Source organism: Archangium sp. (assembly GCF_036277355.1).
Classification (GTDB): domain Bacteria; phylum Myxococcota; class Myxococcia; order Myxococcales; family Myxococcaceae; genus Archangium.
The window spans coordinates 1-57,671 of record NZ_DASUNC010000018.1 but is presented as its reverse complement, the minus strand read 5'-3'; the positions used below and the strand labels follow the sequence as shown (position 1 = coordinate 57,671).

The window sequence follows — 57,671 nt, the reverse complement described above, 5'->3', positions numbered from 1 at the left end:
ATGCGTGGCTGGCCAGTGGAAGAGCCAGCGAAGAGGAACTCGTTCGGATCGCTGGCCAGGGATTCCGCGTCATCGCTTCGCGCAAGGGAAAGGGCCTGATGTTCCTTCGCACTCCCCTGCCAGAAGAGATGGAGTAGCCGCACTCACCCGAACGCGCAGTCCTTGCCCTTCGTCGGCAGCGCGGAGGGCTCGCGGTTGAGGTACGTGTCCACGGCCTTCGCCGTCTCGCGTCCATCCGCGAGCGCCCAGACGATGAGGCTCGCTCCGCGGCTCGCGTCACCCGCGCAGAACACACCTTCCACCGACGTGGCGAAGTGCGCGTCCACCTGCACGTTGCCTCGCGGCGTGAGCTTCGTGCCGAGCTGCTCCGCCAGCAGCCCCGTATCCGGCCCCGTGAAGCCCATGGCCAGCACCAGCAGGTCCACCTCGTAGACCGTCTCGGAGCCGGGCACCTCCACCAGCCGGGGAGCGCCATTGGCCTCCCGCTGCAGCTCCACCCGCACCGCGTGCAGTGCCCGCAGCTGTCCGTTCTCCCCCACGAGCTTCTTCGTCATCAACCCGAACTCGCGCGCCCCACCCTCCTCCTGGCTCGACGAGGTGCGGAAGATGAGCGGCCAGCGCGGCCACGGGTTGCCCTCGGCGCGTACCTTCGGCGGAGCCGGCATCAACTCCACCTGCGTCACGCTCGCCGCGCCCTGGCGCAGCGCCGTGCCCAGGCAGTCCGAGCCCGTGTCACCACCACCCAGAATCAGCACCCGCCTGCCCGCCGCGTTCAGCCGGGGCTCGAGCGTGGCCAGCCCCGACACCACCCGGTTCTGGTGCTCCAGGTAGTCCATGGCCTGCACCACGCCGGGCAGCTCGCGCCCGGGAACCTCCAGCTCCCGCGCCTTCCTCGCGCCCATGGCCAGCACCACGGCGTCGTACTGCTCGCGCAGCGCGGCGTAGCCCGGCTCGCGGCCCACGTCCACGCCACAGCGGAACTCCACGCCCTCGGCCTCCATCAGCTTCAGCCGCCGGTCCAGCACCGGCTTCTCCAGCTTGAAGTCGGGAATCCCGTAGCGCAGCAGTCCACCGGCCCGGTCATCCCGCTCGAACACGGTGACGCTGTGCCCCGCCTGGTTGAGCTGCGCCGCCGCCGCCAGCCCCGCGGGCCCCGAGCCCACCACCGCCACGCGCTTGCCCGTGCGGCTCGCCGGAGGCCTCGCACGCACCCAGCCCTCGGCGAAGGCCCGCTCGATGATCTCCTTCTCCATCTGCTCGATGGTGACGGCGTCCTGGTTGATGCCCAGCACGCACGCCGCCTCGCAGGGCGCCGGACACAGCCGTCCGGTGAACTCGGGGAAGTTGTTGGTGGCGCTCAGGGCGAGGAAGGCCTCCTTCCACTTGCCCCGGTACACCGCGTCGTTGAAGTCCGGGATGGGATTGCCCAGCGGACAGCCCTGCTGACAGAAGGGCACGCCACAGTCCATGCACCGTCCCGCCTGCCGCTTCGCCTCCTCGGCGGACAACGGCAGGACGAACTCCCGCGAGTCTCCGACGCGCTCGGACTTCTCGCGCTTGGGGGCGGGCACGCGCTGCCACTCCATGAAGCCAGTCGTCTTTCCCATGGCTCAGCCCTCCCCTCCCACGACCTGGAGCCGTGGCAACGTGGCCGGAGGCGGCTTGCGGGCCGCCCGGCGCGCCTGGAGCACGCGCTTGTAGTCGGTGGGCATCACCTTCACGAACTGCGGCACCATGCGCTCCCAGTTGTCGAGCACCCGCTGCGCCAGCTTGCTGCCCGTGTGGTGCAGGTGCCGTTCGATCATCCCGTGCACGAGCCAGATTTCCGACTCGTCCACCAGGGACTCCAGCTCCACCATCTCCAGGTTGCAGCGCTCACGGAAGGAGCGCTCGCGGTCGAGCACGAAGGCCATGCCACCGCTCATGCCGGCGGCGAAGTTGCGCCCGGTGGGCCCGAGCACCACCACCGCGCCGCCCGTCATGTACTCACAGCCGTGGTCCCCCACGCCCTCGACGACGGCCTGGGCGCCGCTGTTGCGTACCGCGAAGCGCTCGCCCGCGAGCCCGCGCAGGTACACCTCGCCGGCCGTGGCGCCGTAGAGGACGGTGTTGCCCACCACCACGTTCTCCTCGGGCACGAAGCGGCTGTCCGCGGGCGGGTAGACGATGACGCGTCCGCCGGAGAGCCCCTTGCCGAGGTAGTCATTGGCATCGCCCTCCAGCTCCAGCGTCACGCCGCTGGCGAGGAAGGCCCCGAAGCTCTGTCCCGCCGAGCCCTTCAACCGGATGCGCAGCTGCCCGTCCGGGAGCCCGCGGGCCCCATGGCGCCGGGCGATCTCCCCCGAGAGCATGGCGCCCACCGCGCGGTGCGTGTTGCTCACCGGCCGCACCAGCAGCGTGGGAGCCCCACCCGCCAGCGCCGCCTGGGCGTCCTTCAGCAGGTCATGGTCCAGGTGGTCGGAGACATCCTTGCCCCACGGCGAGTCGCACCGCCGGGGCTCCTCGACGGGAGCGTGGGGGAGCGTGAGCAACCCGGAGAGGTCCACCCGCTTCACCTTCCAGTGGTCCGAGGCGGGCCGCTGGCGCAGCAGGTCCACGCGGCCCACCAGCTCGTCCAGCCGGCGGGCGCCGAGGGCCGCCATCTGCCGGCGCAGATCCTCGGCCACGAGGTAGAAGAAGTTCACCACGTGCTCGGGCTTGCCGTGGAAGCGCTCGCGCAGGCCCGCGTCCTGGGTGGCGATGCCCACCGAGCACGTATTGAGGTGGCACTTGCGCAGCATGATGCACCCGAGCGCGATGAGGCTCGCGGTGGCCATGCCGAACTCCTCGGCGCCGAGCAGCGTGGCGACGAGCACGTCCCGGGCGGTGCGCAGGCCGCCGTCCACCTGCACGCGGATGCGTCCGCGCAGGCCGTTGTGCACCAGCACCTGCTGCGCCTCCGCCAGTCCCAGCTCCCACGGGAGGCCCGCGTGCTTGATGCTGGAGAGCGGCGAGGCGCCCGTGCCGCCCTCGTAGCCGGAGATGACCACGCCCCCGGCGCCGGCCTTGGCCACGCCCGCGGCGATGGTGCCCACGCCCACCTCGCTCACCAGCTTCACGCTCACCCGCGCCGCCGGGTTCACCGACTGCAGGTCATAGATGAGCTGCGCCAGGTCCTCGATGGAGTAGATGTCGTGGTGTGGCGGCGGGGAGATGAGCGTCACACCCGGCGTGGACCAGCGGACCCGGGCGATGCGCTCGTCCACCTTGTGGCCCGGGAGCTGTCCGCCCTCGCCGGGCTTGGCGCCCTGGGCCATCTTGATTTGGAGCTCGGCCGCGTTGACGAGGTACTCGGTGGTGACGCCGAAGCGGGCGCTGGCCACCTGCTTGATGGCGCTGCGCCGCAGGTCTCCGTTCTCGTCCCGGGTGTAGCGTCGCGACTCCTCACCGCCCTCGCCGCTGTTGGAGCGCCCGCCCATGCGGTTCATCGCGATGGCCAGCGTCTCGTGGGCTTCGGCGCTGATGGAGCCGAAGGACATGGCGCCGGTGACGAAGCGCTTGACGATCTCCGATGCCGGCTCCACCTCCTCCAGGGGCACGGGAGTCTGGCGCTCGGCCGCGACCTCCAGGAGCCCGCGCAGGTTGCAGTGGGCGCGCGACTCGTCGTCCGCCAGCCGCGAGTACTCGGCGAAGGCGGCGGCGTCATTGTCGCGAGCCGCCTGCTGCAACCTGGCGATGGTGGCGGGGTTCCACTTGTGCGTCTCGCCGCGGCGGCGCCACTGGTACTGGCCGCCCACGGGGAGCAGCTCCGCCTCGTGCTCGGCCACGGGGCCGAAGCCGAGCGCATGCCGCTCGCTCACCTCGCGCCCCAGCTCGGGCAGGCCCACGCCCTCCACGCGCGAGGGCGTCCCGGTGAAGTGCTTCTCCACCAGGCCGCGCCGCAGGCCCACGGCCTCGAAGAGCTGCGAGCCGCGGTAGGACTGGAGCGTGGAGATGCCCATCTTGGACATCACCTTGAGCAGCCCCTCTTCAATCGCGTGGATGAAGTTCTCCTGCGCCTTCTCCTGGTCCACCGGCAGCTCGCCGGCATCGGCCAGGGCGCGCAGCGTGTCCAGCGCGAGGTAGGGGTTCACCGCGGAGACGCCGTAGGCGAAGAGGCACGCGAAGTGGTGCACCTCGCGGGCCTCGGCCGTCTCCAGCACGAGGCCGGTGTACATGCGGATGCCGTCGCGCACGAGCCGCTGGTGCACGGCGGACACGGCCAGCAGCGCGGGGATGGCGGCATGGGCCGCGTCCACGTCCCGGTCGCTCAGCACGAGGATGTTGGCGCCCGCGTCCACCGCCTCCACGGCCGAGTCGCACAGCCGCTCCACGGCCGCTTCCAGCGCGCCCTCGCCCCCGTTCACCGGGTAGAGGAGGCTGAGCGGCAGCGTCTCGAAGATGCCCTCGTTGCGGATGGCGGCCAGCTTCGCCAGCTGCCCGTTGGTGAGGATGGGGCCCGGCAGCGACAGCCGGTGGCAGTGCTCGGGCGTCTCCTCGAAGGTGTTGCCCTCGGGGCCCAGCCCGGTGGCCAGCGTCATCACCAGCGACTCGCGGATGGGGTCGATGGGCGGGTTGGTCACCTGCGCGAAGAGCTGGTGGAAGTAGTTGAAGAGCGAGGGCGCCTGGTCGCTGAGCACGGCCAGGGGCGTGTCGGTGCCCATGGAGCCCACGGGCTCCTTGCCGCCCTCGGCCATGGGCCGCAGCAGCAGCCGCACGTCCTCGTCCGTGTAGCCGAAGGCGCGCTGCAGCCGCCACAGCTCCTCGCCGCCCAGCCGCCGGGGCGCGGGCACGGTGGGCAGGTCATCGAAGGTGAAGACGTTGTTCTTCAACCACCGCCGGTAGGGCCAGCGGGTGGTGATGTCGCGCTTGACCTCCTCGTCCTCGAGGATGCGGCCCTCGAGCGTGTCCACCAGCAGCATGCGGCCGGGGGTGAGGCGGCCCTTGCGGCGCACCTGGGAAGCGGGCACGTCGAGCACGCCCGTCTCCGAGGCGAGGATGATGCGGTCATCCTCGGTGACGAGGTAGCGCGCGGGCCGCAGGCCGTTGCGGTCCAGCGTGGCGCCGATGAGCTGGCCGTCGGTGAAGGCGATGGCGGCCGGCCCGTCCCACGGCTCCAGCAGCGAGCTGGAGTACTCGTAGAAGGCGCGCCGCTCGTCGCTCATGAGCGTGTGGCCCTCCCACGCCTCGGGGATCATCATCATCATGGCGTGGGGCAGCGCGCGTCCGCCCAGGTACAGCAGCTCCACCATGTTGTCGAACTGGGCCGAGTCGCTCTTGCCGGGGACGATGAGGGGGAAGAGCGGCTCCAGGCTGCCGCCGAACCTGGCGGACTGCAGCAGGCCGCGCCGGGCGTTCATCCAGTTGCGGTTGCCGTGCAGCGTGTTGATTTCGCCGTTGTGGGCGATGTAGCGGAACGGCTGCGCCAGCTCCCAGGTGGGGAAGGTGTTGGTGGAGAAGCGCGAGTGCACCAGGCCCAGCGCGCTCACGCACTCGGGGTGCTGCAGGTCCACGTAGAAGCGCGGGAGCTGCCGGGGCAGGAGCAGGCCCTTGTAGATGAGCGTCTCGGCCGAGAAGCTGGCCACGTGGAACTGGCCGTCCGGGTCCAGGGCGCGCTCGCGGATGCGGCGCTCGGCGAGCTTGCGGATGCGGAACAGCTTGCGCTCGAAGGCGCTGGGCACCACGCGGCGCCGGGCGACGAAGAGCTGGCGGATGACGGGGGCGCCGTCGCGGGCCAGCTTGCCCAGGTGCGAGGGCTCCACCGGCACGTCGCGCCAGCCGAGCACGCGCTGGCCCTCGTCGGCCGTCACCTGCTCCAGGGCGGCCTCGCAGGCGATGCGCGCCTCGTCGTCCGAGGGGAGGAACACCATGGCCACGCCGTACTGGTGGCGCGGGGGCAGCGCGAAGCCCAGCCGCTCGCGCTCGAAGAGGCGATGCGGGAGCTGGATGAGGATGCCAGCGCCATCCCCCGTCTCGGGATCCCTGCCGGCCGCGGCCCGGTGGCTCAGCCGGTTGAGCAGCTCCAGCGCGTCCTCGACGATGCCGCGGGATTTCTCTCCCTGGATATGGGCCACGAAGCCCACTCCACAGGCATCGCGCTCGGTGTCCGGTTCGTACAACCCATAGCGGCCCGGGCCTCGCTGCTGCATCAGCACTCCCTCTCGGCGGGTGATTCCGTTGACGCGGAGAGTCTAGTGCACTGCGTCAGCCAGTGTAAGCAGGCAAGAAGGATTCAGTGACGTCCGCAAGCGCCCGGAGCGCTCAGGGAGACGGGGGCCCGGTGGGAGCCCTCACGGGAGCATGAGGGCATCCCGGGGGACGCGCTCCGGACAGGAGGTGGCGTCCTCGGCGCGCGCGCGTTCGCCCGCCAGCCCGAGCGTGGCGCGCACGGCGGCGAGCAGCTCCTGTTCGCGGTAGGGCCGCGAGCACTGGGAGTGCTCCGGGTGGGCCCAGGCGGGCCGCGAGGCCCCGGCCAGGACGATGGGGATGGGCCGGGCGCGCGGCAGCTCGGCGAAGGCGGACAGGAAGAGGCCCAGCTGCGTGGGCGGAGCGCCCTCGGACAGCAGCACCAGGTCCACCGGCAGGGAGGACGCGCGACGCAGCGACTCCACGCCTCCGTGCGCGGTGAGCACCTCGAAGCCCTCGGAGCGCAGCACGCGCTCGGCGGTGAGCTCCTGCACCGGGTCCTCGTCCAGCAGCAGCACCCGGCGCGGCAGGCGGCGCACCTCGTTGGCGGACATGCGCGGCAGGCCCAGGGTGAAGGTGGAGCCGTGGCCCTCGGCGCTGGACATGGACAGCGCGCCCTGGTGCAGCTGGGCGATGGAGTGGCTGATGAAGAGCCCCAGCCCCAGCCCGCCGAAGTGGCGGTGCGAGGAGTTGCCCGCCCGGTGGAAGCGCTGGAAGAGGCGCGCCTGGTCCTGCTTGGGGATGCCGATGCCCCGGTCCCTCACGTGCAGACGGGCCTCGCCGAGCAGCGCCTCCACCTCCACGGCGATGGGCTCGCCCTTGGGGCTGTACTTGTCCGCGTTCTCCAGCAGGTTGACGAGCACCTGCTCCAACCGCTCCCGGTCCGCCTGCACCCAGAGGTGCTCGCGCGGCACCGCCAGGCTGAAGGGACGCTCCAGGCTGTGGCGGAACTGGTCCACCACTTCCGCCACCAGGTGGCCCAGCTCCAGGGGCGCGAGCTGCAGGGACAATTGACGCTCCTCCAGTCTCGAGACATCCAACAACTCGTTCACCAGCCGCTCCAGCCGCTCCACCTGCCGCTTGGACTTGGTGACGCTGGCGGGGTCCACGCGCTGGCCCTGGGCGAGGCAGCGCTCCAGGAAGCGCAGGTTGAGCTTGAGGGGCGTGAGGGGCGTCTTCAGCTCGTGCGACGCGATGGACATGAACTCCTCGCGCACGCGCAGGGCCGCCTGGGCCTCGCGCAGCAGGCGGGCGTTCTCCACCGTCACCGCCACCTGCCCGGCGGCCGCGCTCCACAAGTCCAGCTCGCGCAGGGAGAAGGAGGTGCCCTGCTCCTTGTAGAGCACCAGCAGCCCCAGCGCGCGCTTCTGCGACAGCAGCGGCACCGCGGCGAAGATGGAGCCCACGGCGTCGCCATAGCCGCGCTGGACGCCGATCTGCGGCTGGCGGGTGATGAGGGCCGCCTCGAAGGAGTCGGCATGGTCCTCGAGGGCGTCCTCGGGCGAGTCGGCGCTGGCCAGGTCGGACACGGCCACCCGGCGCAGGGGCTGGCCCTCCTCGGACAGGTACACCTCGGCGCGGCGCACCTGGGCGCAGCGCACCACGGCGAGCACGGCGGCCTTGCACACGCTGTCCACGTCCAGCGTCTCCCCCACCTCGCGGGCGATCTCCTGGAGGGCCTGGGCGAAGGCCACGTCGTCATCGGCGCCGGAGGGCTCGAAGAGGAGCCAGGCCCCGGGACTGGCGCCCGGGCCGGAGGGGCGGGTGAGGATGCGCACCTGCTTGAGGCTGGAGGTGATGGCGTGGCCCGAGTGGGCGCGGCCCTCGCGCAGGGCGCGCTCGAGCGCATCCCGGCCCCAGCCCCCCTCGAGGGCCGAGAGCACCGGGTCTCCCACCTGGAGGACCATGCCCGTCTTGGCGCCGAAGTCCGGCTCCAGCCACTCCACTCGCAGATCCGGTCCGAGCCGAGCCACGGCCTGGGGAACGCACGCGAGAATGTCCTGGAAATCAGAGGGCAGCATGCGGGGCGAGGATCTGAGTTACGCCCCTGTCACCGGAGACACAAGATGGCCCGGCCCCGGCTGCTCCCCCCTGGACAGAGGGGACGTTGGGGGCCGGACAGGTAGGAGGACCGAGCAGGAGGGGGAGCGTTCGCCAGACAGAGGCTGAAATCGGCCGGGTGTGTGATAGACGACACCCCGCCATGCCCTCTCAGCCGACCAAGGAACTGAAGACCTTTCCCAACCCCGCCAAGGATCGCGACTACGAGATCGCGTTCGACGTGCCGGAGTTCACGTGCCTCTGCCCGCTGACCGGGCAGCCGGACTTCGCGAAGTTCAAGATCCGCTACGTGCCGGACGAGCTGTGTGTGGAGCTCAAGAGCCTGAAGCTCTACATGTGGTCGTTCCGGGACGAGGGAGCCTTCCACGAGAAGGTGACCAACACGATCGCCGACGACATCGTGCGCGCCATCCAGCCGCGCAAGCTGACGGTGGAGGGCGACTTCTTCGTGCGCGGCGGCATCGGGACGCTGGTGACGGTGACGCACGAGAAGAAGGGCCGGGGAGCGAAGCCGGCCAGGAAGAACACCCCCGCGCGCCGCAAGTAACCCCGCGGGGTTGCCTACTGCTGTTCCCCGCTCATCTTCTGCTCCAAGTCGTGCGCCCGCTGGTCCGCATCGGACTCGATGCGGCTGGCGGCGCCGCGGACGTTGTCGAGCTGCCGCTTCGCCTGACTGGTCTCCGCCTCCGGAGCGGAGTCACGCGGGGCGTTGCTGAGCGCGTAGTACGCGACGCCCGCGGTGAGGGCGATGGCGAGGATGGCGGTGATCATCTTGCCCATGACGAGGAGCTCCCGGGTGCGAGCGCTCAGCGGATGGTGAGCTGCCGCACGAGCCCCATCCAATACGAGTGGGTGAGCGCCAGTCCAGTGCCCAGGGCTCCGGCGACGGCGACGAAGGCGAGCAGCCACCGCGTCCATGGCCGGGAGAGCAGCCTGGCCGCCTGGTCGCTGAAGTCGTCGACGACGTCCAGCTCCTTCTGGGTGAGGTGGGCGAGCGCCTCGGTCTCGGTGAGCTTCTTGCGGTGGCGGAGGAAGCCGACCAGGAGCGCCTCGTAGGACATGCCCACGCGCTGGGAGAGGAACATCTCCAGCTCGCGGCGCATGGCGGCGGCGTTGGCGAAGCGATCATCGGGCCGCACCTCGAGGGCGCGCTTCACGATGTCCGCCAGCGGCTTGGGGATGTGGGGCGCCACCTTGTTGAGCGGGGTGTACTCGCCATCGCGGATGCGGGCGAAGACCTCGCCGGTGTTGCGGCCCAGGAAGGGGCGGGCGCCGGAGAGCGCCTCGTAGAGCAGCACCCCGAGCGCGAACAGGTCCGTGCGCCCGTCCACCGGCGCGCCCGTCACCTGCTCGGGAGACATGTACGAGGGGGTGCCCACCGCCATGCCCTGCGCGGTGAGGGCCTCCAGGCCCACGTCCTTGGCCACGCCGAAGTCCATCAGCTTCACGTCGCCGGCCTTGGACAGCATCACGTTGGCCGGCTTGAGATCGCGGTGGATGATGTGGCGGAAGTGGGCGTGCTCGAGCGCCCCGGCGATGCGCGCGCCGATGGCGGCACCCACCTCGGGGGGCAGCGGCCCCTCCTTGATGAGCTCGTGCAGGGTGGGCCCGTCCACGAACTCCATCACCATGAAGAGGACGTCGTTCTTCTCCACGAGGTCGTACAGGGTGACGATGTTCTGGTGGCGGAAGGCGGCGAGCGCGAGCGCCTCGCGGCGGAAGCGCGACACGGCCTCCTTGTCGCGCACCGGGTCCGCGAGCATCTCCTTGATGGCGACCTCGCGCTGCAACATCTCGTGAAGCCCCCGGTACACCTGGGCCATGCCTCCGCGCCCCAACTCTCCGAGCACGCGGTAGGCGCCTATCTTCCGATGTCTGACGACGGGCTTCTCACTGGCAGGCACGCGCGCGAGGCTACCGATTTGCCCGCGAGGCGTCGACACGCCCGGAGTGCAGACAGCCAGGCGGTAGAAATCCCTGTTCACGGGAGAGCAGAGCGTCCCACATCACACTCCCGCTACGCTGCGCGCGCCATGAAGAAGACCCTCTTCCTCCTTCCCGCCGTCCTCATGTTGCTGCCCGGGTGCCTCGTCATCCGCGACACCCGGTACATCCCCAGGACGAAGAAGTCCGAGATGAAGTCCCGCCCCGACTGCCACCCCAGCCAGTACTGGGACGGCGAGCAGTGCCGCCACAAGGGCAAGGGCAAGGGCGCGCGCAAGCACGACGACTGACGCACGGTTTCACGGATGGGCTCCCCGGCACGAGATACCCTCACCCCGGCCCTCTCCCGAGGGGAGAGGGAGGCGTTGTCCGCGGAGGGGTCCTCCGGCGGCGTCTCCCCGGTGGGGCTGTCCGCGGAGACGCACGGGCAGTGGATCACCCTGCTCGACGGGGGCGCCGAGGCCTACCCGCGCATGCTCGCGGCCATCGCCTCGGCCACCCGGCGCGTCCACCTGGAGGTCTACGCCTTCGAGCTCGAGGGCGTGGGCACCCACTTCATCGAGGCCCTCATCGCCGCCGCCCGCCGGGGCGTGGAGGTGAAGGTCATCGTCGATGGCTGGGGCTCCATCGGCGAGAGCCGCGTGCTGGAGGACACGCTGCGTCCGGCCGGCATCAAGGTGCGCGTCCACAACCCGCTCACCTCCGTGCTCCTGCTGGGCCGCCTCTGGCGCAACCACCGGAAGATCCTGCTCGTGGATGACACGGTGGCCTTCCTCGGTGGCATCAACATCGGGGACCACTACGCCGCGGCGGAGGGCCATCCAGGGTGGGCGGACCTGGCGCTGGAGCTGCGCGGCAGCATCTGCGCGCGGCTGGGCGAGAGGCTCACCGCGGGAGCGTCCGCGCTGGAGCAGGGCCCGGTGCGCATCCTCCTGTCCGGCTTCGGCGGCGGGTGGCGCCTGCGCTCACGCTACCTGGCGGCGCTGAAGCAGGCCCGGCGCGAGGTGGTGCTGGCCCACGCGTACTTCCTGCCGGACCGGGCGTTCGTGCGCGCCCTCACCCGCGCGGCGAAGCGAGGGGTGGAGGTGCACCTGCTACTGGCCGGCCGCAGCGACGTCCCCTTCGCCCGCGCGGCCACCATGCGCCTGTACCGCACGCTGCTGCGCGGGGGCGTGCACATCCACGAGTGGACGGAGACCACCCTGCACGCCAAGGCCGCGGTGGTGGACGGCCAGCGCCTGCTGGTGGGCAGCTTCAACCTGGATCCACTCTCGCTGGTGAACCTGGAGACGCTGGTGGAGGTGGAGGACGCGGGCGTGGCCGGACAGGCCACCCGCTGGATGCGGCAGCACATGGGCCAGGCGAAGCCGGTGGGCCTGGAGGACTGCGCGCGCTCGGGGCTCCAGCGCTGGCTGCTGGACGGAGTGGGGCTGGCGGTGGCGCGCTTCGCCGAGCGCGTCGCCACCTTCATCGGCTCGCGGCGCATGCGCCGCCGGGGCTGACGCTCAGGCCCTGCCCGCCACGCCGGAGACCCGGGCCACCGCGTCCAACAGCTGCTCCAGCCGGAAGGGCTTCTTCAGGAAGGCCTGCCATTGGCGAGGCCCCCCCGCTCTCGGTGCGGTCTCGCTCATGAGGATGACGGGCACCCCGTCCAGGCCGGGCGTCCTGCGCATCTCCTCGAGCGCCTGCATGCCGGAGAGGATGGGCATCATCACGTCCATCACGACGACGTCCGGGCGGTGCGCGCGCAGGCTCTGCAGGGCATCCCGGCCATTGCCACAGACGGCCACCTCGTAGCCCTCGTCGCGCAGCACGTCCGCCACGACCTGCTGCACGTCGAACTCGTCCTCGACGACCAGGATGGTCCTCATCGTCCCCTCCCGCCGCCCCGGCCGCCCCGGCCGAGCACCTTCTCGAGCACCCCCGTCTTCCCCTTCTTCGGGGGCTTGTCCGCCTTCAGCCTCCCCTGGCGCAGGCGCCCGTGCCCGCTGAGGATGGTCTCCGCGCTCTCGAAGGAGTCGGCCACGTCGATGCCGTCGCGGGAGATGCGGAACTCGCGCAGCGAGGTGTCGTAGCGGCTCTCGCGCATCTTCATGATGGAGAGCAGCCGGTAGATTTGAGAGCGCAGCTCCACGTAGCGCAGCAGCAGGACCGACTCCACCACGTTGGCGAGCTCCGGGGTGGGCAGGTTGAGCTCGGGCTGGAAGAGCTCCAGCTCGTCCGTCATGACGGTGGTCACGTCCTGCATGCGCAGCTGGTTGGTGAGCGCCGAGAGGAAGCGGGGGACGCGATCCGGGTACACCGCCGCCGCGCGGAAGCCCTCGGCACCGTCGACGAACAGGCGCCGGCGCTCCTTCTTCTTCTCCTCGGCCCGCAGCTTCTCCAGCAACTGCTCGGCCAGCGAGTCCATGAAGTGCTCCAGCGGTGGCTGCCAGACCAGGTCGATGAGGCCCTTCTTCACATACCGCTCCAGCGGCAGGCCCACGTCCTCGGCCTTCTCGATGAGGCGGGGGGGCGGCTCGTAGAAGCCGAAGTAGGTGCCGTGCTGGCCCTGGCGGGCCCCCTCCACCAGGAAGGAGAGCCCCAACAGCGTCTTGCCCGTGCCCGGCGCGCCGATCAGCGCGGTGGTGGAGCCCGAGGGCAATCCCCCGTCGAGCATCTCGTCCAGCCGCTTGAGGCCGAAGCCCATGCGGACGCGCTGCTCACGCGCCTGCTCGGGCGGCCGGGCGAACTGGATCTCCGTGCGCGGGTGGATGACCAGACCCTCGCCGGTGATCTCCACCTCGTGACGGCCCCGGAGGTAGTCGCTGCCGCGGAACTTGTGCACCGTCAGCTCGCGCACCGCCCGCGGGCCCACGAGCTTGTCGGACAGCTCGATGACGCCATCCACCACGGCGTTCTCCACGTGCGTGCGCTCGCGCACGTTGGAGACCAGCAGCGTGGTGCAGCCCAGCAGGTTGGTGAAGGCCTGGAGGCCGTGCACGAACTCCCGGTAGGCCTGGGGCGAGGTGGCGAACTGCTCCGCGCTCTCCATGCCATCGATGACGAAGAAGGTCGCCTGGCGATCGCGCAGCGTGCGGCGGATGAGCTCCATGAGCCCGGAGAAACCCTCCTCGCGCACCTGCTGGTAACCGCTGATGTAGTAGAGCCGCTCGGGGATGAACTCCGGCTTGAAGAAGCTCAGCGTGGACAGGTGCGAGAGCATCTTCGCGTGCGACTCGATGAGCAGCGTCATGTAGACGCAGCGCCCCTCCTGCTTCTGGATGTGGTTGCAGCACAGCTGGTTGGCGAAGATGGTCTTGCCGCTGCCCGGAGGCCCCATCAGGGCATAGATGCCGCCCTGCTTGAGCCCTCCCTTGAGGATGAAGTCCAGCCTCGGGATGCCGCTCTGGATGCGAACGTCCTGCGCCTTGTTCTCCGTGCCATCTGTTCCGGACTCACTCATACCCCTCCTCCACCGCCTCCTTGGGCAGGCGCAACGTGAAGCAGGAGCCTCCGCCGTCGCGCGCCGTCAACGTCACCGTGCCCCCATGGGCACGGGCAATCCAGCGGAAGAGGGCGCCCTCCAGGGGCTCGCCGCGAGCGGCCCGCCGCACCGGACACCGCTCGGGGGAAAGGGGCGCGCGGACAACACCCGGCCCGTCCCCACCTCCACCCGCAGGACAGGCACCACGAGGAAGTCGAGGATGCCCTCCTGTGCCGATTGCTCGGACACACCCGTCTCCATTTCCTCCACCCGCGCAGCACGAACGGATGGAGCCCGCGGCACCCGGTGTCGCATGAGGTGACCGCAGTCCCCCAAGATGGGCACGGGGTCAAGGATGGCAACCGCGCCGGCGGAGCCCGCTCATCCTCCAGCGTTACCTGATGGACGGATGGCGCCACGGGGCGTGGCAGCCCGCTCAGGTGGCCGACTGTCTGGAAACGACCGGCTCGAGCAGGCCCTTCGCGCGCAGTACCTCCTGGACACGTTGGCCCAGGGCGAGGTGCTCGGGATTGGAGGCGGTGAGGCGCTCGGGTGTGCCAGAGGATGAAGCCATCCCTGCCCTCCTGGTAGGTCCTCCTCTTGAAGAAACGCAGGAAGGTATCCGCGGTGGGCTCGAACTGGAGCTGGAGCGCCTTCTTGCGCGAGTCGGCCTGCTCGAACCAGCGGGTGTAGATGGGATCACACCGCGACAGCAGGTGGAAGTACGCCTCCGCCCGCCGGGCACACTCCTCGGCGGAATCCTTGCGGCCCCCCCAACAAATGCCTGCGTAACAAGTCGCTCTCATGCGCGCTTCGCTTCAGGGCGGTGGAGTGAATACCACCTCAATACCCGTGATGAAGTTTTCAGGCGACGCTCAGCCCCTGGACCGCCACCGTCACCGCTCGCCCGGGCACCGTCACCCACCGCAGCACCAACTCGCCCCGCTTCGTCAGCGTCAGCAGCGGCACCGACAGCCGGCCGAGCTTCTCGCCCCACCCCACCGCCCTCACCACTCCCGCCCCCGAGGTGCCCACCGTCAGCAGCGCGTTGGCCAGCAGCCGTGACACCGTCCGCACCCGCTCACCCCGGGGCTTCTGGCGGAAGGACTCCCAATACTCGGGCGCATTCTGGAAGAGCACGCGCACCGCGCCCGGCAGCCGCGTCAGTCCCTCCAGGCTGTCACCGGGGTGGAAGATGAGCCGGCTCAGCCCCTCGAGCGAGGCCGCCCCGGCCCCCGTCATTCATTCCGGAACCACTCCGGGGGGATGCCCAGCACCGCGAGGATCCGCTCGGGCGAGCTCTCGCCCTTGATGTCGCTCACAACTGGCATGAATGAGTCCTCTCGTGGCGGCTGCGCAAATTGCCCGATGCACTCGCCTCCTTTGAGTCTGTTGACAACAAAGACGTCCAGTCCTGGGGAGGCAATTACTCCATAGACAGTTGCATTGGGGAGCCGCTCCGACAGGTTCACGTCAGCGAATCCTATGTCGCCCGTTCCGCTAAAGACACGGAGACCTCGTGGTGTGTCCTCGAGTTGGTATCGCCCCTGAGGGAGTGGTTTTCCGTCATCTTCCTCCAGGGCGCGAAGTGCCTCGTAGGCCCGGACGCCTTCCACCAAGGCGACATGCCGCAACGGCGTTGCCGCGGCGTTGTTCAATGGTTTCTCGCTGTCGGGCAGTGGGGAGCCGAGAGACTTCGCCAAGCCGTCTGGGCTCACTTCCAATACATCAGGTGCACCGCTTCGCCAAGACATGACGGTCCAGGGCTCGTTGGCGCGCTCAATCGAGTACACCGGCTCATCACATTCGAGCGACAGGGCTTTGGCGATTTGGATCTCGGCGCCGATGTCGATGGGGTCAGTTCCCACGATGGCGTGGTAACGGCCACTGCCGGGGATGACCTCGAAGGGCAGTTCGTCTCCGACCTCTTCTTCCCAGTCTGGCATCGCGATGGCGAGGGCGCGGCTCTCCAATCGTGCGGGCTCACCTGGAGCCAGAACCGCCCAGAGAGGCCACCGGCTCATGGTGCACCTCCGGACAAGTCTTCGGGCAGATTGAATGCGGCGCGCAACTGCTTCGTCTGCTCCAGAACTTGAGTCTCCTCTATTTGAATGAGCCTGGTGCCTCGTGCGTGTTTGCCGAGAAAGTGGCACCCCTCACTCATTGCGGAACCACTCTACTGGGATGCCCAGCGCTGCGAGGATCCGCTCGGGCGAGCGCTCGCCCTTGATTTCGCTGGCGACCGGCAGACGCGGAAACACATCAGGCGGCTGCGCGAACTCTTCGATGCCCTCACCCCCTCGCCTCACGGTAACAAAAAACTCGTCCAGGTCCGGCGAGGCAATCACCGCATACACGGTCGCGTGGGGAATCCGTTCCGACACAGTGATGTCTGCGTACCCGATGTCGCCAGTTCCGCTGGCGACGAGGAGCCCTCGCGGCGTGTCCTCGATGCGATAGCGCCCCGGAGTAAGTGGCTCGCCAGCCTCCTCCTCCAGAACCCGAATCGCCTCTTGTGCCCGGACTCCTTCCACCAATGCGACAGCCTGCAGTGGTTTCCTTGCGGGCGAGTCCGAAGACGCCTCGCTGCCTGGCAGCGGACAACCGAGAGACTTCGCCAAGCCGTCTGGGCTCACCTCCAAAACCTCAAGCGCACCCTTTCGCCACGACATGACGGTCCAGGGGTCGTTGGCGCGCTCAATCGAGTACACCGGCTCATCACATTCGAGCGATAGTTCCTCAGCGAGTTGCATCTCTGCGCCCACGTCGCTGGGGTCCGCTCCCACGATGGCGTGGTAATGGCCACTGCCCGGGACGACATCGAAGGGCTGCTCTTTCCCAAGTTCTTGATCCAAATCCGACATCACGATGGAGCGGGCACGGCTCGCCAGACGTGTGGGATCACCTGGAGCCAGAACCGCCCAGAGAGGCCACCGGCTCATGGCGCACCTCCGGACAAGTCTTCGGGCAGGTTGAATGCGGCGCGCAACTGCTTCGTCTGCTCCAGAATCTGGGTTTCCTCTATTTCAATGACCTGTGCGCCCCGTGCGTTTCTGCGTAGGAATCTCTCCAGCTTCTCCCTGGTAGGTCCACTCAGCTTGTCAGTCATGACGAGGAAAGGTTTCCCTCGGGGCGCCTTCGCCGCATCGGCGAGTTGTTCGATTAGGCGCTGCAGTTGATCTGCTAGTGCAGCCTGCTGTTCGTTGATCGGTTGCGCACTTTGCCTGGCATCCCACGCATTGAGCGCCATGCGCCACCTGTCTTTGTTCCAGCCCTTTGCTTCCACTCCATGTTGAAGCCGCAATCCAAGCATCGATGTTATCTCATTGTCGATGACGTGCCCCCCTGCCAATGGCACCTGTCTCCCCGTGAGCCGGAAGCCCGGGAAGAGCTTCTGAGCATTGCGCTCTGTCAGCATCTCCACCGCGATGCCTCGGAGTTGCTCACGCGCTCGCCGTTGCACCACGAAGTTCCACGGTTCTGCTGCCGCCTTCTGGAATAATTTCCAGGCCGTCTTCTCGTTCCGGGCCATGAAGTTGAGGTCATCCGTGGTCAGTCCTGTGGAGCGCAGCCAGCCCAGGTCCACGCGCCCTTTGCATGTTTTTCTCGCTAACTCAACGATAGCTTCGGCATCCAGTTCCGCGTGACTGACGAGCCACTCGGCTTCCCTCATGAAGGCGAGCGGATCCTTCAGGCTTGGCGCTCCAGAGCGGTGCAGCAATCCCGGAAGGGTCGGTTTCGCCGCACCGCGCGCGGAGGAGCGCAGCGATTCCACGGCGGCGAGGTATGCCTGGGCCTTGTCGGCCGGCAAGGCCGCCGCGCGCCGCGCCACCGCACCGTAGGCGAGCGCCATCTCCTGGCTCTCCGCCGCCAGCAGCTTCAACGCTTCCAGCGTCTTCTCGGCCTCCTGGGCCGCGAGCCCCGCGCCGCGAATGCCGCCGAGGGCTCGTGCGGCGGCCATTTCCCCTCGTATGGCGAAGAAGGCCTGCTTGAAGGCCTCGGCGCCGCCAGGCAGGGACAACCGCAGCCCGTCCGGTGTCGCAACGGCCTTGCCCTCGGCGTGCATCCGCTCCAGCGTCTTCACCAGGGCCTGGACGGACTCCAGCGACTCGCGCAGTCCGGACGAGGCCCGGGCGCCCGCCGCGCTCAACGCCAGTCTGCTCCGGTGCACCAGCTCGCGTCCGATGCCCGAGGTGGCCAGCTTGTGGATGTCCCGGCCGGCCAGCACCACCATGGCCACGTCATGCACCGCGAGGAAGGCCCGTCCCTCGGGCGTTCGCGACAGCTCGTCCCGGTACGTGTCCACCGCCGCCAGCGCCGCCACCAGCGAGATGCGGCCCACGAAGAGGCGCACCGCCGCTCCGCGTGCGGCCGCCAGCGTGCCGCCTTGTGCTGCCGTGGCTGGCGCTCCCGCCAGCAGCGGCGCCCGCGAGAGCGCCGACACGGCGCCGTACACCATGTGCAACTCGCTGACGCGGCCGACCGTCGACCAGACCAGCGACGTGTCCGGCGTGGAAGCGAGCAGGGCCAGCTCCATGGCCGTCATCAGGTGCGTGCGAGGCCGCGGCCCATGGACTTCCACCCGTACCCACTCCAGCGGGTGCAGGGCCCGGCTGCGCGGCAGCTCGTCCACCGAGGACAGGTAGCGCGCCTGGAACTCCTGCCGCACCGGCTGGAAGTACAAGGCCATGCGCCTTGCGGGCCCCACCGCTTCTCCGGGCAGGGCGGGTTCGGCGCCCAGGCGTACCCCCTGCCGTGCCTCCCACGCCTCTGGCGCCACCAACACCGTGGACACCTGCCCATGAGGCACGTTGAGCAGGTGGGTCGTCTCGCCCTCACGTCCCAGGTGGAAGGCAGGCAGGGACTCGAGGACGTCCAGCACGAGGGGGAATGAGGCGAGCGCCTTCTGGGTGAAGGCCTGTCCCAGCAGCACCTTCGCCTCCGGCGCGTTGCCGCCGAGCAGCTTCTCCAGCGCCCCACTCGACGTGAGCTTGCGCTCCAGAGGGGGGAATTCCCCGTCCGGCGTGGACAGCAGCACCCGCGTCAGCAGGTGCACCGCGTCCTCCCTCATGTCCGAGGTGAGTGCCGGGCCCGAGAGGACGGTGTTGAAGACGCCCAGGCGCTCGTCCGGGGTGAGCAGGGAGAGCACGTCATGGTCGAGGGCGAGCAGAGGCCGGGGCTCTTGCGGTGTCGCCGCGGCCAGGGCTGTCTGGAGAAGCTCCCGCCTCAGGGCCGCCACCTCGCCCGTACTGGCTCCCAACCCCGGCCGCCAGTCCCCCGGGCGGATGAGGAGCGTGCCCGGGTAGTACCAGGAGGCGTTGCCCTCGGGGCTCTCGAGCGGGCCGGGAGCTCCGGGGGGGGTGTTGAATTCGGCGCTGTAGCCGCGCCAGCGCCCGTCCTTGCCGAGGAGGATGACGCGCGGTGTGCCTCGGGGAGCGTTGCGCACCCGTAGCTCCGCCCGCTCCAGCGACGTCTCCTCGGTGAGCAGCAATTGGGTGCGGACCTGGACGCTGGAGCCGTCGGGAAAATAGAAGCGGCCCACCACACTGCCCGGAGCGAGGGCGGGCGAGCCATCCGTGACGTTGTAGCTCGTCTTGAAGCGCCTGGAGCGCAGGGCGACGGCCTTGCGCAGGGGCTCCGCGGCTTCGCCGAGGGAGGGCCAGTCCTCGTCCCGCCAGGGGCCGAGCGCCTGGAGGTAGCGGTCGAAGTAGCTCTGCCCGGCCCCGTCCGGAATGTCCGAGCGCTGGGCCCAGCGCAGGCCGCGTTCCACCACCGTGGCGGCCGCGGCCCTATCCAGCGAGGCCGCCGAGAGCAGGGAGCGGCTCCAGGCGACATCCGCCTCCAGCTGCGCCTCCAGGGCACCGCGCATGGCGGCGAGTAACTGTGGCACGAGCGCTGGAGGGTGGCGTACGCGCACGCAGACCGGGAAGCCCTCCAGCGCGCTGGAGGGTGGCGCTCGGGGCTCGATGTCGAAAGCGCCCGCCGCCGCGGCATCCCCGAAGAGACGCGAGGCAATCTCCTCCCGCGAGGCGTATCCGGCCACCCAGAGCAGCTCGGGCCGCTCCGGGTCCACCTGCACGGGGAAGGAAGCCTCCTGCGCCCAGAGGAGTGTGAGCGCCCTGTCCTCCCCGTCCTCGGGCGTGTACTCCCGCTCCGTTTCAACCCGTTCGTCCTCCAGCCACTCGGGTGGAATGTCTTCCACGGGCGGGAGGCGCCAGGAGCGCTCCAGGGCGGGCGTGTCCCGATAGTCCCAGCCCCACTCGTAGGTGAGGGTGAGCATGGCCCCAGCGCCAATGCCCTCAGGGATGTCTACTTCCACCTCCTCCCGGCCTGGCTCGCGGCTCACCACCCGGGGCAGCGCTGCTGCCTGGGCCGTGCTCGGGTCCACCCGCAGCCGCTTGTCCTCCCCCCAGTTCAGCTCGCCCGCGGCAATGACTTCATCGCCTGCCTTCACCACGAGGCGGCCGGGGTCCACCACCCGGAGGGAGAGCGCGCCTTCCTTCCAGTCTTCCAGGCGGGGGTTGGAGGCTTTGGCTCGCGCATGTGCGTTGGCCGAGAGCGTCACCCTCACTCGTCTCGGCTCTTCGCCGGCCGCACTCATGCTGACCACGAGGCAGCTTGCGAGCACGAGGACCTGGAGTCCTCTGGCCCAATGTGGCTGGCGCCTGTTCCCTCCCCTTCCCTCCTCCGGTTCCCCCCCGCTGTGCGCCGAAACCACCGGCTCCGGGCCCGTGCTGGCCTTCCCAGGTGCCGATGCTCCGAAGCCGGGACTCGAGTTGACCAGGAGGATGCCTGCGCGCGCCGGCGGGAAAACCGTCAGTGCTGGGGGCGGCCGTGCGCACGCGGTGGATGCATCACCACGACGGGCGGACATGGTGCACCTCCTCACCTGGACGAGCCGGAAAGGGACACGGGATGCGTGAGGCACGCCGTGGCGAGGCCCTTGCCCGAGTGGAGAAGCCCCCGCCCCAGTGTGTCAGCGCCGTCAGGTTCCGGCCATGTGGAACACCGATTCCGGGCAAGTGGAACGCACCCGGCAGGGGACGAGGGGGGCCAAGAACCCCTCCCCAGGTATACGCACCCAGGTGGACCTTCCCGGCGGAGCCCCTGCCCGCGACAGCCAGATGCGTGCGCATGGGCGGTTTTGACGCGGGGAGACGAGCCCTCTGCTCGACACGGGTAGACGTCTACCACCGGGGCACTGGTAGACGTCTACCACTCCAGGGGCACACATGCGCACATGGAACCACACCACTGGTAGACGTCTACCAGTCAAGCCCACCCCGGTGGCATTCCCGGGTGCTTCAGCAGGGGCCTGTCCACCGCGTGGACGGGCGCGAGCGGCTCCGGACAATGACTGGCACCCTGTGTATCCGCACGCCTTGAGCCGTCCTGTAGGCTGGCCCACCTCGGAGGTGGTGTGCATGAGCGAAGCCAGCACGCGGAGCGGTGGGCAGGAGCAGCAGCGGCCAGGAGCGGTGGAGCCCCTGGAGGAGGAGGCCTCCCCCTGGCGCCCCCGGCCGGGCCTGGTGGTGGCCGGCTACACGTTGGAGGCGCGGCTGGGCACCGGCGGCCAGGGCACCGTGTTCCGCGCCTCGCGCGGGGGCGTGCTGTACGCGGTGAAGTTCCTCTTCCTGCCGCGCACGGCGCGCTGGGCCTGGCGCGAGCGCGACGTCATGCTCAAGCTCAGCAGCGTGGGCGGCCTGCCCCTGGTGCAAGAGGGCGTGTGGCCCGAGCACCAGCCCTTCTACCTCTTCCTCGTCATGCCCCTGGTGCGTGGGCTGCCGCTGGACGTGTGGACGCGCGTGCACAACCCCTGTGCCCTCGAGGTGGCGCACCTCTTCGGCCAGGGCGCGCGCCAGCTGGCGGTGGTGCACGCGGCCGGTGTGGTGCACCGCGACGTGAAGGGGGCCAACCTGCTGGTGCATGGCGAGGGGCAGGTGGTGCTGGTGGACTTCGGCGTGGCCACCTACGAGGGCGCCCCCCGGTTGACGGGCGCCTTCCCTCCGGGCACCTGGTCCTACCTCAGCCCCCGGGTGTGGCGCGCCTGGCGCGGCCTGGAGGACTCGCGGGCCTGCCCGGGTGACGACGTGTGGGCGCTGGGCGTGGAGCTCTACCTCGCGCTCACCGGCGCGCTGCCCTTCCGGGGCCGCGAGGGCGAGCTGGTGCATGCCGTCCTGCACGAGGAGCCGCCGGTGCCGCACGCATGCAACCCCCGGGTGCCACGGGCGCTGGGCGAGGTGTGCTGGCGCATGCTGCGCAAGGTGCCCGAGGAGCGCTACCCGGACGCGCTCGCGGTGGAGGCGGCGCTCGCGCAAGCGTTGAACGAGGCGGACGACACGTGGCGGGAGCCGCTGTGCGAGGCCTGGGGGCCGCACCACGCCACCACCGTGCTCGAGGGCGACATGTGGCGGGGGGCGGACGTGCTGGCGCTCTACGAGCGGCGGGCCTCCTACGCCCGGGTGCCGGTGCGCGGCAGACCGCGGGCGCCCGACGAGGTGTCCACCCTGCTCCCGCAGGCGCCGCCCGAGGCGCCCGCCGCGGGCACGGCGCCCGTGGAGCCGCCCGTGCCGCCGCCCGCGCAAGGGGAGGCACCCGAGGTGACACCGCAAGTGGCCGTGCCCCCAGTGGCGGCGCAAGAAGCCCTGCCGCTCGCCGGGCCCGAGGTGCCGCGAGCGGTGGACGAGGCCCCGGCGGTGACACCGCCGGCTCCGCGCGTCCGGGAAGCCGCGCGGCCCGCCGCCCGCTCGCGCCGGGCGCTGCTGGCCGCGGGTGCGGTGCTCGCGCTGGGCCTGGGCCTGTGGCTCGCCATGCGTCCCCCGCCTCCCGCCGCCGTGCGCACCGCGTCACCCCTGGAGACACCTCGCGCCAGCCTACCCGGGGAGTTCCTTCCTATCAGCCTGGAGCCGGGTGGCCAGGAAGTGGCTTCCCCGTGGAAGCGGCCAGAAGGTGACGCTGGCGCGACGCCCCCTGGGGCGGCAACCCCCGCGCCCGTCGCCCCTGCGACGCCGCCTCCAGAGACGCGCGTGAAGACTCCAGCGAAGGAAGCCAAGACTCCCACCCTCCCGAAGCAGACGGGCTCCACGACCACGAAGGTGGGCGCGGCCGTGCTCGGCTGCGCCCTGGCCACCGGCTGCCCCAGCCCCGCCACCACCGCCCAGGTGCTGCCCACGCCCCCGCTGCCCCCTCCCGCCGAGTGCCCCCCCGGTGCGCAGCAGGCCATGAAGGAACTGGAGCTCACGCGCGAGTCCGAGGGAGTCACCATTCACCCGTTTCCGGGGAAGGCGACGACCACCGTGAGGCCGGGCCTGGTGACGATGCGTCTCAATGGCCAGGACCACTGGGGCAAGCTGCCGCGCGACACCCTGTTCACCGGCCAGTTGCTCTTCGGCGAGCGGGTGCAGGCGCGCCTCACCCAGGCGTACACCCCCGAGGGCCAGGCCTATCCGGTGTGCCTGGAGGTGACGTCCGGGCGGTATTGGGGCTGGGAGAAGGAGGAGGGCAGTGGCCAGGACACCGCCGTCGTCCGCAGCATCTCGACGGCTCTGCGTCCGGTGAAACGCTTCGGCGAGGCGTCGCGGTACGAAGACCAATAGAAGCCGCGCGGCGACTGACGGGAGGAACAGGAGGGGCCGACTTCCGAGGACCTGCTAGTGTGGGCCACTCTGGAGGTCACCCCCATGTCCACACTGCTCGCCGCCCCCCTGCTGCTCGCGCTCCTCGTTTCCACACCCGCCTCGCCCCACGGGGTGGAATGGGACACGCCGGACGAACGCCTCCTGGAGCTGACGGCGGAGAACGCCGGGGAGCAGCACCCGGTGCGCATCCGCCCCCACCAGTCCACCACGCTGGTGTTCGACACGCCGCTGCAGCCCGGTGGCGTGCAGGTAGAGGACGGGCAGGGGATGAAGGTGGCGGTGAACGAGGCCGAGGGCATGGTGATGCTGCTGCCCACGCAGGCGCCGCCGCCGGACAGGCCGCCGCGGGTGACGGTGCGCTTCGCGGATGGGCAGGTGCCTGGCGGCGTCACCTTCCGGCTGGTGGAGGACGCGCCGCGGGCCGAGCACCAGGTGCGGGTGTACCGCCAGCCCCGCTCGGGGGAGTCGTTGCAGCTGGAGTCCCGGCAGCAACGCGAGCGGGCCGAGCGGTGCGAGGCCGCGCTGGCGCAGGAGCGTGCCCGTCCGCAGGGGCCGTGTTCCGGAAGTCTCCAGGGACTGCTGGAGGCCGGGCTGGTGAAGAAGGGGTTGGGCATCCTGGCGCGCGAGCTCAAGAGCAGCCTCACCCAACGTCCCGGATCGCCGCTCGAGGTGATAGAGGCCTGGAGCTACCGAGCCGAGGCACGGCAGCAGATGGCGGTAGAACTGTACGTGACGAACACGAGTGACCTGGCCTGGACGACGGAGGGGGCGGAGCTCGTCAGCACGGAAGGCGTCCGGCTGCGGGTGACGCGGGTGTGGCAATCCAAGCTCCTCATGCCGGGAGACCAGGCGCGGCTCGTGGTGGAAGCGGAGGCGCCGGAGAAGAAGCAGTTACGAAGCACCTTCCTGCTGAAGCTGCGCGAGGCGGGTGGAGCGCGCACCTTCACCGTGCGCGGCGTGCGCTTTCCCTGAGTGCGGTGACCCGCTCCCCCCGGGAAGGCGGAACCTGCCCCTGAGCACCCCGCCCCGCCCGTCTCAACCCGGGAGCGGAGCCAGCAGGCCGGCCTTCTCCAGCCGCTCGCGCACGCGCCCGGCCAGCGAGACATGCGCCGGGTTCTCCAGGGAGAAGCGCTCCGGCGTGAGGATGATGAGCGTGCCCTGCTCCTCCATCGGCTCGGCACGCGCGGGCCTCGGCAGGGGCGGCACCCTGCCCCGCCGGCCCGAGACGTACGTGAGCCACCCGAGGCAGGCGCCTCCGTCCTCCATCGTCTTCTTCGCGCCCCGGTCTCCCTCCGGAATCACCGCGCACCCGTCCGGGTCCCACGCCAGCACCATGGCGCGCACCACCTCCTTCAGCACGGAGACGGTAAGCACCCGGCTGGCGGCCGGCTCCTCCCGAGGCAGATGCAGCAGGCACCCGTTGGGATAGAACGTCTCATTCGAGCCGCAGATGAAGCTCAGCATCCCTCCCCGCCCCTGCTGCTCCTGTCCCGTCCACGCATCGAAGGTGAACACCTCGCGCGCCAGCCGGTACTTCCTGCGCTCGAAGAAGCGGAGGAACGTCTCGGCGGTGGGCTCGAACGGCAGCTGGAGCGAGTGCTTGCGCGAGTACGCGTACTCGAACCAGCGCGCATAGGCCGGATCACACCGTCCCAGCTGCTGGAAGAGCACCGCCACGCGCCGGGCACACGCCTCGGCGGACTCCCTCCGGCCTGCCCAATGTGCCCCCGCCTGGAAAAGTTCCATTACCCATGACATACGCCATGGGTAACAAAGTGACCATCCCAGAATGAGATGCCACCCCACCTTCCCGGTGGGGACCGGGTCAGCTCCCCGTCTGGGGCACCTGGCGCACGGGCACGGGTGCGTCCGGGGCCGTCGCGTGGCGCAGCGCCTGGAGGGGCTTGGTGTCCGGCTGGTTGTTGCGCCGGGCCAGTTCCATCAGCACCCCCTGGCTGCGCACCGCCGTGCCCTCCCGGCCCACCGGGGCGTAGGTGCCGTCCACCTGCAGCCTCCGCGCCTTCACGTTGTCCCGGAGCGCCACCCCCAGCACCTCGTCCAGCAGCCGCTGGCGGATGGCCGGATCCTCCACGGGGAACATCGTCTCGATGCGGCGCAGGAAGTTGCGCGGCATCCAGTCCGCGCTGCTCATCCACACCTCGGGGTGGCTGCCCGCCCCAAAGGCGAACACCCGGCTGTGCTCCAGGAAGCGGTCCACCACGCTCGTCACGCGGATGCGCTCGCTCACCCCGGGCACCCCGGGCCGCAGGCAGCAGATGCCGCGTACCAGCAATTCAATCTCCACCCCCGCCTGGCTCGCCGCGTAGAGCGCGCGGATGACGGTGGAGTCCACCAGCGAGTTCATCTTCGCCACGATGCGCGCGGGCTCGCCCTTGCGGGCCTTGTCCGCCTCGCGCTGGATGAGCGCGAGCACCTTCTCGTGCAGGCCCATGGGCGCCACGGCCAGCCGCTTCCACTGCGGGGCCACCGCGTAGCCGGTGAGCATGTTGAAGAGCGCGCTCACGTCGTCCGCTATCTCCTCGCGCGAGGTGAAGAGGGACAGGTCCGTGTACAGGCGCGCGGTGTGGGGGTTGTAGTTGCCCGTGCCCAGGTGCACGTAGCGGCGGATGCCGTGGCCCTCGCGGCGCACCACCAGCGCCACCTTGGCGTGCGTCTTCAGGCCGATCAGCCCGTAGACGACGTGCACCCCGCTCTCCTCCATCTTCCGCGCCCAGGCGATGTTGTTGGCCTCATCCAGCCGGGCCTTGATCTCCACCAGCACCGCCACCTGCTTGCCATTCTCCACCGCGCGCGACAGCGCCCGGGCGATGGGGCTGTCCCCGCTGGTGCGGTACAGCGTCTGCTTGATGGCCAGCACGTCCGGGTCCTCGGCGGCCTCCTCCAGGAAGCGCACCACCGGGTCGAAGGACTCGTAGGGGTGATGCAGGAGGATGTCGCGCCCGGTGATGACGTCCAGGATGGACTCCACGTCGCGCAGCACCGGGGGCACCGTGGGCGTGAAGGACTCCACGCGCAGCTCCGGCCGCGTGTCCAGCTCCGTGAGCGCCATCAGGTCCAAGGGCTGCAACGGAAACTGCTGCCGGTACACGTCCATGGGCCCCAGCTTCAGGGCCGCCGTCAGCAGGGACTCCATCTGCGGGCTGGCCGAGGCATCCAGCTCCAGGCGCACCGCGGCGCCTCTGTCTCTCCGGCGCAGCTCCTCCTGAAGGGTGGAGAGCAGATCCTCGCTCTCCTCCTCGTCCACGTTGAGGTCCCAGTTGCGTGTCACGCGGAAGGCGGCGGCGTGCTCCACGACGTAGCCGGGGAAGAGCTCGGCGGCGCACAGGGCGATGACATCGCCCAGCAGCAGGAAGGCCAGACCCTTCTCGCCAGGCATGGGGACGAGCCGGCGCAGCACGCTCGGCACCTGCACCACGGCCAGCGAGGTGCCCCGAATGTTGCGCCGGCGCTTGGGACCCTCGCGCCGCAGCAGCACCGCCACGTTGAGGGACTTGTTGCGCAGGTGCGGGAAGGGGTGGCCCGGGTCCACCGCGAGCGGGGTGAGCGCCGGGAAGACGGACGTGGTGAAGGAGGTGCGCGCGGCCAGCTTCTGCTCGGCCGTCAGCTTGTCCCGCGTGAGGATGGAGACGCCCGCGGCCTGCAGCCCCGGCAGGAGCTCCTCGGTCCAGAGCCGGGAGGCCGAATCCACCAGGGCGTGCACCCGCTCGCTGATGGCGCTCAGCTGCTCGGCGGGGAGCAGGCCGTCCGCCGCGGGCTCCGCCACCCCGCTGGCCAGCTGCTGCTTCAGGCCCGCCACGCGGACCATGAAGAACTCGTCCAGGTTGGAGGAGGCGATGGCGAAGAACTTCAACCGCTCGTAGAGCGGCAGCTCCCGGGAGCGCGCGTCGTCCAGGACCCGCTCGTTGAAGGCGAGCCAGGACAGCTCACGGTTGATGAAGAGCTGCGAGTCATTGAATTCCACGGGCCTGGAGTCTGGCAGGTGTCGGGTGAGGACACGTGACGGCCCCGTGACGTCACGTCACGGACCTGTCAAGAAGCCCAGGTAAAAGGTGGGCCGCCCGACAGTGGAGGCCCTATCCTTCGAGCCGCAACCATTCTGAGCGCCCACCCCATGCCCACCTCCCCCCAACAGCCCGTGCTCGCCGCCATCGACGTGGGCACCAACGCCGTGCGCCTGGAGCTGGCCCGGCCGGACGCGGAAGGCTCGCTGGAGACGCTCCACCAGGAGAGAGATCCCATCCGCCCCGGAGAAGGCGTCTTCACCAGCGGGGAGATGCCCGAGGAGACGGCGGCCCGGCTGTTGTCCACGCTGCGGCGCTACGCGGCGCTGTGCCGGCGGCACAAGGCCCGGGTGCGCGCGGTGGCCACCAGCGCCATGCGCGACGCGAAGAACCGCGATGAGATCGTCCAGCGGGTGCGCGACGAGGCGGGGCTGAACCTGGAGGTGGTGAGCGGCAAGGAGGAGGCGCGCCTCATCTGCCTCGGCGTGCTGCACCGCAAGCCGCCGCACACGCGCTCGCTGCTGGTGGACATCGGCGGGGGCTCCACCGAGGTGGTGCTCGCCACGGGAGAGAAGCCGGATGAGCTGTGGAGCCTGGCACTGGGCTCGGTGCGGCTGACGGAGATGTTCGACGCGGCCGGGAAGGTGACGCCCAAGCAGCTGCGGCTGATGCGCAGCTACGTGGAGGAGCAGATGCGCAAATCCATCCCCGAGCGCCTGCCCAACCTGCCCCGGGTGGCCCTGGGCTCCTCGGGCACCATCAACGCGGTGGTGGGCTTCGCGGCGAGCGAGGGCACCGGACACGTCTCCGTGCGCCAGCTCACGAACGCGGTGGAGACGCTGGCGGACATGACGCCCGAGCGGCGGCGCAAGCGCTTCGACCCGAGGCGCGCGGACATCATCGTGGCGGGCGCCACCGTGCTCGAGCGGGTGGCGAAGCACCTGGGCGTGGAGACCGTCACCGGCGTCAACCGGGGCCTGCGCGACGGGCTGCTGGTGGACCTGATGTACCGGCAGGACGAGACGCGCGAGGACCATTCGCTGGCGGACGCGGCGGTGGCCATGGGGCGGCGCCTGCTCTTCGACGAGAAGCACGCGCGGCAGGTGGCGTCGCTCGCCCTCAGGCTCTTCGACGACCTGGCGGCGCTGCACCAGTTGCCGCTCTCGTGCCGGCCGTACCTGGAGACGGCCGCGCTGCTGCACGACGTGGGCAACGCCGTCAGCTACGAGCGCCACCACAAACACACCTACTACCTCATCCACAACGGCGACATCCCCGGCCTGGCGGACCGCGAGCGCGAGTTGGTGGCCCGGGTGGCGCGCTACCACCAGCGCAGCCCGCCGGAGCTCAACCACTCGGGCATGGAGGGGCTGAGCACCACGGAGGCCCGGCTGGTGCGCAAGCTGGCCACGCTGCTGCGGGTGGCCAACGCGCTGGACAGCAGCCATCACCAACCGGTGAAGGAGCTGCGGGCCGTCAATGGCCGCGACGCGGTGTCCCTGCACTTCAAGTCGCGCCAGCCGGTGGACCTGGAGCTGTGGACGGTGGAGCGCGAGACGGCCCTCTTCCGCCGCGTCTTCGGCAAGCGGCTCGCCCTGCACGTCGGCCGCTAGCCGCGCCGCCCGCCCTCCAGGAGAGGAAGCGCCTCCGTCTGGCACCGGACAGGGCGCGTGGCCACCCCTAGCGGGGAGATTCCGACGCCAGCGCGCTCAGCGCCTGGAGCCCCGCGGGGGGAAGGAGCGGCAATGAAGGCAGTCGTCTTTCATGGCATTGGAGACATCCGGCTCGAGGACGTCGCGGAGCCCGTCCTCCAGCAGGACACGGACGCCATCGTCAAGCTGACGGCGAGCGCCATCTGCGGCACGGACCTGCACTTCGTGCGCGGCACCATGCCGGGCATGAGGCCGGGCACCATCCTCGGGCACGAGGGCGTGGGCATCGTCGAGGCGCTGGGCCCGGACGTGCGCAACCTGCGCGTGGGAGATCGGGTGGTGATTCCGTCCACCATCGCCTGCGGCACGTGCTCGTACTGCCGCTCGGGGTACTACGCGCAGTGCGACGTGGCCAACCCCAACGGCAAGCGCGCGGGGACGGCGTTCTTCGGCGGGCCGGAGATGAGCGGGCCCTTCCACGGGTTGCAGGCGGAGAAGGCACGGGTGCCCTTCGCCAACGTGGGGCTGGTGAAGATTCCGGACGAGGTCACGGACGCGCAGGCCATCCTGCTCTCGGACATCTTCCCCACGGGCTACTTCGGGGCGGACCTCGCGGAGATCAGCCCCGGGGACACGGTGGCGGTGTTCGGCTGCGGCTCGGTGGGGTTGTTCGCCATCCTGAGCGCGAAGCTGATGGACGCGGGGCGCATCTTCGCCATCGACTGCCACGCGGACCGGCTGGAGGCCGCGCGCAACCTGGGCGCCGAGGTCATCAACTTCGACGCGGAGAATCCGGTGGAGGCCATCCTCCGGCTGACGGGCGGCATCGGCGTGGACCGGGCCATCGACGCGGTGGGCGTGGACGCCATGCACGCGCACCACGGGCCGGCGGCGAAGGAGGCGCGCAAGGAGAAGGCCGAGTTCAAGCGCGAGCTGAAGGAAGTGGCGCCGCACACCAACCCGGCGGGGGACAACTGGGTGCCGGGTGACGCACCGGCCCAGGCGGTGATGTGGGCGGTGGAGGCGCTCGCCAAGGCGGGGACACTGGCCATCATCGGCGTGTACCCGCAGCAGATGCGCACGTTCCCGCTCGGCCAGGCGATGAACAAGAACCTGACCTTGAACATGGGCAACTGCAACCACCGCAAGTACATCCCCCACCTGATGGAGCTGGTGCGCGCGGGCGCGGTGGACCCCACGGAAATCCTCTCGCACGTGCAGCCGCTGACGAGCGCCCTGGACGCCTACCGCTCCTTCGACGCGCGCAAGCCGGGCTGGATGAAGGTGGAGCTCGAGCCCGCCATGCTGACGTGAGCCTGTTCTTCTTCACGAGCGGTGGCGCGCGGCCACGCGGTAGAGCCGGGTGAGGGAGTAGTCCAACAGCGCCTGGCGCGAGGCCATGTAGTGACGGGCTCGGACAAAGGGCAACCACACCCGGCTGCCCACCCGCACCTGGGCTTCCTCCAGCTTCTGGCGCGGTATCCACCGCCCGCCCAGGTTCCTCACCAGCACCTCGCCCAGGTACGCACCAATGGCGGGCACCGCGTACGCCTCGATGTTCTCCCGCAGGCGGCTCCTCGGGAAGTTCTCGCGCCAGAAGTAGAAGTCCACGTCCGTGAGGGACTCGGGCGTCTCGTCGAAGACGGAGGGCACCTTCGTGTGCAGCAGGGCCACGAGGTGCTCGGCCAGGGTGCCGTAATGCTCCAGGGCGCGCACCGGGTCATCCACGTCCGGGGGCAGGGCCGCGTCGGCGGGGCGCCACTCCTCGGGCTCGGGCGGCTGCCAGGTGTTGAGCCCGGAGATGGTGCGCTGGCGCTCGTGACTGGCGGTGTGGTCCACCACGCGAGAGAGGAGCGGGGCCACGTCAGGGTGGAAGCGGGGCTCCACGGGGGCGAGCGTGGCGCTGCGCTCGCGCAGGGTGCGCAGGAGCGTGTCGAAGTCCAGGTCCGGACGAAGGTGGGCGTGGGCACGGGCCTGGGCCAGGCGCGCCTCGTCGCTGGCGAAGTCCGCGGCGGTGGGCCACGTCATCAGCAGCACGCAGCCGTTGGGCAACTCCTCCACCCGGTGAGCCGGCGTGGACAGCACGCGCTCGCGGCCCACCGTTTCCACCAGCCTGGGGCCGAAGACGTTGAGCCAGCCCACCTCGTACACCTTGTCGAAGCCATCCCGGTACCAGGTCTCCTTGTCGCGGCCGAAGTCAGGGAAACCCGCCAGCTCCGTGTCATCACTGCTATGGGCGATAGCATGGGGGACCGGGTAGCGGCAGGCCCAGGCGCGTACCATCTCCACGAAGTGGCGGCAGCGCTCCGCCTCCGCGAAGAAGGAGAGCGGTTTGACATTGAGCCAGACCTCCAGCGTGGGAGGCTGGGGGGGCAGCCAGAGCCAGAGTGTCATGTCCAGCGCGGGCCACTGCGTGCGATAGAGTCCAAGGGACGTGAGGTTGCCGTCGCGTGCCTCCTCGAGGGCTTTCCAGAGGGCGGCACGGGCGTATTTGCGCCGCCGCTTGCCCTCGACGGCGTCCGGCATCCACCCGTCAGCATGCGCCTCCAGCGCGTGGAAGAAGGGCTCCAGTTCGGTCTCCCGTGCCGCCCGTGGGTCAAAGGCGCCTTTGAAGGAGAGCCAGAGGTAGTCCTCACTCTTCACGCCATGAAACTTCAGCACCTTCATTGCACCAGCACCTCCACTCCTGGAACCTGGAGCTCTGCTGCTAGCATGGCTGCATTCAAGTTTTTCGCACTGTCGGGCTTGAGCTCGTTCCCGTCATAGACGAGGCGAACCCGCTGGATGGACACCTCGCTCCCCTGGTGCAAACGAGATTGGAGGGAGGGCCGACGGATGTCCAGCACCCCTCCGTACTTCTGGAGCGCTTCGCGCGCATCCTCGATCATCTGCCCTCTCAGAGCCCTGCCTTCCAAAGCGGACAGATCGCGGCTCTTGAAGCTGAAGGTCTCGACGCGAGGAGGTACTCCCGCGGGCCCGCCCTCCTCGATGACGAGCACATCCGCGTAGCGCAGGCCACTCTCCGGCTTCCAGACTCCCACGGAGCGCTGGACACGCGGCTGGATGAATGCTCCGAGGAAGCGGCGCTCTGCCCGGGGCCGCTTCGCGTCGGCCTCCAGCAACGCCACCATGAAGCGCTCGAAGGCCAGCCCCCGGGCAAACCTCGTCCACAACTGCTCATAGTCCACCCAGCGCAGGGGCCCCTTGGCGGCCTTGCCCTGTCGAAGCTCTCCCAGGCGGTTCTCGTAATAGGCAACGTACTCGCCCCAACGCGGGTTGCCTTCGGCTCCGGGCGGTGGAGCGTCGGGCGAGGGCCGTTGCCGCTCCAACGCCGCCACGTCCCGGGGCAGCCGCGCGCCCGAGGACTCTCCCTCCACCAGCGCCAGCCGCGCCTCCACCACCTCCCGGGTGAGGCCCGCCGCCTCGTCCACCAGAGAGGCCAGTCCCCCGGCGCGCTCCATGGCTCCGGCTTCCAGGGGGGCGCGTGCGGCGTCATCCGCCCCGCGGGCCACCTGCCTGGAGCCCTGCGGTGCGCGGCTCTCCACCGCCGGGGCGCCGGTAGCTCCGGGCCGGGCCCGGGACATGAGTGCCTGCGCCCGGGCCACATCCCCCCCGGCCTCGCGCAGCGCCAGCGCGGCGTCCACGCCTCCCACCGCCACGAATTCGCCTGCCTCCCGGCTCGCGCGAATGTCCCGGACCAGCTCCTTCAGGCCGTTCACCCCCAGCCTGTCCTCCACCTGCCGCGCCAGCTCCCGCAGGCGCACCTGCACCGCCTGGGGCCCCAGCGTGGCCCGAGCCTGGGACAGGGCACGCAGGCCCTTGCCACCAACATACAGGGTGCCCAGCAGCAGGGCGGGTGCCAGCTCGCGCGTGGCCTGCTCGTAGTGGCCCAGGGACAGCGAGTGCGCGCCCTGCCCCGTGCCCGCCACCAGGGAGTAGAAGCCCAGCGGCACTCCGAATGTCATGGAATCGAAGGTGCCCAGCGCCACACTGCCTGGCGAGAAGTGGCGCAGCGCCAGGGCGCGCTCCACCTCGCGGGCGGCGTGCTGATAGGGCGGGGGCAATTGCGCCCACCTCTGCGTCAATTCCAGGTAGCGCCCGCCGTCCACCAGGGAGCTGGTGGCGAGCGCGTCCCGGGCGGCACGGCCCAGGCCCCGCAGCACGTCCCCGGACTGCTCGCCCCGCTCCGGGTAGCGGGAGAGGGGCAGGCCGCGCGTCTCCAACTCCTGGCGCACGGCGGGCATGAGGGCCAGCGTCTGCCCCAACTGCTTGTCCTTGGCCAGCAGCCGCAGCACCGCGTCCACTTCGTCGTCGTGGGCCGAGTGCAGCACGAAGAGGGCGAACACCTCGGCGTGGAACGGCCCGTAGCGCTCGGTGGCGCTCACCAGGAAGGCGGCGCGCTTGCGTTGCAACACGGGGGCGGCGTCCTGGCGCACCGGCCCCAGGGCCCCCAGCCGCACCGCGCTCCACTCGTCCAGGGCCTCCACCAGCCGGGGCATGTCCACGCGCTGTTGCAGAGCGACGTATTCCGCGGGCGAGGTGCACGTGAGGAAGGGCGAGAGCAGCGCTTCACCGCCGGAGGAGAAGTCGGGCCAGCCCGGGGGCACGGCCAGGCCGCCGCAGGAGGCGGGGCCCTGGGAGACGTTTCCCCCGCTGGCGCTCGTGTCGGAGCCCAACTCCCGGGTGCCGCGGCGCTGGTACAACCGCTCCGGCCCGCCTGCCTCTCGAGGCGTCATGGGAGGCGGCACCAGGGGCGAGCGCAAGAGGGCACGCGCGCAGTGGAGGCCACCCCGGCCGTGGTGCGGTGCCCACGTGGCGCAACCGCTGGTGGTCAGCAGGACGGACCCCAGCAGCACCACACACCGGGCTGCGCCAGCTGTCAGACGTGGAGCCTCACGACGCTTGCACACACGGCACCTCCCCACCGGGCCACGCACGGCAGTCGGGGAGCGCGGTCCGAAGCAGCAGAGCAATCTACCGCGAACCTGGGCCTCCGCCGTGTCGCGAGCGGGTGGGCTCTACCCGCTCACGGGTCCAGGAGGAGGCACGAGTCGCCTTCGAGCTTCATCGTGTCTCCTCCTTGCACGATGAAGTACGCCCGGGCCGCTCATCCGTTGGTGGCCGTGCCAACGCATTGGCAGAATGCCATCCCATGAGCGACGAGGAGCTGGCGGGCTGGCTGGCGCGCAACATCAAGGCACTCCGGGAAGCGCGAGGGGCGACGCAGGCGCAGCTCTCGAAGCTGGCGGGCGTGCCCCGGGCCACCTGGGCGAACCTGGAATCGGGGACGAGCAACCCCACGCTGGCCGTGTTGCACCGTGTAGCGTCGGCCCTCCAGGTGTCCCTGGAGGAGCTGGTGGCGAAGCCCCGGGCCAGTGCGCGGCACTACCCCCGCGAGAGCCTCACCGTGCGGCAGCGGGGGCCGGGCTTCGTCCGCAAGCTGCTGCCGGATCCGCTGCCGGGAATGGAGTTCGACCGGATGGAATTGCCCCCGGGAGCGCGGCTGACGGGCGTGCCCCACACTCCCGGTACGCGTGAATACCTCGTGTGCGAGTCGGGCCGCATGGCGCTGGTGGCCAGCGGCGAGCGCTTCCTCCTGGAGACGGGCGATGTAGTGGTTTTCCGAGGGGACCAGAAGCACTCGTACGAGAACGTAGGACCGAGGGTGGCGGTGGGCTATTCGGTGGTGCTGCTGGCTCCCACGCTGCGGTGACGGCGTCCCCCCGGGCCTAGGTTTCCGGGGCATGTGTGTGCTACGAAACAGCGCGTTCCCGAGCCCACACTCGACGGGGGGGATTGAAAGAATGCGGAGCCGATCACTCGCGGCAGTTGCGCTCATCTTCGCCATGGTCTCTGGCTGCACCTGCGGCGGTGGAGACAAGGAGACGAAGAAGGGCCCGGCGCCCTCCGAGCTGTTGAAGTCCCTGCCCAAGGCCGCCATCTACCGGCCCACCGCGCTGGTGCCCAAATCCGTGCTGGACTCGCCCCGCTCCATGGTGGTGGCCGCCGCCGATGCCCGGGGCACCTGGGACGCCTTCATGCGGACCGCGCCCGGCAAGGCGCTGGTGGAAGGCCACGCCATCGAGCACGTGAGCCTCTCCGCGCAGATGGAGCGCGCCCTCTCGCTCAGCCATGACCTGGCCTCCGCCTCCGAGCACCCGCTCGCCGCGGATCGCCTCGCCGATGCCCTCTCCGGCCCGGCCGCCATCGGCGTGGTGGACAATGACGACGACGACGCCGACCTCCTGCTGGTGAAGGAAGTGGATGGCTCCCAGGAGTTCGTGGTCCGGCTCGCGCTGATGGCCTCCACCCTGAAGGGTTACGGCGTGAGCACCGAGCAGCACGAGGGCCACCCCCTGCACAAGCTGCAGCGCGGCAGCCGCGTCCTGCACGTGGCCGCCTTCCAGAACGTGCTCATCGCCTCCACCGACGTGAAGCTGGCCAGGGAGGCCCTCTCGCTCGCGCTCGGCAAGGGCGGTGAGTCCGTCGAGTCCGTCGCCGGCTACAAGAAGGAGGTGGAGAAGCTGCAGGGCCACCGCCTCGCCGCGCTGATGACGCTCGAGCCGGACGGCCCTCCGGCGCTGCTGCTGGGCCTGTCGCAGGTGGCGCTCGGGCTGGACGTGGACTCGGGACAGATGCAGCTCGGCGGCGAGCTCTCCGACTCGCCCGGCACCGTGGCCGCCTTCCGCGCGCTGGCCTACGTGCCCAGGGACGCGGTGTTCTTCTCGAGCCTCGGCGCGGCCAATGCCGAGGCCTTCCTCGAGCGGCTCGGCAGCCCGGGCGGCACCAGCGCCAAGGACATGCGCAAGGCGCTCGTCCTCCCGAATGAGCTGGAGGACGCCCTCACCGACGAGGCCTTCTATGGGCTGCTCGGCGTGTCGGACACGCGCTTCGACCACCTGGTCGGCCTGGGCCTGAAGGATGGCGCCGCCGCGTCCAAGGCCTTCCCCAAGCTGGCGAAGAACTGGCTGGACGAGCCCGGCAAGAAGGACGTCGCCCCGGGCGTCTCCGCCTTCTGCAACTCCACCGAGGGGCTGTGCCTGGCGCTGACGAAGGACTACCTGCTGGCGGCCACGGACCTGGAGTCGCTGACGGCCGCGGTGGAGACGGGGCTCGGCAAGCGCCCCGCCCTGTCCGACGTGAAGGGCTTCCAGCAGGTGGGCAAGAGCGGTGACGTCCGCTTCCTCACCGCCTACGTGGACACCGCGAAGGCGGCCGACGCCATGCTCACCTTCTTCAAGGCCGTGGGCCGGGGCCAGAGCCAGGGCTTCGACACCGGCGACGTGGAGGCCAGCGTGGCGCCGCTGTGCGAGGCGATGAAGAAGCTGCCGCCCTATGGCGGTGGGCTCGCCGTGAACGGCACCGGGGTGGCCGGCCAGTTCCAGCCGCTGCCTGTGCAGCAGTAAGGGGGCCGCCGCGTGAAGTGGGCTCTCGCCATCGCCGCCGTGCTGGCCGCGCCAGCGCTGGGCCTGCGCACCTCCGCGCGGGTCGAGCGCTCCGCGTCCGAGCTGCCCGCCGATGGCAGTGCCTCGATGAGCTTCCACGTCCAGCCGCGCTCGCTGCTGGGCCTCTCCGCGCCGCTGCTGCCGTCCACCCGCGCCAGCCTCTCGCTCTCGCCCTCCATCGCACGGGCCTCGTGCGGTGCGGGCGCCCATGGCCCGGTGTGCACCGTCGTCGCGGGCACCACGCCGGGCGAGGTGCACGGCACCCTGCGGGTGGAGGATGCGCTCGGGCTGGTGGCGGAAACGCCGGTGGAGCTGCGCCTGCGGGCGGATGACTCCGACACGGACAAGGACGGCTTCCCGGACGCCGTCGAGCTGGACTCGGAGGATGACCGGCAGGCGTTCCGCCGCTGGTTCGTGACGCTGGCCGCCGCGCAGTACCCCACGCCGGATCCGCACTGGCCCGAGGTGCACCGCGACTGCGCCGGGCTCCTGCGCTTCGCCTACAAGGAGGCCCTCAAGGCCCACGGGGCGGGCTGGCGCAAGGGCCGCGAGCTCCACACCGCCTCCGCGCCGGACGTGCGCAAGTACCACTACCCCGCCGTGCCCGTGCTCGGAGACAAGCTCTTCCGGGTGGCGGCCGGTGCCTATGACGCCCGGGGGCCGCTCGAGTCGGCCTTCAGCGCGTCCGCCAGCGCGCGCTGGCTCCTGTCCGCCAACGCGGTGCGCATCCCCTCCGGGCAGGCCCTGCCGGGAGATCTGCTCTTCTTCGAGGACCCCGAGGCCCGCGGGATGTCCTACCACTCGATGGTGTACCTGGGTGACCTCGACGGCATCGGGCCCGAGGTCGTCTACCATACCGGCCCCGACAGCCGGCCCGGCGGTTCCAAGGGAATCGTCAAACGACTCCGACTCGAAGACCTTTTGTCGCATCCGGACGAGAAGTGGCGCCCGCGCGACGACAACCCGCATTTCGTGGGGTTCTACCGATGGAAGATTCTCGACTGAAGTGGCTGTTCGCCGTGCTGTGCGTGCTCGCCGCGCCGGACGCATTCGCTCGCGGGCGCTTCTACCTGTCCACGCAGACGGTGGCCGCTCCGGGCACGCAGCCCACGGTGAGCATCGAGGCCAGCGGCGTGAACGCGCTCTCCATGCGCGTCTACCGCGTCCCCGAGCCCGAGGCCTTCATGCTCGGGCAGACGGACCTGCACCGTCCGGTGACGAAGAACACCCTGCGCGACAAGCACCTCTTCACGGTGCTCACCGGCGGCTACCGCGCGGCGGCCACCTCGTTGCGCGAGCAGGTGCGTGACGCGGTATCCCCCAAGGCGCGTGCCTCGGCGCTGACGGTGCTCGAGCCGGCCAACACGGGCCTGTCCAAGGCCCAGTCGGCCCCGGCCCGCGAGCAGGTCCGCATCCCGCTGCTCAAGGAGTATCCGCTCGTCAGCTACTGGCGGGAGGACCTGGACGGCACGGTGCCGGACTCGGCCTCCACGGAGGAGAGCGAGGACGGCGAGGGCTACTCGGGCAACAGCGGGAACTGGACGCTGCGCACGCTGGAGCTGGGCGTGAAGGAGAGCGGCGTCTACCTGGTGGAGGGCGTGACGGGCGAGGACGTGGGCTACACGCTGGCGGTGGTGTCGCGCATCGGTCTGATGGTGCGGCAGGGTCCCGAGCAGACGGTGGCGCTGGCGGTGGACCAGACGACGGGCGCGGCGCTCCCGGGCGTGAAGGTGACGCTGTACGACCAGGGCAAGCCGTACGCCGAGGGCGTGACGGACGGGGACGGCCTGTTCAAGGCCAAGGTGAAGGCGGCCACGCAGACGCTGGCGCTGGCGCGCAAGGGCGACGACGTGGCGCTGGCGGATGCCACCTTCTACTCGGGGGCGGCGAATGACCGGGTGGTGTACCTCTTCACGGACCGGCCGGTGTACCGCCCGGGGCACGAGGTGCACTTCAAGGGCATCATCCGCTCGCGCGCGGGCACGGCCTATGCGCCGCCGAAGGGTGGCAAGGCGGACGTGTCCCTGGTGGATCCGGGCGGCACGGCCATGGACACGCTGGAGGTGGAGATCGCCGCGAATGGCAGCTTCACCGGGCGCTTCGAGCTGCCGGGCAAGGAGGCGCAGCCGGCGGCGGGCGTCTGGCGCATCCGCGCCGAGGTGGAGGGCGAGGCCTTCGAGGGCGAGTTCAAGCTGAAGGAGTTCACCAGGCCGGAGTACCAGGTGAGCGTGCAGCTGGGCCGGCCCTCCTACGTGCAGGGTGACGAGGTGTCGGGCCGGGTGCAGGCGCGCTTCTTCCACGGTGGCGTGGTGAAGAACGCGGACGTGCAGCTGACCGTGTACCGCAGCCGCTTCTTCATCCCGGAGTTCACGGACGCGGAGGCGGACTTCTTCGTCTCCGAGGGTGAGCGCGCCTCGGCGGGCCGGGAGATCGTCCAGGAGACGTCCGGCAAGCTGGATGCGAACGGGACGTACGCCTTCGCCTTCCCCACCCACAAGGACGGCCAGGACTACACGTACTCCATCGAGGCCAAGGTGGTGGACGGCTCGGGCAAGACGGCCCGGGGCCAGAAGGCGGTGGACGTGACGGTGGGCCGCTTCTTCCTGTCGGCGCGGGCGGACAAGCTCGTCTACGAGCCGGGGGACGAGGTGTCGCTCCAGGTGGTGGCGCGCGACTACGGCGAGAAGCCGGTGGCCGCCCCGGTGCAGGTGGAGGTGAAGTACCAGAAGCGCACGGGCGAGTCGGTGGCCGAGGCCTCGCTGCCCGCGCAGCAGCTCCAGGTGGCGGCGTCCGCCACGGGAGGCGTGCAGAAGCTGAAGCCCACCGAGCCCGGGGCCTACGTGGCCCACCTCACCGCGAAGGATGATGCGGGCTCGGTCATCACCACCACGGTGCCCTTCTTCGTCACGGAGAAGGGCGGGGACATCCCCATGGCCAAGGGCGGGCTCGAGCTGTACTCGGACAAGCCCCGCTACAAGGTGGGCGACGAGGCGGTGGTGCTGGTGCGCGCCCCGTTCGACTCGGCCAGCGTGCTGCTGACGCACGAGGGCCTGGAGGTGCTCTCCAGCGATGCGCTCGAGCTCAAGGGCTACTCGGCGGTGCTGCGCTTCAAGGTGACGAAGGAGATGACGCCCAACATGTACGTGGGCGCCATGGCCATCTCCGCCGGGCGCACCTTCCGCCAGGAGCTGCTGGTGCGCGTGCCGCCCACGGACCGGGTGCTCCAGGTGGAGGTGACGGCGGACAAGGAGAAGTACGCCCCGGGCGACACGGGCACCTTCACGGTGTCGGTGAAGTCGCCGGACGGCAAGCCGGTGGCCAACGCCGACATCGCCCTGTCCGTCGTGGACGAGGCCATCTACGCCGTCTCGCCGGAGATTGCGCCCTCGCTGCCGGAGTTCTTCTTCCACCCGGTGCGCGACAACGTGCGTGGCACCAGCTCCACCACGTTCCGCTTCTACGGCTACGGCCGCAGCGTGCGCGAGCAGATGAGCCAGCTGGTGCAGCGCAGCCGCGCGGGCTTCGGTGACCTGAAGACGCTCTCGCGCAAGGTGCGCAAGGACTTCAAGGACACGCTGCTCTTCTCGCCCAACCTGGCCACGGGCCCGGACGGCAAGGCGCAGATGAAGGTGACCTTCCCGGACAACCTCACCACGTGGCGGGCCACGGCGCGCGTCATCACCGCCGACACCTCGGTGGGCTTCGGCGTGGGCAAGGCGCGGGTGCACCAGGACTTCCAGGTGCGGCTGGCCACCCCGCGCTTCTTCCGCGAGCGCGACACGCTGCAGCTCGGCGTGCTGCTGGAGAACTCCACCAGCCAGAAGGGCACGGCCACGGTGACGCTCGAGGCCACCGGCGTCGAGCTGACGGAGAAGCAGAAGAGCCTCTCGGTGGACGGCAATGACCAGGCGGTGGCGGTGTTCCCCGTCAAGGTGGTGGGAGCCGACGGCAAGGTGAAGCTGCGCGCCACCGGCAAGCTGGGCAGCCACTCCGACTCCGTGGAGCTGGAGGTGCCGCGGCTGGCGCACGGCGCGCTGCTGAGCGAGGCCGTCGTCGCCTCGCTGGGCTCCGACTCCACCGGGCCGGTGGACCTGGCCCTGGAGATTCCGGCCTCCGCCCACCCCGAGGCCTCGCGGCTGGCCGTCTACGCCAGCACCGGCATCGCGCCGGCCATCGAGAGCGCCCTGGACTACCTCGTGGGCTACCCGTACGGCTGCACCGAGCAGACGATGAGCCGCTTCGTGCCCAACCTCGTGGCGGTGAAGGCGTACGAGCAGCTCAAGCTGCCGCGCAAGCAGCGCCACGAGGAGCTGCCGAAGATGGTGATGGCGGGTGTGGCGCGCCTGCGCCAGCTCCAGCACGGCGATGGCGGCTGGGGCTGGTGGGAGGAGGACGAGACGGACGCGGCCATGACGGGCTACGTGGTGCAGGGCCTGGCCATGGCGCGCTCGCTCGGCTACGGCAACGAGGAGCTGGACCAGATGCTCACGCGCGGCCTGGCGAAGCTGTCCTCGCTCACCCACGGCAACATGGATGACGGGCTCCGGGCGAAGCTGCTCTACAACCTGGCGGTGGCGGGCAAGTCGTCGGACTCGATGCTCACCGCGCTCTCGCAGAAGGTGCGCGAGCAGGCCGAGCTGTCCGCCTACACCAAGTCGCTGGTGGTGCTGGCGCTGGCCGAGTCGGGCAAGAACGACGACGCCGCCGCGCTGGCCGAGGAGCTGGAGCGCTCGGCCAACCGGGTGGGCGAGCTGGTGGTGTTCGGCGGCAGCGGGACGGAGCCCTGGTGGCAGGGCCGCATCCAGCCGGCCATGGCCACGTGGGACAAGGACCCCATCGAGTCCACGGCCTCGGCGCTCCGGGCGCTCGCCCGCGCGCGGCCGTCCAGCCCGTTCATCGACGGCGCGGTGAAGTTCCTCCTGCAGCAGCGGCGCGAGGGCCACTGGCAGAGCACCCGTGACACAGCGGTGGTGGTGTCCGCGCTGGCCGACGTGCTCCCGCGCTTCGCCAGCCAGACGCAGGGCGCCACCGTGGCCGCCGTGCTGGATGGCCAGCCGCTCGGCGAGCGCACCTGGGCTGGAGAGGACCTCTATGGTCCCGAGCTGATGGTGGGTGAGTCGCTGACGGTGAAGCCGGGTCCGCACACCCTCCAGGTCGCGCGCAAGGGCGAGGGCGCCGGGATGATGCTCGAGGCGCGGCTGTCATACCTGGACGCGGGCGAGGGCCTGAAGGCGAGCAGCAGTGGCCTGACCATCAACCGCCGCTACCACCGCGTGGTGCGGGAGCAGGGTGGCGCGGGCATCCAGGAGACGCTCCAGCCGCTCGGCAAGAGCGCCGAGCAGGATGGGCTGCTCTTCGTCGAGCTGGAGGTCAACGCGCCGAACGCCGTGGAGTACGTGATGCTGGAGGATCCGCTGTGCTCCGGCTGCGAGGTGGAGGAGGCCGACGTGGGCCGTACGCCCGGAGGCAGGGACCTGCACCCCAAGGGCCTGCACCGCGAGGTGCGTGACGAGAAGGTGGTCTTCTTCGTGAGCGACCTGAAGGCGGGCAGGAACGTCTTCGGCTACATGATGACGCCGGGCCTCGCGGGCAACGTGCACGTGATGCCGGCCACCGCCTCGCTCATGTACCACCCGCAGGTGCGGGGGACCTCGAGCGAGCAGACGCTGACGGTGGGAGGTGAGCCGTGAACGCCCGGACGTTGCTGTCGGTGCTGACGCTGTTGCTCTGTGGTGCGACCTCCGCCTGGGCCAAGGACGCGCCCACGGTGACACTCGCCACGCCGGCCGGGGGATGGACCTCGAACCGCGTGGCGCGCATCACCGGCACTGTCTCCGACGCCTCGCTGGGTGTCGGCACCCTCTCCATCAACGGCACCGAGCGGCCGCTGCCCCTGCGCGGCGGCTCGTTCGACCTCTCGCTCGTGCTGTCGCCGGGGATGAATGTCATCGAGGTGTCGGCGGCCAACGACGCGGGCGTGGGCCGCGCCAAGGTGTCGGTGTTCGCCAAGGTGCCGAAGATCGACCTGCGCGTGGTGCTCTCGTGGGACACGGACGGCACCGACCTCGACCTGCACGTGCTGGAGCCCTCGGGTGAGGAGTCCTGGTACGGCCACAAGGAGACCGCGAGCGGCGGCTCGCTCGACGTGGACGTGACGACGGGCTACGGGCCGGAGATCTACACCCAGGCCAACTCGCAGGCGGGCGTCTACAAAATCCTGGTGGACTACTTCTCCGACAACGGGAACGCCCAGACCGAGGTGAAGGTGGACGTGCTCCTCCACGAGGGCACCGACCGCGAGGAGCGGCACAGCTTCCGTCACATGCTGACCCGCACGGGCGGCAAGTTCGAAGTGGGCACCTTCACGGTGAAGGCCGCCCGGGTCGTGGAGTAACCGTCGTGCCGCTCGGACTGCTGTTGGTGCTGGCCGTGGCCGGAAGCACGCCCGAGCTGCGCACCCGGCTGGCCGAGCGCGCCGAGGCCCTGCTGCCGGACGAGGATGACGCGGCGGCGGTGGTGGACCTGAGCACCGGAGAGCTGGTGCTGGCCCATCACCCCGCCATCCTCACGCGCGCCTTTCCGCCCGGCAGCGTGCTGAAGCTGGCCAGTGCCTACGCGGCGCTCGACTCCCACCGGCTGCCCGAGGGGCCGCAGCGCTGCACGGGCCGCGCGGAGATTGGAGGCCGGGAGCGGACGTGCTGGCTCCGCCCGGGCCACGGGCGCATCGAGCTGACGCGGGCGCTGGCGCTCTCCTGCAACATCTACTTCCACGCGCTGGGAGACGTGCTCGAGGGCGAGGCGCTGCTGCGCGCCCTGCGCGACTTCGGGCTCGGGAGGCCCACGGGCGCACTGCCCGGAGAAGAGAGCGGCGTGTTGCCCCAGGCCCTCTCGCGCGAGGACCGGATCCGCGTGGCGGCCGGGGACAGCGAGCGGGTGCAGACGACGCCGCTCCAGTTGCTGCAGATGGCGGCGGTGGTGGCGGGGCGGGGACAGGCGCGGAGCCTGGGCGAGGTGGGAGGCCGGCAGGGGCCGCGGCTCGGGAACGTGGCGGCGGTGGAGGTGCTGCGCGAGGCGATGCGGCAGGCCGCGGAGAGCGGCACGTTGGAGGCCACGCGGCTGGGAACGCTGGAAGGCGCGGGGAAGACGGGCACCGCGCGCTGGGAGAAGGGCTGGCACACGCACGGCTGGTTCATCGGGTTCGCGCCGTTTCGTGCGCCGCGCTTCGCCGTGGTGGCCTTCGCCCGGGAAGGACGCGGAGCCCACCAGGCCGCGCAACCGGGGACGGAGCTGTTGAGCCTCGCGCTCGGGGGTGATGCGCCGAAGACCACGCCCTGGGAGCGGCCCCCGGGCCACCTGCGCGTCCGCGTCCTGGAGAAGCTGCGCCCGGTGCGCGCCACGGTGATGACCAACAACGGCGGGCGGCTGCGCTGCGATGGAAAGACGCTGGACCTGACGGGCGCCACGGCGGAGATCGACCAGGGGCTGCTGGACCTGGGCCGGCCGGACTGGCGCTGCCGCGAGCTCTACGCGCCGGGAGAGGGAGTCATGGTGCGGCTCGGTGCCATGACGCGGCGGTACCGGGGAGCGCTGCGGGCCACCGTGCTGGACGGGCAGATCGCCCTGTTCAACGAGCTGTCCGTGGAGGACTACCTCCGGGGCGTGGTGGGCAGCGAGCTGGCCGGGAAGCCGGAGGCACTCAAGGCGCAGGCCATCGTCTCGCGCACCTACGCGCTCGCCGGGCGCAACCGGCACGAGAAGGCGGGCTACGACGTCTGCGACCTCACCCACTGTCAGCTCTACCGGGGCCGGCAGGACGAGCGCGCCGAGGTGGACAAGGCGGTGGAGGCCACGCGCGGGAAGGTGCTCCGGGGACGCAATGCCAGCGAGCCCCTGGCGCCGGCCTATTTCCATTCGAGCTGCGGCGGCGCCACGAGCACGGCCGCGAGTGTCTTCGGCTCGTCCGAGTCCTCCAGTGCGGTGGAGGATCGGCTGGGCACGTCCGGACCGCTGTGCGCCGCCTCACCGCACCATCGCTGGCACTTCGAGGTGTCGCGGCAGGAGCTGGCCCGGGCGCTGGGGATTCCCGCCGAGGGTCCGGCCTTCGAGGTGCTGCGCAAGGACAGCGGAGGCCGTGCCTTGGAGGTGCGCACGTTCGGCGTGCCGCTGTCGGGCGAGACCTTCCATGCCCGGGTGGGGCGGGTGCTGGGCTACCAGACGTTGAAGAGCCTCGCGGTGAGCGCGCGCGAAGCCGGCGGCAAGGTGCGCTTCGAGGGGCGGGGACTCGGCCACGGCGTGGGGCTGTGCCAGTACGGCGCCACGGAGTTGGAGCGGCGCGGGTACACGTACGAGAAGATCCTGAAGCACTACTTCCCGGAGCGCACGCTTGGCGCACCCCCTCCTTAGCGTGGTGATGAGCGCGGTGTTGGCGGCCGAGGTGCAGGTGGGCGCCACGGTGGTGCGGCACGAGGAGGGCGCGGAGGGCGTGGCCACGCGGGTAGCGCGAGCGCTGGAACGGGCACGCCAGTCACTGCCGCCCTTCGTGGGGACGGAGGTGCCGGAGGTGCGGGCGGCGCTGTCCGAGTCGGTGGACGCATTCAGCGCACGCACGGGCCTGCCTCGCACCGCCGCGGCCGGAGTGGTGGAGGGCGAGGTGCTCTTTCCGCCCGCGCGGGTGGTGGACCGGATGGAGGACCTGGGCGCGCTCACGAGGCACGAGGTGGCGCACCTGGCGTTGATCTCCCATGCGGGGCCAGCGCTGCCCCGATGGTTCGTCGAGGGGTTCGCCACGGCGCTGGTGGAGCCGGGGCCCACCGCGAGCGGCCCGGAGGACTGCCGGGTGCTCACGGCGGAGTTGCTGGAGGTACGTCCGGAGGTGCGGGAGCGGGCCTATGCGCGAGCGGCGGCGCTCGCGAGGCGGATTGCCCGCGAGGCTGGTGGCGTGGAGGCGCTGTGGAAGCAGCTCTCCGCGAGGCCCGATGCCCGCGCGTTCTGGCGGATGTACCTGGGAAACAAAACGATCCGGGAGCACGCCTGCGAGCCCCCTCCACCGAAGCGTTACCCCGCGTTCCGCCCGTAGAACCACGCGGTGAGCGCGAGCCGGGGACCGTGCGCGGGCAGCACCTCGTGCTCGATGCGCTCGCTGAGGAACACCACGAGCCGATCCAACGTGGGCTCCACGTCCACCGGGCCGCGCTCGGGGTAGATGCGCAGCAGGCCCCCGTGGGCCGGCACCCAGTCCGGATTGAGGTAGTAGAGCGCCGTGACGCGCCGGTTGGACTGCCCGGGAAACGCATCGAAGTGGCGTGCGTACCTCGCTCCCTCGCCGGGGTACCAGGCGAGCTGCAGGTCGAACCGCCCGAGCCCCAGGTACGCCTCGGCCGACAGCGCCTCACCGAGCGCGGCATACGCATCCCGCAGCCGGCTGATCGCCGAGCCCCGCTCCTCCTCCTTCACCCAGGTGATGAAGTCGCCTCGGGTGTCCCGGTCCAGCGTGTGGTCCGCGCCCCGGCGGATGCCCGCCGGACGCAGCTGGCCGGCCTCGACGCGCGCCCTCGCCTCGGCGTGGATGGCTCGGGCCTCCGCCCCCCCGAGGAAGGACGCACGGGTGAACCATCCCTGTTCACCGAGTGATTGGATTTCTTCATCCCGAAGCGACAGCGGGCTCATGGCTCGGCGAACCCTACCCCACCCTGGCTAGAATGGGGCCCATGCTGCGTTTCATCTCGCGGGTGTTGCTCGTCCTCGTCGCATTGATCGCCGGGGCCGTGGGCTCGTTCCTCTTCCTCCGCCCCAAGCCCCCTGCCCTGCCCGATACGCCAGCGCTCGTCACCCGCGTCCGCGAGGTCGCCCGGCTCGAGACGCTCCAGGTCTCCCTCTACAAGAAGGTCGAGTTCTCTCCCCAGCCCCAGGCCACCGACGCCCTCTGGAAGGACGTCATCAACTGGGCCCGCTACTCCATCAACACCCCCATCGGCCGCGCCATCGTCTTCGCCGACGTGCACTTCGGCTATGACTTCAGCCGCCTCGATGGCTCCGCCATGCGCATCCAGGGCAACCGCGTGGACGTGGTGCTGCCTCCCCTGGAGGTCAAGGTGGAGCTCAAGCCCGGCGAGACGGAGATCATCGGATCCAACCTCGACAGCGCCCAGACCACCCTCCTCCTGGAGAAGGCCCGCGAGGCCTTCGAGCGCGAGGTGAAGGGCGATGCCCGATTGAAGGAGCGTGCCCGGCGCTCGGCGGAGAACACGCTACGCGTACTGTTCCTCTCCGCGGGCTTCCGCGAGGTGAACGTGGTGGACGTGCTGCCTCCTCCGGCGACCGCGGGGTAGGAGAACGGGCTCGGATACCCTCACCCCGTCCCTCTCCCGGGGGGAGAGGGGATATGCCCGCGGAGATATACCCGCGGAGATGGGCTCACAGTGGATTCGCGGGGAAGGTGCTCTCACACGGCGGCGAGGGTGCCACCCTCGAGGCGGAAGAGGCCCGGGATTCCGTCCGGCGCACCTCCCAGCCGCGCCAGCGCCTCGCACGCGGAGGCGTCCGACTCGCGGCACACCAGCGTGAACTCCCGCCAGCCCAGGTGCACTCGCAGCGGCACCTCTCCCGCGTGCAGCACCAGCCGTCCGCGCTGCTCCGCCGTGAGCAGCCTCGCCCCGTCGTACCCGTCGCCCCCCGCCACCGCCCACAGGCCGCTGAACGTCTCCGCGAGCACCACCTGCCCCTCGTCCAGCACCACCGGCCTCACCGGCGCGGGGTGGGCCTCCAGGTTGCGCCACGCCAGCGCATCCACCTCCTCCGCGGACAGCCCCGCCGGCTCCAACGCATCCCCCGGCAGGTAGTGCACGAACTCGGCGTCCTCCAGGACGTAGAACACCGCGAGCCCCGCGGGCCCCGGCCGATGCAGCGCTCCCGCCGCCTGCGTCTCGAAGCCCCCGGGCCTCAGCACCGGACGCAACCGCGCCTCCAGCGTGCCCGCATCCACGGCGGGCCCGGACAACCCCCGCAGCCGCGCCACCAGGCCCTCCACGTACGTGCCCAGCTCCTGCGAGCCATCGCGATAGGCCGCGTACAACGACGCCACGTCCACCCGCCCCACCTCGCCCGAGGCCAGCTTCACCAGCAGATCCTTCCCCTGCCTCCGGCACGCCACGCCGGCCCGGTGCAGCGCGGCCAGCAGCGCGGCGGTGAACTCCGGGCGCAACGCCTGCACCCGGGGCGCGGGCGGAGACGGCACGTCCGCGGCTTCCAGCTCCGTCTTCAGCAGCCGCGCCTCCTCGTCGAAGGGATCTCTCCGCAGCACGTCCGCCACGTACTCCCGTGCCCGGCCGTGCTCCCCCCGCCGCAGCGCCAGCACCGCGAGCACCTTCTGGGCCTCGGGGTCTCCCGGGTTGAGGACGAGCGCCTCGCGCAGCACCGCCTCCGCGTCGCCCATCCGCTCCAGTCCGAGCAGCGCCCGCGCCAGCCCCAGCCGCACCTGCACGTCCTGCGGAAAGTCGCGCCGCAGCGTCTCCAGCAGCCGCAGGGCCTCGCGCTCCGCACCCGCGTTCACCAGCGCATGCGCCACCGTCAGGCGCAGCGTGGGCCCCGGCGTGTTCCGTGCCGCGCCACGGAGCGCCTCCAGCTCCGCGTCACTCAGGGTCTCGCCAGCCTCCACCTTGCGGCGGAGGCGCTCCAGGGAAGTCGGGTCCACGGCGGCAGTCTAGCCACGCCCCGCCCCCGCGGCTCACTCCCAGGTGAGCTCGTATTCGCCATCGAGCGCGCCCGTCTGGCGTCCCACCACCCGCACGTTCCGGGCCCCCGAGCTCTCCACCAGGACCTCCAACACCCCTTCCATGAAGGGGAGCGGCATGAACTCGCGCTCCATGCTCCAGTGGAAGCACGCCGGGCCCGCCCACCGCGTCGTGTGCTTGCCGTAGCTCAACCCCATCCGGAAGCCGACGTGAGCCCCCTCCAGGAGCCGCTTCCTGTCACCGCCCGCCAGCATCAGCATCAGCCTGCCCGCGTGCGAGCACAGGAAGGCACTCGTCCCCTGCCGGCCCAGCAGCCGCAGGGCCCTCTCGCTGCCCCCATGCCGCGCGGCCAGCGGCTCCAGGCAGAGCGCCATCATCTGGAGCCTCAAGCGGACGGGGTAGCGGAAGAACTCCACCGGCTGCTCGTGCCCGCAGACCTCCCGGCAGCGCCGCACCAACCCCTCGTCCCCGAGCACGCGAATGGCCTCCAACGTGCTCCGCAGGAACGCGCCCCACGCGGTGTCCGCGGGTGTGGCCAACGCCACGCGCTGGGCCAGGTCCCGTGCCCAGACATCCCCGGGAGGATCCGCCGCCTTGGACTCCATGCCCATGCTCAGCCCCCTGACGATGGGACCCACTTCCACCGCACCAGGAACGAGCCGTCCAGGCAAGGGTCACTCCCTCTCACTGCCAGGAAATGTCGTACTCACTCTCCAGCATGTCCGTCTGACGCCCCACCACCTTCACCTTGCTGGCATTCAACCGCTCGAGCATCGCCACCAGCATGCCCTCGTGGAACGAGGGGGGCATGAAGTCGCGCTTCATGGTGAAGCGGCAGCACTGAGGCCCCGTCCACCGCACCGAGCGCTCGCCCGTCATCGACATCCGGTACGTCAACGGCAGGTTGTTCACCAACCGCTTCGGCTCGCCGCGCACCAGCACCTTCACCGTCCGGCCGGCCTCGGACTCCAGGAAGTCCATGGCCACGCAGTGCCCCATGCGCCACAGCGCCTGCTCCACGTCCGTGTGTCGCGTGGCCAGCTCCGGCATGGCCACCGACAGCATCTGCAGGTGCAACCGCATGGGGTAGTTGAAGAAGTCGAAGAAGCGCGCCTGCCCACACGCACTGGCGCTGCGCTTCTCCAGCGCCTCGTCCCCGAGCGCCCGGATGGACTTCAACACGCTCTGCAGGAACAGCCCGCGCGCGATGTCCTCCGAATTCGCCAGCGCCATGCGCTGGCCCCAGAACTGACCACCGTCCCGGGGGGACACACTCCACGCCATCGCCGCGCTGCTCATTCCCCGCTCACTCCTGGTCTCACTGCCAGCAGAAGTCACACTCACTATCGAGCCCCCCCGTGGGACGCCCGCTCACCTTCACCTCCCGCCCGCCCCACATGCTCAGCGACATCTCCATCACCCCCTCGTGGAAGGGGTGGGGCATGAAGTCGCGCTTCAAGATGAACCGGCCACTCCGGGCGCCCGTCCACTTCACCTCGTACTGCCCGAAACTCACCGCCATGCGGTAGGCCATCGGCAGCGAATACCCCAGCTGCCTCGGGCTGCGCGGCGTCAGCGACAACATCACCTTGCCCGCCCCCACCCGCATGAAGCGGTTGGCCACCAGCCGCCCCAGTTGACGCAGCGCCTCCTCCGCGTCGCCGAACGCCTCCGCCAATACCGGCAGCGCCGTGCTCACCATCTGGCAGTGCATCCGCGCGGGATAGCTGAAGAAGTCCAGGAACTCGGATTCCCCACACTCCTCCACACACCGCTGCGCCAGCGAGCCGTCCCCCACCGTGCGCAGCACCTCCAACGTCCCGTTGAAGAGCATGCCGCGGATGGTGTCCTCCGAGGTCGCCAGACACATCCGCCGCTCCAATTCCTGCTCCCACGTGTCTGCCTTTTCCCACCTGGTGCGTGCGCTGATGGTCACGGCCATGTGTGTCCCCCTTGGCAGGAATCAGCCCGGCTGCTGAGGAATGTCTATCCTAATTGTTTCAGGACTTGCTGTCAGCAGGGGGCATCACGAATGAGCCCGTCCTCCGAGGGAAGAACGGCCCCCGTACCTCGTTTCGTCCACTCTCGTTGTGGGATTGTGCTGGCAGCGCACACTCCATCCCTGTCTATGAAAGCTTTCAGTGCTGCAATGCTATTCACGATTCCGGTGTGATGGGATTCAAACAGCCCCGCCGGAGAAAAGGGCCGGGAGCCCGCTCCCCACGGGCCGAAGTCCGTGGTGACCCGGCGGGTGGGGTCCTCCCGACTCAGCGTCCGCCGAAGAGCAGCCGCTCGAAGTCTCCGGGGAGGGAGGCGAAGTCGGAGGTGACCCAATGGGCTCCGGCCTCGCACAACACCTGCGCGGGTGTGAGCGTGGAGACACCCACGGCGATCATCCCCGCCGCGCGCGCCGCGTGGATGCCGTGCACCGCGTCCTCGAAGACGACACACGCCGCGGGGTCCACATCGAGCGCCCGCGCGGCGGCGAGGAAGAGGTCCGGCGCCGGCTTGCCCCGCGTCACGTCCTCGGCGCCCACCACGTGGGAGAAGAAGGGGCGCAGCTGGAGGCCGTCGAGCACGAAGGCGCGGTTGGGGCGCGGCCCCGCCGAGGCCACCGCGAGCCGCAGGCCGGCGCCGCGCAGCCGCGTGAGCAGCTCCCGGGCCCCGCGCACGGGCACCATGTGCGGCGCGTAGAGCGCGCGGTAGTGGGACTCCTTCTGCTCCGCCAGCCGCGCCAGCTCCTCGGGAGGCACGGGCCGGCCGAGCAGCGCGGGGATGATCTCCTCGTTGCGCCAGCCGTTGAACTCGCGCTCGAAGCGCTCCGCGGGCGTGTCCACGCCGAGCGAGCGGGACAGGGCCACCCACGCCTGGATGTGGAAGCGCAGGTTGTCGACCAGGGTTCCATCCAGGTCGAAGATGACGGCGGCGGGCCCCATGCTCACGCCACCCACGAGACGTCGTAGTCGCTCTCCAACGTGGAGAGCTGCTGGCCCACCACCCGCGCGCCCCGTGCGTGGGCCTTCTCGAGCACGCCCAGCAGCAGGCCTTCCTGGAAGGAGGCGGGCATGAACTCGCGCCGCATGGTGAGCCGGCAGCTCGTGGGCCCCATCCACACCACCGAGCGCACCCCGAAGCTCACCGAGGCCCGGTACATGGACGGCATGTTGCCCACCATGCGGTTCGTGTCTCCCCCGGCCAGCAACTGGAGCGCCAGGCCCGCGGTGGAGGACAGGAAGCACGCCGCGGCCCCACGGCCGAGCAGCCGCAGCGCCTCGGAGATGCCGCCGGAGCGGGCCTCCAACATCCGCGCCGCGGTGAACACCATGCGCAGGTTGGCGCTGACGGGATAGGAGAAGAAGTCCACGAGCTTCTCCTCTCCGCTCACCCGCTGACACCTGCGCACCGCCTCCTCGTCCCCCAGGATGCGCACCGCGTCCAGCGTGGCCCTCAGGAACATGCCCCGCGACGTGTCCGCGGGCGAGGCCATCGCCAGTCGCTGCTGCAAGTCCTCGTCCGAGCCCGGGGGAGCAGGCACCCACCAGCCCCGCTCATCGACCCTCTGCATGCATCCCCCCCCGCGTGTCGAGGCACCGAGCATGTCCACACTGTAACCCTTCCGCCCCTCTTCGTCAGGCACGCCTCCTGTCTGTCATTGAGTTTGAAGAAATACATTCCCGGTGTGGCTCTCACGCGGGAGGTGGGGTCACCGCGCCCCCCCCCCGGTCGCGTGTGACTCGGACTGGCCGAGGAAGTCGTCCAGCGCGCCCACGTCGATGGGCTTGCGGAACACGGCGTCCACCAGCGCGAGGTTGGCGCGGTTCTGCCCGCGCACGTCCATGCCCGTGACGATGGCCAGCAGCGCTTGCGGCGAGCGCTTGCGCAGCTCGCGCGCCACCTCCCAGCCCGACATGTCCGGCATCACCGCGTCCAGCAGGGCGGCGTCGTACCGGCGCTCGTCCCACATCTTCAGCGCCACGTCGCCGCTGTTGGCCACCTTGACGTCGTAGCCCTCCTCGCCGAGCACCTCCGCCATCATCCGCGCGTTGTCGGGGTCATCGTCCACCACCAGCACCCGGCGCGTCTGCTGGAAGCGCCGCGGGCCCACCGCCACCTCCCGGCTCTCCCGCGCCCGTGCCACCTCCTCCTCGGAGCGCGCCAGCGGCAGCCGCACCACGAAGGCGGCCCCGCCCTCGGGCAGGTTCTCCACCGTCAGCTCTCCGCCCCAGCGCTGAACCTGGTTGCGCGCCACCGCCAGCAACAGCGAGAGCTGCGGCGCGCCCGCATCGCGGTTGAGCGGATCGAACACGCGCGTCATGTCCTCCGCCTCGTACGGCGTGCTGGAGTCCGCCACCCGCAGCGTCACCCACCCGTCCGCCTCCCGCCGCGTCTCCACCAGCACCCGCCCGCCCTCGTCGCTCAACCGCTCGCGCTCGGCCAGCAGCAGGTTCACCACCAGCTCGCGGAAGAAGCCTGGATCCGCGCGCACCGCTCCCGGCTCGCCCAGCCGCTGCTCCACCGTCACCGGGTGCTCGCGGCCCTCCAGCTCCGCCCGCGCCAGCTCCAGCGCCTCGCGCACCGTCGCGTCCACCTGCACGTCCGACAGCTGCTCCTCGGTGCGCTGGACGTTGAACTCCTGCAACCGCGCCACCAGCTCGCCCACCTGCCCCACCGTCTTGTCGAGCGCGTCCAGGTGCTCGGGCTTGAACTCGCGCCGCAGCAACGTAATCCGCAGGCGCAGCACGTTGAGGAAGTTGTTGAGCGCGTGCGCCGCGCCACTGGCCAGCTGCCCCAGGGCCTGGGTGCGCGTGCGCTGCAGCAGCCGGCCCTGCAGCCGCCGCACCGCGTCGTTGGCCGTCATCAGCGCCTTCGTCTTGGTGGCGGCCTCGGTGCGGTCGGTGAAGGTTTGAATGACACCGGCCAGCTCGCCCTCCTCCTCCCAGATGGGCGTGGCGCTCAGCTCCAGGGTGGCCTCACCCCCGCCGGGCCGCTCCACCACCATCATCACGCCGCGCACCGGCCCGCGCTCCTTCAAGGCCCGCATGAAGGGCATGTCCGCCAACTTGAAGGGATCTCCATTGGTCTGGCGCGCACTCACCTGCGAGAGCACCACCGCCAGTGGCGACTGCGAGCGAGAGCCCACCACGGCCCGCATGGGCACGCCGATGAGCCGGCTCACCGGTGGCGTGGCGAAGGACACCGTGCCGTCCACCTCGGCCAGGAGGATGCCCACCTCCACGTGGTGCAGCACCGACTCCATCACCGCCGCCTCGCGGAAGCGCACCTCCTCCGTCCGCAGCACCCGCGCGAACGAGGCCTGCGCCGACGCATGCGCCTCACCCACCAGCTCCACGATGAAGGTGGCCACCTCCGGCTCCAGCACCCCGTCGTTGCGCCGGGCGTAGACGTAGAGGAGCACCTCCTCCAGCGACTTGAACTCCCGCGCCAGGTCCTCCACCTCGAAGCGCTGGTTGTACCGGCGCGCCCCGTGCGAGCGCACCACCTCCGGCCAGAGGTTCAGGGCGTCCTTCCCCCGGTCCCTGAGCAGGCGGACGAGCTCGTCGATCAACCGGCGCAGGGGCGCGCGCAGGTTGCGCCCGGAGATGTCCAGTTCATACGTCTCGGCGCGGATCCGCTTGGACCACAGACGCACCACGCGCTCCGCCTCGTCTTCCAGGAGCTGGAGCACGGCGGCCACCGCATCCACGGGTGGCGGGGTGTCATGGAGGAAAGGGATGGCCATGGTTCCTCCGGGAGAGAGTGGGCACGGCGGTCCACCACGGCCACCCGTGCGTCCGGGCCACACACCAGGGGAGAGCAGACGATGGCGGGTAACGGCAACGAGCGGGACAAGAACGAATACGAGGCCCTGCCGCTCTCGGACGCGTCCATGGCCCAGCTGTTCCGGGGCGAGCTCAGCCGCTCGGACACCTGGCGGTCGCGCCTGGACAACACCACCAACTGGTCCATGACGACCACCGCCGCCGTCGTCTCCTTCGGCTTCTCCGGCGGCGCCGAGCCCGTCGTCTTCCTGGTGGGCATCGGCATGGTGCTCTCGTTCCTCTTCATCGAGGCGCGCCGCTACCGCTACTACGATCTGTGGATCCGCCGCGTGCGCCTGCTGGAGGAAGGCTACTGGGTGCCCATGCTGCGCCGCGAGCCGGTGGATCCGGACGCCCTGCGCGAGCTGGCCGGCCTCATGGAGCGGCCACAAATCCAGCTCTCGGTCTTCTCCGCCATCTCCACGCGCCTCAACCGCGCGTACGGCCCCATCCTGCTGGTGCTGACGCTCTCCTGGTTCGTGAAGGTGTACAGCCACCCGTGGTCAGCGAGGAGCTTCGCCGAGTTCGTGGAGCGCGCGCACATCGGGCCCATGCACGGCGGCTTCGTGATGGCCTTCTTCTTCCTGATGGTGCTCGTCTTCTCCTACCTCTTCGTGGCCTCGTTCTTCACCAAGGCCCCGCTGGGCGAGCTGCGCACCCGGCCCCGAGGACGGCGCGCCGCGTTGTGGGAGTCCTTCTACCGGCCCTACGCCACGCTCGCCCCGCGCCGCCGGGGCCGCCGCAGGACGCCCTCCCGGCCTCCGGAGCCTGCGTCCGAGCCTCCCATCCAGACTCCATCGACGCATTAGCCAGGCTGCGCCCAGCGCGTTTTCCTCCTTTCGGGGCCCTGCCTTTTGTGCTTGAAGCGCGGGCCATGGCGAATACGCGTACGGTTACGGTCATCAATGGCGACGGCATCGGCCCCGAAGTGATGGCGGCCACCATCCGCGTCCTCGAGGCGCTCAAGGCTCCGCTCGAGTTCGAGTTCAAGGACGCGGGAGCCGAGGTCATCGCCAAGTACGGCACCAACCTGCCCCACGAGACGGTGGAGGCGGTGCTGCGCAGCGGCGTGGCGCTCAAGGGGCCCACGGGCACGGTGGTGGGCGGCGGCATGGCCTCGGCCAACGTGGGCCTGCGCAAGCGCCTGGACCTGTACTCCTCGCTGCGGCCCGTCAAGAGCGTGCCCGGCGTGAAGACGCGCTACGACAACGTGGACCTGGTGGTGGTGCGCGAGAACACCGAGTCGCTCTACGCCGGCCTCGAGCACATCATCGTCCCGGGCGTGGTGGAGTCGCTGAAGATCATCACCGAGAAGGCCTCCACGCGCATCGCCCGCTTCGCCTTCGAGTACGCCCGGAAGCACGGGCGCAAGAAGGTGACGAGCGTGCACAAGGCCAACATCATGAAGCTGTCGGATGGCCTCTTCCTCGACTGCACCCGCAAGGTGGGCCGGGAGTACCCGGAGATCCAGTACGAGGAGGTCATCGTCGACAACATGTGCATGCAGCTGGTGAAGGATCCGTCGCGCTACGACGTGCTGGTGATGGAGAACCTGTACGGGGACATCATCAGCGACCTGTGCGCGGGCCTGGTGGGCGGCCTGGGCCTGGTGCCGGGCGCCAACATCGGCGAGCGCACGGCGATGTTCGAGGCGGTGCACGGCACGGCGCCGGACATCGCGGGCAAGGGCCTGGCCAACCCCACCGCGCTGATGATGTCGGCGGTGATGATGCTGGACTGGATGGACCTGCGGGACGAGGCGCGCAAGTTCGAGAACGCGCTGGCCAAGGTGCACGGCGAGGGCAAGGTGCGCACCGGCGACCTGGGCGGCAGCGCCACCACCCGCGAGTTCACCGACGCCGTCATCGCGGCGCTGTAGTCCCGAGAAACAGCAGTCCCCTCGCCGAGCAGGACCCCTCTCCCTCCGGGAGAGGATCCCCCCGTCGTTCAAAGGGGGGGCAAGCCCCCGGGGTGAGGGTGTCGAGCCTCCCGGGCTCCACCCCTGCCCCCGCGTCACCCTCCGGAAGCGGCCAAAAGCCGTCGCGGATGTTCCTCGTCCCGCAGACAATGCAGTCGAACCGCGGAAGAACTCACCCGCCATGCGTCGGCCATGCCCGGACGCCGCACCAGAGAGAGTCGTGGCCAGGTCAATAGAGAATGAAGTCAAATCGCGCGATGGCTGCCCGGAGTTCTTCCGGGGTGGTCTCCAGCCGTCTGGCAATGGTTGGCGCGTGCTCGGACAGGGACCTCGTGGCGGGAGGACGCTTATGGAGATTCTCCACGACAACGTCACCAAACAAGCCCGGCCACTTGACGCTGAGTAATTCGGGCGCTCTACGAACAGGGTCCAGGATGGTGAAGCAGGGCCACGTGGGGAACCACAGGGTGCTGGGGTCACTCCCCATGATGCGGCAGCCGTCCAGACGCGCCTCGGAGAAGTCGCAGTCCTCGATGGAGCCCAGCTGGTACTTGGGCTCCTTGCCGTACTCGGGCCAGTGCCCGAAGTCACACCCCGACAGCCGCCCCTTGAACCGGCAGCCCTTGAGTGAAGATGTTATCCAGTCCTGGTGGTTCTTCAGTTCCTGCTTCACCTCGAAGGCGCAGTCGATGAACTGGACTTCGCGGATGAACAGGTTCCGAGCAGCCACCTTCAGCACCAGGGTGCAATTCTTCAGCGTCAGGTTGCGGCCCAGGAAGTAGAGGGTGCCTTTGTCCGTCAATTCCAGCCGTTCATTCTCGAGGTGCTTGTCCTCGTAGAAGACCTTTTTGGCAAGCATCCGCCGTCCTTTCAGAAGGTGAGCATCCGGAAGAACTCGCCCGCCATGCGCCGACCGTGCCGCGCCAGGTTCGACGCCGTCCCGGAGAGAATCTCATACCGGCGGCCCGTGGCATGGTCAATCACGTCGATGCCTTCGCTCAGTTTGAACTCGTAGAGATGGTCGAATTGGCTCTTCACCGTGCGTTGCACGAAACGGCCCCGGGCCTCGCGCTCCAACAGGTGCGCAAGCCAGTATTCGCCCTTCTTGAGGGCCTCCTTGATGGCGTCCGACTCTCTCGGAGAGAGTCTGTGCAGCCCCCATTGCTGGGCGGCCTCGGTGACGGCCTTCTGGAGCCTGTCACCCACCTCGTCTTCGACGGGGATGTCGTTGATGGACATGCCACGACGCAGGTGCCACCTCTGGCCATTGGGCAGAAGGACCTGCAGGTTTCCACCCCGGTGGCGGATGGCGACAATGCCCGAGGAGCCGATCCCGGAAGCGGCCCCGCCGCCCCGCCCCTTCTTGAGCATCACCACCGCCAGCGGGCCGTGCGGCGTGGCCGCCACCGTCTCCACCGCCACCACCGCCCGCGCCAGCGCGCCCTCCTCGGCCACCAGGACTTCCATGCGCCCCAGCACCGCGGCGCCCCCCTGTGCCCGCCACTGCGCGCTCGCCAGCCCGTAGCCCGGTAGCGCCCGCACCCGCGCCGCCACCTCCCCCACGGTGCGCCCCGTCAACGCGCCCACCGCCAGCAGCATCGCCCGCGCCGCGTCCGTGCCCAGCACCCGGGCGAAGCCCTCGCCCGCCTCGCGCAACTCCTCGAAGGTGGTGGCCTCGTGCGCCCGCATGGCCATGCCGGCCCAGCCGTCCATCAGCCCCCAGAGCGTGTCCACGCCCAGCCACGCCACCAGCACCACGGACAGCCCGGCGGC

General features: G+C 70.3%; 44 protein-coding genes and 2 pseudogenes (1 of these 46 running past the window's edge). 18 read left to right on the top strand and 28 right to left on the bottom strand.

The genetic code is table 11. The features are described from left to right. Window positions 1-137, top strand: the final stretch of a protein-coding gene (locus tag VFZ09_RS05095) for a hypothetical protein (protein ID WP_329726341.1). The gene continues 238 nt to the left of window position 1, outside the view; only the last 137 of its 375 coding nucleotides appear in the window; the start codon falls outside the window, past its left edge; its stop codon occupies window positions 135-137. Window positions 138-143: 6 nt separating this feature from the next. Here the strand turns inward: VFZ09_RS05095 and VFZ09_RS05090 are convergent, their stop codons facing one another. From VFZ09_RS05090 to VFZ09_RS05080, 3 genes are all read right to left on the bottom strand, one after another. Continuing rightward, window positions 144-1,607: a glutamate synthase subunit beta gene (locus tag VFZ09_RS05090; protein WP_329726340.1), complete on the bottom strand. Its 1,464-nt coding sequence runs from the start codon at window positions 1,605-1,607 to the stop codon at window positions 144-146. A 3-nt stretch (window positions 1,608-1,610) separates the two neighbouring features. Then, window positions 1,611-6,167 carry a glutamate synthase large subunit gene (gene gltB, locus VFZ09_RS05085; RefSeq protein WP_329726339.1) on the bottom strand — a complete coding sequence of 1,519 codons (4,557 nt, stop codon included), beginning with the start codon at window positions 6,165-6,167 and terminating at the stop codon, window positions 1,611-1,613. A gap of 141 nt (window positions 6,168-6,308) precedes the next feature. After that, window positions 6,309-8,225, bottom strand: a complete 1,917-nt coding sequence (locus tag VFZ09_RS05080) for an ATP-binding protein (protein WP_329726338.1) — start codon at window positions 8,223-8,225, stop codon at window positions 6,309-6,311. A 182-nt stretch (window positions 8,226-8,407) separates the two neighbouring features. On the opposite strand from VFZ09_RS05080, the gene queF reads away from it, so the two are divergent. After that, entirely contained in the window at window positions 8,408-8,812 is a 405-nt protein-coding gene (gene queF / locus VFZ09_RS05075) for a preQ(1) synthase (RefSeq protein WP_329726337.1), read from the top strand. Window positions 8,813-8,826: 14 nt separating this feature from the next. Here queF and VFZ09_RS05070 read toward each other — a convergent pair whose 3' ends face one another. Both VFZ09_RS05070 and VFZ09_RS05065 read right to left on the bottom strand, forming a co-directional pair. After that, window positions 8,827-9,045, bottom strand: a complete 219-nt coding sequence (locus VFZ09_RS05070; protein ID WP_329726336.1) for a hypothetical protein — start codon at window positions 9,043-9,045, stop codon at window positions 8,827-8,829. Window positions 9,046-9,071: 26 nt separating this feature from the next. Continuing rightward, window positions 9,072-10,088 carry a serine/threonine-protein kinase gene (locus VFZ09_RS05065; RefSeq protein ID WP_414640671.1) on the bottom strand — a complete coding sequence of 339 codons (1,017 nt, stop codon included), beginning with the start codon at window positions 10,086-10,088 and terminating at the stop codon, window positions 9,072-9,074. 210 nt (window positions 10,089-10,298) lie between these two features. Here VFZ09_RS05065 and VFZ09_RS05060 point away from each other — a divergent pair, with 210 nt between their 5' ends. Then, the gene (locus tag VFZ09_RS05060; protein ID WP_329726334.1) at window positions 10,299-10,499 is read left to right on the top strand and encodes a hypothetical protein; all 201 of its coding nucleotides are present in this window, start codon (window positions 10,299-10,301) and stop codon (window positions 10,497-10,499) included. Window positions 10,500-10,574: 75 nt separating this feature from the next. Beyond that, window positions 10,575-11,711: a phospholipase D-like domain-containing protein gene (locus VFZ09_RS05055; RefSeq protein WP_329726333.1), complete on the top strand. Its 1,137-nt coding sequence runs from the start codon at window positions 10,575-10,577 to the stop codon at window positions 11,709-11,711. A gap of 3 nt (window positions 11,712-11,714) precedes the next feature. Here the strand turns inward: VFZ09_RS05055 and VFZ09_RS05050 are convergent, their stop codons facing one another. The 9 genes and pseudogenes from VFZ09_RS05050 to VFZ09_RS05010 form a co-directional block, all read right to left on the bottom strand. Next, window positions 11,715-12,080 (bottom strand): response regulator, encoded by a 366-nt coding sequence (locus VFZ09_RS05050; protein ID WP_329726332.1) that lies wholly within the window; start codon window positions 12,078-12,080, stop codon window positions 11,715-11,717. Further along, window positions 12,077-13,654, bottom strand: coding sequence for an ATPase domain-containing protein (locus VFZ09_RS05045; protein ID WP_329726331.1), 1,578 nt, complete (start codon window positions 13,652-13,654; stop codon window positions 12,077-12,079). The genes VFZ09_RS05050 and VFZ09_RS05045 overlap by 4 nt, the downstream gene beginning before the upstream one ends. Further along, window positions 13,647-13,805, bottom strand: coding sequence for a hypothetical protein (locus tag VFZ09_RS05040; protein ID WP_329726330.1), 159 nt, complete (start codon window positions 13,803-13,805; stop codon window positions 13,647-13,649). The genes VFZ09_RS05045 and VFZ09_RS05040 overlap by 8 nt, the downstream gene beginning before the upstream one ends. Window positions 13,806-14,111: 306 nt before the next feature. Then, entirely contained in the window at window positions 14,112-14,249 is a 138-nt protein-coding gene (locus VFZ09_RS05035; protein WP_329726329.1) for an Imm52 family immunity protein, read from the bottom strand. A 42-nt stretch (window positions 14,250-14,291) separates the two neighbouring features. Then, window positions 14,292-14,481, bottom strand: a pseudogene (locus tag VFZ09_RS05030) (Imm52 family immunity protein); the annotation flags it as partial. A 58-nt stretch (window positions 14,482-14,539) separates the two neighbouring features. Next, complete coding sequence (locus VFZ09_RS05025; protein WP_329726328.1) at window positions 14,540-14,917, bottom strand: hypothetical protein; 378 nt, start codon at window positions 14,915-14,917, stop codon at window positions 14,540-14,542. Continuing rightward, window positions 14,914-15,699, bottom strand: coding sequence for a hypothetical protein (locus VFZ09_RS05020; protein ID WP_329726327.1), 786 nt, complete (start codon window positions 15,697-15,699; stop codon window positions 14,914-14,916). Before VFZ09_RS05020 ends, VFZ09_RS05025 begins: the two co-directional genes overlap by 4 nt. Before the next feature lie 132 nt (window positions 15,700-15,831). Beyond that, window positions 15,832-16,617 (bottom strand): hypothetical protein, encoded by a 786-nt coding sequence (locus tag VFZ09_RS05015; RefSeq protein WP_329726326.1) that lies wholly within the window; start codon window positions 16,615-16,617, stop codon window positions 15,832-15,834. Beyond that, window positions 16,614-20,246 (bottom strand): hypothetical protein, encoded by a 3,633-nt coding sequence (locus tag VFZ09_RS05010; protein WP_329726325.1) that lies wholly within the window; start codon window positions 20,244-20,246, stop codon window positions 16,614-16,616. The genes VFZ09_RS05015 and VFZ09_RS05010 overlap by 4 nt, the downstream gene beginning before the upstream one ends. A gap of 853 nt (window positions 20,247-21,099) precedes the next feature. On the opposite strand from VFZ09_RS05010, the gene VFZ09_RS05005 reads away from it, so the two are divergent. Both VFZ09_RS05005 and VFZ09_RS05000 read left to right on the top strand, forming a co-directional pair. Continuing rightward, window positions 21,100-23,271: a serine/threonine-protein kinase gene (locus VFZ09_RS05005; protein WP_329726324.1), complete on the top strand. Its 2,172-nt coding sequence runs from the start codon at window positions 21,100-21,102 to the stop codon at window positions 23,269-23,271. An 84-nt stretch (window positions 23,272-23,355) separates the two neighbouring features. Beyond that, the gene (locus VFZ09_RS05000) at window positions 23,356-24,285 is read left to right on the top strand and encodes a DUF2381 family protein (RefSeq protein WP_329726323.1); all 930 of its coding nucleotides are present in this window, start codon (window positions 23,356-23,358) and stop codon (window positions 24,283-24,285) included. A gap of 63 nt (window positions 24,286-24,348) precedes the next feature. Here the strand turns inward: VFZ09_RS05000 and VFZ09_RS04995 are convergent, their stop codons facing one another. Next, window positions 24,349-25,059 (bottom strand): Imm52 family immunity protein, encoded by a 711-nt coding sequence (locus VFZ09_RS04995; RefSeq protein ID WP_329726322.1) that lies wholly within the window; start codon window positions 25,057-25,059, stop codon window positions 24,349-24,351. A 79-nt stretch (window positions 25,060-25,138) separates the two neighbouring features. Further along, entirely contained in the window at window positions 25,139-27,295 is a 2,157-nt protein-coding gene (ppk1, locus tag VFZ09_RS04990; RefSeq protein WP_329726321.1) for a polyphosphate kinase 1, read from the bottom strand. Between the two features lie 150 nt (window positions 27,296-27,445). Here ppk1 and VFZ09_RS04985 point away from each other — a divergent pair, with 150 nt between their 5' ends. Together VFZ09_RS04985 and VFZ09_RS04980 are read left to right on the top strand one after the other, a co-directional pair. Then, complete coding sequence (locus VFZ09_RS04985; protein WP_329726320.1) at window positions 27,446-28,948, top strand: Ppx/GppA phosphatase family protein; 1,503 nt, start codon at window positions 27,446-27,448, stop codon at window positions 28,946-28,948. Window positions 28,949-29,080: 132 nt separating this feature from the next. Further along, window positions 29,081-30,301, top strand: a complete 1,221-nt coding sequence (locus tag VFZ09_RS04980) for a zinc-dependent alcohol dehydrogenase (RefSeq protein WP_329726319.1) — start codon at window positions 29,081-29,083, stop codon at window positions 30,299-30,301. Between the two features lie 12 nt (window positions 30,302-30,313). Here VFZ09_RS04980 and VFZ09_RS04975 read toward each other — a convergent pair whose 3' ends face one another. Next, complete coding sequence (locus VFZ09_RS04975) at window positions 30,314-31,654, bottom strand: hypothetical protein (protein ID WP_329726318.1); 1,341 nt, start codon at window positions 31,652-31,654, stop codon at window positions 30,314-30,316. After that, window positions 31,651-33,723 carry a hypothetical protein gene (locus tag VFZ09_RS04970; RefSeq protein WP_329726317.1) on the bottom strand — a complete coding sequence of 691 codons (2,073 nt, stop codon included), beginning with the start codon at window positions 33,721-33,723 and terminating at the stop codon, window positions 31,651-31,653. The genes VFZ09_RS04975 and VFZ09_RS04970 overlap by 4 nt, the downstream gene beginning before the upstream one ends. A gap of 416 nt (window positions 33,724-34,139) precedes the next feature. Here VFZ09_RS04970 and VFZ09_RS04965 point away from each other — a divergent pair, with 416 nt between their 5' ends. From VFZ09_RS04965 to VFZ09_RS04935, 7 genes are all read left to right on the top strand, one after another. Then, entirely contained in the window at window positions 34,140-34,700 is a 561-nt protein-coding gene (locus VFZ09_RS04965) for an XRE family transcriptional regulator (protein WP_329726316.1), read from the top strand. A gap of 91 nt (window positions 34,701-34,791) precedes the next feature. Continuing rightward, entirely contained in the window at window positions 34,792-36,393 is a 1,602-nt protein-coding gene (locus tag VFZ09_RS04960) for a hypothetical protein (RefSeq protein ID WP_329726315.1), read from the top strand. A 12-nt stretch (window positions 36,394-36,405) separates the two neighbouring features. After that, entirely contained in the window at window positions 36,406-37,437 is a 1,032-nt protein-coding gene (locus tag VFZ09_RS04955; RefSeq protein WP_329726314.1) for a DUF1175 domain-containing protein, read from the top strand. Then, entirely contained in the window at window positions 37,419-42,122 is a 4,704-nt protein-coding gene (locus tag VFZ09_RS04950) for an alpha-2-macroglobulin family protein (RefSeq protein WP_329726313.1), read from the top strand. Before VFZ09_RS04955 ends, VFZ09_RS04950 begins: the two co-directional genes overlap by 19 nt. Then, the gene (locus tag VFZ09_RS04945) at window positions 42,119-42,826 is read left to right on the top strand and encodes a DUF2135 domain-containing protein (protein WP_329726312.1); all 708 of its coding nucleotides are present in this window, start codon (window positions 42,119-42,121) and stop codon (window positions 42,824-42,826) included. The genes VFZ09_RS04950 and VFZ09_RS04945 overlap by 4 nt, the downstream gene beginning before the upstream one ends. Before the next feature lie 5 nt (window positions 42,827-42,831). Beyond that, complete coding sequence (locus tag VFZ09_RS04940) at window positions 42,832-44,835, top strand: SpoIID/LytB domain-containing protein (RefSeq protein ID WP_329726311.1); 2,004 nt, start codon at window positions 42,832-42,834, stop codon at window positions 44,833-44,835. After that, window positions 44,816-45,508 (top strand): hypothetical protein, encoded by a 693-nt coding sequence (locus VFZ09_RS04935; RefSeq protein ID WP_329726310.1) that lies wholly within the window; start codon window positions 44,816-44,818, stop codon window positions 45,506-45,508. Before VFZ09_RS04940 ends, VFZ09_RS04935 begins: the two co-directional genes overlap by 20 nt. On the opposite strand, the gene VFZ09_RS04930 is transcribed toward VFZ09_RS04935, so the two are convergent. Further along, window positions 45,487-46,098, bottom strand: a complete 612-nt coding sequence (locus tag VFZ09_RS04930; protein WP_329726309.1) for a 2OG-Fe(II) oxygenase — start codon at window positions 46,096-46,098, stop codon at window positions 45,487-45,489. The genes VFZ09_RS04935 and VFZ09_RS04930 overlap by 22 nt on opposite strands. Before the next feature lie 41 nt (window positions 46,099-46,139). Between VFZ09_RS04930 and VFZ09_RS04925 the strand changes: the two genes are divergently transcribed. After that, window positions 46,140-46,760 (top strand): DUF4230 domain-containing protein, encoded by a 621-nt coding sequence (locus VFZ09_RS04925; RefSeq protein ID WP_329726308.1) that lies wholly within the window; start codon window positions 46,140-46,142, stop codon window positions 46,758-46,760. 113 nt (window positions 46,761-46,873) lie between these two features. Here VFZ09_RS04925 and VFZ09_RS04920 read toward each other — a convergent pair whose 3' ends face one another. The 7 genes from VFZ09_RS04920 to VFZ09_RS04890 form a co-directional block, all read right to left on the bottom strand. Then, complete coding sequence (locus tag VFZ09_RS04920; RefSeq protein WP_329726307.1) at window positions 46,874-48,121, bottom strand: tetratricopeptide repeat protein; 1,248 nt, start codon at window positions 48,119-48,121, stop codon at window positions 46,874-46,876. Between the two features lie 33 nt (window positions 48,122-48,154). Then, window positions 48,155-48,772, bottom strand: coding sequence for a TIGR02265 family protein (locus tag VFZ09_RS04915; protein ID WP_329726306.1), 618 nt, complete (start codon window positions 48,770-48,772; stop codon window positions 48,155-48,157). Between the two features lie 73 nt (window positions 48,773-48,845). Beyond that, on the bottom strand, window positions 48,846-49,460 hold the full coding sequence (locus VFZ09_RS04910; RefSeq protein ID WP_329726305.1) for a TIGR02265 family protein: 615 nt from the start codon (window positions 49,458-49,460) through the stop codon (window positions 48,846-48,848). A 19-nt stretch (window positions 49,461-49,479) separates the two neighbouring features. Then, entirely contained in the window at window positions 49,480-50,103 is a 624-nt protein-coding gene (locus tag VFZ09_RS04905; RefSeq protein WP_329726304.1) for a TIGR02265 family protein, read from the bottom strand. Between the two features lie 325 nt (window positions 50,104-50,428). Beyond that, entirely contained in the window at window positions 50,429-51,097 is a 669-nt protein-coding gene (locus VFZ09_RS04900) for an HAD family phosphatase (RefSeq protein ID WP_329726342.1), read from the bottom strand. 2 nt (window positions 51,098-51,099) lie between these two features. Further along, window positions 51,100-51,726, bottom strand: a complete 627-nt coding sequence (locus tag VFZ09_RS04895; protein WP_329726303.1) for a TIGR02265 family protein — start codon at window positions 51,724-51,726, stop codon at window positions 51,100-51,102. A gap of 138 nt (window positions 51,727-51,864) precedes the next feature. Continuing rightward, on the bottom strand, window positions 51,865-53,901 hold the full coding sequence (locus VFZ09_RS04890) for a response regulator (RefSeq protein ID WP_329726302.1): 2,037 nt from the start codon (window positions 53,899-53,901) through the stop codon (window positions 51,865-51,867). 81 nt (window positions 53,902-53,982) lie between these two features. Here VFZ09_RS04890 and VFZ09_RS04885 point away from each other — a divergent pair, with 81 nt between their 5' ends. Then, window positions 53,983-54,789: a DUF2270 domain-containing protein gene (locus tag VFZ09_RS04885; protein WP_329726301.1), complete on the top strand. Its 807-nt coding sequence runs from the start codon at window positions 53,983-53,985 to the stop codon at window positions 54,787-54,789. A 65-nt stretch (window positions 54,790-54,854) separates the two neighbouring features. Continuing rightward, entirely contained in the window at window positions 54,855-55,859 is a 1,005-nt protein-coding gene (locus VFZ09_RS04880) for an isocitrate dehydrogenase (NAD(+)) (RefSeq protein ID WP_329726300.1), read from the top strand. Between the two features lie 268 nt (window positions 55,860-56,127). Here VFZ09_RS04880 and VFZ09_RS04875 read toward each other — a convergent pair whose 3' ends face one another. Next, a complete protein-coding gene (locus VFZ09_RS04875) occupies window positions 56,128-56,757 on the bottom strand; it encodes a hypothetical protein (protein ID WP_329726299.1) in 630 nt (209 codons plus the stop codon). Window positions 56,758-56,768: 11 nt separating this feature from the next. Beyond that, window positions 56,769-57,671, bottom strand: a pseudogene (locus tag VFZ09_RS04870) (hypothetical protein); the annotation flags it as partial.

Coding starts and splice junctions, on each gene's coding strand:
- VFZ09_RS05090 (WP_329726340.1), bottom strand. CDS start 1,607: ATGGGAAAGACGACTGGCTTCATGGAGTGGCAGCGCGTGCCCGCCCCC.
- gltB (WP_329726339.1), bottom strand. CDS start 6,167: ATGCAGCAGCGAGGCCCGGGCCGCTATGGGTTGTACGAACCGGACACC.
- VFZ09_RS05080 (WP_329726338.1), bottom strand. CDS start 8,225: ATGCTGCCCTCTGATTTCCAGGACATTCTCGCGTGCGTTCCCCAGGCC.
- queF (WP_329726337.1), top strand. CDS start 8,408: ATGCCCTCTCAGCCGACCAAGGAACTGAAGACCTTTCCCAACCCCGCC.
- VFZ09_RS05070 (WP_329726336.1), bottom strand. CDS start 9,045: ATGGGCAAGATGATCACCGCCATCCTCGCCATCGCCCTCACCGCGGGC.
- VFZ09_RS05065 (WP_414640671.1), bottom strand. CDS start 10,088: ATGGCCCAGGTGTACCGGGGGCTTCACGAGATGTTGCAGCGCGAGGTC.
- VFZ09_RS05060 (WP_329726334.1), top strand. CDS start 10,299: ATGAAGAAGACCCTCTTCCTCCTTCCCGCCGTCCTCATGTTGCTGCCC.
- VFZ09_RS05050 (WP_329726332.1), bottom strand. CDS start 12,080: ATGAGGACCATCCTGGTCGTCGAGGACGAGTTCGACGTGCAGCAGGTC.
- VFZ09_RS05045 (WP_329726331.1), bottom strand. CDS start 13,654: ATGAGTGAGTCCGGAACAGATGGCACGGAGAACAAGGCGCAGGACGTT.
- VFZ09_RS05035 (WP_329726329.1), bottom strand. CDS start 14,249: ATGGCTTCATCCTCTGGCACACCCGAGCGCCTCACCGCCTCCAATCCC.
- VFZ09_RS05025 (WP_329726328.1), bottom strand. CDS start 14,917: ATGACGGGGGCCGGGGCGGCCTCGCTCGAGGGGCTGAGCCGGCTCATC.
- VFZ09_RS05020 (WP_329726327.1), bottom strand. CDS start 15,699: ATGAGCCGGTGGCCTCTCTGGGCGGTTCTGGCTCCAGGTGAGCCCGCA.
- VFZ09_RS05015 (WP_329726326.1), bottom strand. CDS start 16,617: ATGAGCCGGTGGCCTCTCTGGGCGGTTCTGGCTCCAGGTGATCCCACA.
- VFZ09_RS05005 (WP_329726324.1), top strand. CDS start 21,100: ATGAGCGAAGCCAGCACGCGGAGCGGTGGGCAGGAGCAGCAGCGGCCA.
- VFZ09_RS05000 (WP_329726323.1), top strand. CDS start 23,356: ATGTCCACACTGCTCGCCGCCCCCCTGCTGCTCGCGCTCCTCGTTTCC.
- VFZ09_RS04995 (WP_329726322.1), bottom strand. CDS start 25,059: ATGGAACTTTTCCAGGCGGGGGCACATTGGGCAGGCCGGAGGGAGTCC.
- VFZ09_RS04985 (WP_329726320.1), top strand. CDS start 27,446: ATGCCCACCTCCCCCCAACAGCCCGTGCTCGCCGCCATCGACGTGGGC.
- VFZ09_RS04980 (WP_329726319.1), top strand. CDS start 29,081: ATGAAGGCAGTCGTCTTTCATGGCATTGGAGACATCCGGCTCGAGGAC.
- VFZ09_RS04975 (WP_329726318.1), bottom strand. CDS start 31,654: ATGAAGGTGCTGAAGTTTCATGGCGTGAAGAGTGAGGACTACCTCTGG.
- VFZ09_RS04970 (WP_329726317.1), bottom strand. CDS start 33,723: ATGACGCCTCGAGAGGCAGGCGGGCCGGAGCGGTTGTACCAGCGCCGC.
- VFZ09_RS04965 (WP_329726316.1), top strand. CDS start 34,140: ATGAGCGACGAGGAGCTGGCGGGCTGGCTGGCGCGCAACATCAAGGCA.
- VFZ09_RS04960 (WP_329726315.1), top strand. CDS start 34,792: ATGCGGAGCCGATCACTCGCGGCAGTTGCGCTCATCTTCGCCATGGTC.
- VFZ09_RS04950 (WP_329726313.1), top strand. CDS start 37,419: ATGGAAGATTCTCGACTGAAGTGGCTGTTCGCCGTGCTGTGCGTGCTC.
- VFZ09_RS04930 (WP_329726309.1), bottom strand. CDS start 46,098: ATGAGCCCGCTGTCGCTTCGGGATGAAGAAATCCAATCACTCGGTGAA.
- VFZ09_RS04925 (WP_329726308.1), top strand. CDS start 46,140: ATGCTGCGTTTCATCTCGCGGGTGTTGCTCGTCCTCGTCGCATTGATC.
- VFZ09_RS04915 (WP_329726306.1), bottom strand. CDS start 48,772: ATGGGCATGGAGTCCAAGGCGGCGGATCCTCCCGGGGATGTCTGGGCA.
- VFZ09_RS04910 (WP_329726305.1), bottom strand. CDS start 49,460: ATGAGCAGCGCGGCGATGGCGTGGAGTGTGTCCCCCCGGGACGGTGGT.
- VFZ09_RS04905 (WP_329726304.1), bottom strand. CDS start 50,103: ATGGCCGTGACCATCAGCGCACGCACCAGGTGGGAAAAGGCAGACACG.
- VFZ09_RS04900 (WP_329726342.1), bottom strand. CDS start 51,097: ATGGGGCCCGCCGCCGTCATCTTCGACCTGGATGGAACCCTGGTCGAC.
- VFZ09_RS04895 (WP_329726303.1), bottom strand. CDS start 51,726: ATGCAGAGGGTCGATGAGCGGGGCTGGTGGGTGCCTGCTCCCCCGGGC.
- VFZ09_RS04890 (WP_329726302.1), bottom strand. CDS start 53,901: ATGGCCATCCCTTTCCTCCATGACACCCCGCCACCCGTGGATGCGGTG.
- VFZ09_RS04885 (WP_329726301.1), top strand. CDS start 53,983: ATGGCGGGTAACGGCAACGAGCGGGACAAGAACGAATACGAGGCCCTG.
- VFZ09_RS04880 (WP_329726300.1), top strand. CDS start 54,855: ATGGCGAATACGCGTACGGTTACGGTCATCAATGGCGACGGCATCGGC.
- VFZ09_RS04875 (WP_329726299.1), bottom strand. CDS start 56,757: ATGCTTGCCAAAAAGGTCTTCTACGAGGACAAGCACCTCGAGAATGAA.